Here is a 57,671-nt window from a genome sequence, read left to right as displayed (position 1 = left end):
TTATCTTAAGTTGATCATCTGTACCGAATATTTTTGCTTCAGCACTTCCGAATACTTTAGACAATTCTGCAGCAACAGCTGAAGATTCTACTGGTTTCTCAAATTTCACTTGAAAAGTTCTTCCTCCAACAAAATCGACACCTTCATCTAATCCATTTACAAAGAAAATAGATACTAAACTGATAATAATAACGCAAGATGAGAAAATATAAGTTCCTCTTTTTATTCTTAAGAAGTCAAAATTAAATCCTGTAAACCAGTTTTTAGACCAACTGTTTGCAAATTCTAGTTTAGTTCCTTTTGCAACGGCTCTATCTAAGAATATTCTTGTAATAAAAATAGAAGTAAATAATGAAGTTATAATACCTATTAATAATGTTAATGCAAATCCTTTGATAGGTCCTGTTCCGAAAATATAAAGAATAGATCCTGTTAAAATATGCGTTACGTTTGCATCAATGATAGAACGCATTGCTCCTGTCCAACTGAATGATTTTTTAACCGCTTCATCAAGACTTAATCCTGCACGCAATTCTTCTTTTGCACGTTCGTATATAATAATATTAGCATCTACTGCTGTACCCATTGTTAAAACGATACCTGCAATACCTGGCAATGTTAATACAAAACCAAAACTTGCCATTACTCCAAAAAGGAATAATAAGTTTACTGCCAAAGCAATATTTGCATACCAACCTGATTTACCATAATAAAGTAACATCCATAATGAAACAAGTAATAAACCAACGATAGAAGAAGCTAAACCACTATCAATAGCTTTTTGTCCTAATGATGGCCCTACTACTTCCGATTGAACAATTTCTGCAGCTGCAGGTAATTTACCAGCACGCAAAACGTTAGCTAAATCTTTAGTTTCATCGATAGTAAATGCACCAGAAATTTCAGAACGTCCTCCAGAAATTGGTCCAGAAGAAACACCTGGAGCTGAGTAAACAACATTATCTAAAACAATGGCAATATTACTTTTTTGAGTATAAGCTCTTCCTGTTAGTTCTTCCCAGATTTTTGCTCCTTTACCATTCATTTGCATCGTTACCGATGGTTTTCCCATTTGATCATACGAATTAGAAGCATCTACAAGTACGCCACCACTCATAGGAGGTGTGTTTGTTCTGTTTCCTTTTAATGCATATAATTCAACAACATCACCTGTTTTTTCAGAAGGTTTTCCCCAAACGAATTTAGTATCTACTAAATCACTTGGTAATAAAGCTTTGATATCTGAACGTTTGAAATAACTATTAATTGCTGCTGTATCTTTAGATTTTACGTAAGCTAATACTGGACTTCCTTGTTGTCCTCCGCTAACGATTTTGCTAAAAAACGGACCAGCATCTGCTTTAGTTGCAGTTGAATCTTTTACAGTTTTATCTACTAGTAAAGAATCAATTTTTGAAGTTGCTTTTGGAGCTTCAGCTACTACTGATTTTTCAGTTTTCTTTAAAGCTTCATTTACTGAACCTAAATAGCTACCAATTTCTTCAACTTTTAATGTTTCCCAAAATTCTAATTGTGCTGTACTAGATAATAATTTTTTTGCTCTATCTACATCTTTTGCTCCTGGAAGCTCAACTAAGATACGACCTGTACTTCCTAACTTTACAATATTAGGTTGTGTTACACCAAATTTGTCGATACGCTCACGAAGTACTCTAAAAGCACTTTCGATAGATTCTTCAACTTTTTTGTTAATTACTTTTTTAGCATCAGAATCTGACATTTGCATTTTAATCTCTTCTGCTAAATTTCTGTTTCCAAAAATATCTGGTGAAGATAATAATGTAGTTCCGTTAGAATTTGCATCAAAAGCGTCATAAAAAGCATTTAAATAAGACTGATTTCCTCTTTGATTTGTTTTTGCATCAGCCAAAGCCTTAACAAATACTGGATTTGTAGAGTTATTAGCTAATTGTTTCAACACGTCTTTAACAGAGATTTGCAATATCACATTGATACCACCTTCTAAGTCAAGACCTTTGTTAATTTGTTTTGTTTTTACCTCATCATAAGTGAAATTTGTAAAACCAAGGTTAAACACATTTTCTTTCCCTATCGAGTCAAGATATTTTACTTCTCTTTCTGGTTGTCCAGCTGCAATGGCTTTTGCATCACTTTTTACTTTATTAGCAACAAATGTGAAAGAAAGTTGGTAAATACTTACCAGTGCAAATATTATTGCAATAAATTTAATAAGTCCTCTATTATGCATTCTGTGTAAAAATTAATTAATTCTCTGTTTGATTTCTTTATTTTGAATTATAAAAATACGGTAAAAACACTACCATATTTTCACAAAACGTGCAAATATATAAATTTAACCACAAAGAACACAAAGAATTTCACAAAGTTCACTAGGTTTCTAAATTCTTTGTGAACACCGTGAAATTCTTAGTATAATTTGCAGTTAATAAACTAAGCTAAAACTGATTTTAAATCAGCATTCATATTACGAACAGCATCAGCGCTTTTTACAAATAATGCCTTTTCGTTATCGTTTAGGCTGATTTTAACAATCTCTTCGATACCGTTTTTACCAATAATACAAGGCACTCCGATACAAATATCTGATTGTCCGTATTCTCCGTCAAGCATCACTGAACAAGCGATCATTTTCTTTTGATTATTCAAAATACTATCTACAAGATAAGCAACTGAAGCTCCTGGAGCATACCAAGCTGAAGTTCCTAATAATCCTGTTAATGTTGCTCCACCAACCATAGTATCAGCAGCTACTTTATCTAATTGCTCTTGAGAAAGAAATTCAGAAACTGGAATTCCGTTATAAGAAGCCAATCTTGTTAATGGAATCATAGTTGTATCACCGTGACCACCAATAACCATTGCAGAAACATCATTTGCAGGTTTGTCTAATGCTTTTGACAAATAATATCTGAAACGTGAGCTATCTAAAGCACCACCCATTCCGATAATTCTATTTTTTGGTAAACCTGTAGATTTCAATGCTAAGTAAGTCATTGTATCCATTGGGTTCGAAACCACTACTACAATAGTATTTGGAGAATGAACCAATACGTTTTCTACAACCGACTTAACGATTCCAGCATTAATACCAATTAATTCCTCACGAGTCATTCCTGGTTTTCTTGGAATTCCAGAGGTTATTACAACAACATCACTGTTTGCTGTTTTAGAATAATCGTTTGTAACTCCAGATAATTGCGTATTAAAACCTGTATTGGTAGCACATTGCATGATATCCATAGCTTTACCTTCGGCAAAACCTTCCTTGATATCTAATAATACTACTTCACTTGCAATTCCTCTATAAGAAATAGCATCTGCACAAGATGCTCCTACGTTTCCTGCTCCTACTACTGTAACTTTCATTTTTAAGTTTATTTGTTTATTTGGTAATTAGTTTATTTGTTTAATCGGTTAAACGAAAAACGATTAACCGATTAAACCTTTTATTTATGCATCAATATTTGCGTATACTGCATTTTTCTCGATAAATTCTCTACGAGGTGGAACCTCATCGCCCATTAACATTGAGAAAACTCTGTCAGCTTCTGCTAAACTATCAATATTTATTTGACGTAAAGTTCTGAATTCAGGATTTAAAGTAGTATCCCACAATTGTTCTGCATTCATCTCTCCAAGACCTTTATAACGTTGAATTGCAGCACTTCCGCCCATTCTTTCGTTCGCCTGATCACGCTGCACTTCATTCCAAGCGTATTCTTTTTTATTTCCTTTTTTAACAAGGTATAATGGTGGTGTTGCGATATAAACGTGACCTTCTTCGATTAGTTCTTTCATAAAACGGAAGAAGAACGTTAATATTAAGGTAGAAATGTGACTACCATCAATATCGGCATCACACATAATCACTACTTTATGGTAACGTAATTTTTCTAGATTTAATGCTTTACTATCTTCGGCAGTACCAATAGTTACTCCTAATGCTGTAAATATATTACGAATCTCTTCGTTTTCGAAAACTTTGTGATGCATTGCTTTTTCAACATTCAAAATCTTACCTCTTAAAGGCAAAATCGCTTGAAAAGCTCTGTCGCGTCCTTGTTTTGCAGTTCCTCCTGCCGAATCTCCCTCGACAAGGAAAACTTCACATTTTGCTGGATCTTGTTCTGAACAATCTGATAATTTTCCTGGCAATCCTCCGCCACCCATTACGGTTTTGCGTTGTACCATTTCACGCGCTTTCTTAGCAGCGTGACGTGCTTGTGCAGCCAAAATTACTTTCTGTACGATGATTCTAGCATCATTTGGATTTTCTTCCAAATAATTTTCAATCATATCTCCAACTGCTTGAGAAACTGGAGAAACTACTTCTCTGTTACCCAATTTAGTTTTGGTTTGTCCTTCAAATTGAGGTTCAGCAACTTTAACAGAAATAATAGCTGTTAATCCTTCACGGAAATCATCTCCTGAAATTTCGAATTTCAGTTTATCCAACATTCCAGAAGCGTCTGCATATTTCTTTAAAGAACGAGTTAAACCTGTTCTGAAACCTTGCAAGTGCGTTCCTCCTTCGTGTGTATTGATATTGTTTACGTAAGAAAAAATATTCTCCGTATAACTTGTATTGTAAATCAAGGCAACTTCAACAGGAATGTCACTTTTGTCGTTATCCATAGAGATTACGTGCGCAATAATTGGCTCACGGTTTCCATCTAAATAACGAATATATTCTTTTAGTCCTTCTGTTGAATGAAAAACTTCTGAAACAAAATTTCCTTCTTTATCTAATTCTCTTTTATCTGTAAAAGTGATTGTAATTCCTTTGTTTAGAAACGACAATTCACGCATACGAGCCGACAAAGTATCATAAGAATACTCTGTAGATTGGGTAAAAATTGTTTCGTCTGGATAAAAAGTAACAATGGTTCCACGTTTTGTAGTTTCACCAATTTGTTTTACTGGATAAAGTGCTTTTCCTTTTTCGTATTCTTGTTCGTAAACTTTACCATCACTACTGTGAACAGTTGCTCTCAAGTGATTTGACAAAGCATTTACTACCGAAACTCCAACTCCGTGCAATCCTCCAGAAACTTTATAAGAATCTTTATCAAATTTTCCTCCTGCACCAATTTTAGTCATTACAACTTCCAGTGCCGAAACTCCCTCTTTTTTGTGAATTCCAACCGGAATTCCACGTCCGTTATCTTCTACAGAAATCGAACCATCTTCATTAATATCTACTCTAATCGTATCACAATGACCTCCCATTGCTTCATCGATAGAGTTATCGACAACTTCGTAAACTAAATGGTGTAAACCACGAACACCTACATCTCCAATATACATCGACGGACGCATACGAACATGCTCCATTCCTTCTAATGCCTGAATACTATCTGCTGAATAATTATCCTTCTTAATTTCGTCGCTCATATAAATTTATTCTAAAAAAAATGTAATTTTTGTCTAACACGCAAATATATAAAAATGAAGCTACTTTTGTTAGAATAATACCCTAAATTACCTTTAAGTTATTAACATTTTATGAATAGTTTTTAATAAAAAAACATCCCGATATTTGAGACGCTTTGAAAAAATACTTACTCAACTATTCCAATTTTGATTGTTTATACTAAATAGTTGGCATATCTCATAATAATTAACATTTAATTTTCTAAAACCATTTAGCACCTTTCTGAAATGAATATACAAAATTAATGTGGCAACTTATTTCTAAAATAACCGTAAACCCAAGTCCCAACAATTGCAAAAAATAAGGGCACAATCGTTACTGTTGCTCCAGTTCCTATTTGAGCGAAAATTGGTCCCGGACATGCTCCAGTTAATGCCCAACCTGAACCAAATATTAGCCCACCAATGATTTGTCCTTTATTAAACTTCTTATCATGGAACTCTATTTTTTCACCATAAATGGTTTTAATATTGAATTTTTTGATTAGAAAAACAGAAATTATTCCAACCATAACAGCACTACCAATAACACCATACATGTGAAAAGATTGAAAGCGAAACATTTCTTGAATGCGATACCAACTTATAATTTCTGCTTTGATGAATACAATTCCAAATAATAAACCAACAATCAGATATTTTATATTGTGATACCATTGGTGTTTCAAATGACTTTCGTTAATGCAAACCGTGTCTAAAGAACGAGTTTCAAAATCTTTATTTTGATCTTTATTTTTCATAATTATATTTTAAAGTAAAAGTATGTAAGGGAGAATAAAATTTGCCATTATCAATCCACCAACAAAAAAGCAACAAGTAGCGATTAGTGATGGTAGTTGTAAATTAGACAAACCCGAAATAGCGTGTCCGCTAGTACAGCCTCCAGCGTATCGAGAGCCAAAACCAATCATAAAACCACCAACAACCATAATCAGAAAGCCTTTAAGTGTGAATAAGCTTTCCCAAGAAAAAATTCCTGCTGGCAGTATTCCATTGATATTTGTAATACCATACGTGGCTAATTCTGTTCTAAAATGCCCATTAATGACTATTGGATTAGGATTGGATAATAAACTAAAAGTAACTATACCACCAATTAGAATACCAAGTACAAAAAACATATTCCAGATTTCTTTTTTCCAGTTGTAGCTAAAAAAAGAAATATTTGCAGGTAAACAAACCGCACAAGCATGTCGCAAATTGGCACTAATCCCAAAGTTTTTATTTCCTAAAATTAGTAATGCTGGCACTGTAAGCCCTACTAATGGTCCAGCGACGTACCATGCCCAAGGTTCTTTAATAAATTCTATAATTTCCATATTTTAAGTTTACGATGTGACATTTTTATATTTTTTTTGCTACACTAAATCAAATAAATAACCATCGTGTTTTTATTTATTGATTGCATCATTTACATCTAGCCAAGATCCTCCATTTATAATGTTAGTAAACCCATTTTGTTCTAAAATAGCTTTGGCTTGACTACTCCGGTTTCCGCTTCGGCAAAAAACAATAATATGTTCTTTTCCTCTAAATTTTGATAATTGATTTTGTATTTGATCTAAAGGAATATTAGCTGACCCTTTCACATTACCCTGAGAGAATTCAGATGACGTACGCACATCAACTAAAAACGCTCCATTTGTTATTAATTTTTTCATTTCAGAATTGTTTGTTTTTGAAAATATTTTTTTGAATGCTCCAAACATGACGATTATAATTAGTGTTATGATGATTATATTAATATTTTGCTTTGGCATACAAAATCTGTTTTAGGAACCCTTGTTTTTGCAATAGCATTAAACCCACCTTGAATTTCAGAGAAGTTTCCATAACCTCGAGCTTGTAATATTGATGCTGCCATCATGGAGCGATAACCACTTCCACAATGCATATAAAAATGTTCTTCTGGATTAATATCTTTTATCCATTCATTTATTGAAGACAATGGTCGGCTGTATGCTTCATCAACGTGTTCTGCTTCGTATTCACCTTCTTTACGGATATCAATAATTTTGCTTTCGCCAATTTTAAATTCTTTTTCAAATTGCCCGGCAGTAATTCTATTAACAGTATCAACATCAAAACCTGCTTGAGTCCAAGCTTGAAATCCATGTTTTAAATGTCCGATTAGATTATCAAATCCAACACGACTCAAACGAGTAACTGTTTCTTCTTCCATCCCACTTTCTGTAACTAATAAAATAGGTTGTTTCACGTCACCAATCAAAGCACCGACCCAAGGAGCAAAATCGCCGTTGATACCAATATTTATTGATTGAGGAATAAACCCCTTAGCAAAATCAGCATTATTACGAGTGTCTAGAATTAGCGCGCCTGTTTCTTCAGCTACCGCTTCAAATTCAACTGCTTTAATAGATCTCATGCCATTACTGAATACGTTTTCAAAACTTTCAATTCCGCTTTTATTCATGGCTACATTCATTCCAAAATAGGCTGGTGGTGGTAATAAACCATCGGTAACTTCTTTAATAAATTCGGCTTCGGTCATATTTGCTCTCAAGGCATAATTATTGGCTTTTTGTTCGCCAATAGTTGAAACGGTTTCTTTACTCATGTTTTTTCCACAAGCAGAACCAGCACCGTGTGCCGGATATACAATTACATTATCAGCCAATGTCATTATTTTGTTTCGCAAGGAGTGAAACAGTGTTGCAGCCAATTCTTCTTGAGTCATTGAAGCTGCTTTTTGTGCCAAATCTGGTCTACCAACATCTCCTATGAATAAAGTGTCTCCAGAGAAAACAGCATACTCATTATCATCTGCATCTATCAGTAAATAAGTTGTACTTTCCATAGTGTGACCTGGCGTGTGCAATACTTTAATTTTTATTTCACCGATTTCAAAAACTTGCGCGTCTTTAGCAGAAATGAATTCAAATTCCGGCTTTGCATTTGGTCCATACACAATTGATGCTCCTGTTTTTCTTCTTAAATCTAAATGACCGGAAACAAAATCAGCATGAAAGTGGGTTTCAAAAATATATTTTAGCTTAACACCATCTTTCTCTAACCTTTCCATATAAGGCTGTGTTTCACGAAGTGGATCAATGATTGCCGCTTCGCCATTTGAAGTAATGTAATAAGCTCCTTGTGCTAAACATCCTGTGTAAATTTGTTCTATTCTCATATTCTTAATTCTATCGTTATTAAATTCTACACAAATGTATTTGATGTATTTGCACTGGTTAGTGACAAAAGTTACACAGCATAAAAAAATAAATAAAAGGCTTACAACCATGTAGACTAATTAATATGGTTGTGATTTTTGTCAAACAATTTTATTATTTTAAGAAAGTTTCTTTAGTTATAATATATATACCCATTATGAGTACAAACCAACCAAAAGCTGGTTTGAGTTTCGCGCCATCAATTTTTTTTGACAAAACAGTTCCAATTATCATTCCTACTATTGCAATTACAGAAATAATAAAAAGAAATTGATAATTAATTTGCACTCCATTTAAAACATCTCCTCCAAATCCAATTATAGAATTTATGGAAATAATCAACAAAGAAGTTCCAACAGCTTCTTTCATAGGGAGATTTGCAAAAAACAACAATGCAGGAATAATCAAGAAACCACCTCCCGCTCCTAAAAATCCAGTTACTAATCCTATTAAAAAACCAATTACAACTAATTTTTTATAATCCAGCTTTTTAGTTTTTTCCACATCCTTATTTGATTTTTTTATCATTGAAAATGAGGCCACAATCATTAGAATTGCAAAAACAATCATGATTAAAAGGTTTTTAGAGACTACAAAATCATTAATCGAGAATATTGATATTGGTATTATAGGAAGAATTATTTTTCTAATAAAAAGTAAAGAAAGTATCGAGGGAAAAGCAAAGATTAAAGCGGATTTAATTCTTAAATTACCAAACTTATAATGCCCATAGGAACCAACTAATGCTGATATTCCAACAATAAATAAAGAATAACTAGTAGCGCTTTCGGGATTTATTTTAAACAAATAAACAAGTACAGGAACTGTTAAAATACTTCCGCCGCCACCTATCAATCCTAAAGATAAACCAATAAGTATTGATGCAAAATAACCTATATATTCCATAATTGTAAAATTTTATGTTGCAAATATTGTCAGTAAAAAATTCACAATCAGTAACTTTTATCACATAGGTCATTTTATTTTAAAAGCTCAATATGATTACGATGCAATTTTAACTCACCTCGCTGTTCTAATTTTTTGAGTAATCTAGAAATTACTTCTCTTGAGGTATTTAATTCAGTCGCAATTTCTTGGTGTGATAATTTTAAATCTTTGCAGCCACAAGCATCTTTATGTCGCTTTAAATAGAATTCGAGACGCTCATCCATCGCTTTAAAAGCAATACTATTGATAACCTCTAGAACTTCTTCAAATCGATTGCGATAAGTATCAATAACAAATTCATACCAACTACGGTGTTGCATCATCCACTTATCCATCAAAGGCAAAGGAATCATTACTAATTCGACATCTTCTACAACTTTAGCCATAATTTGGCTTTTCTCATTTTTTGTGGCACAAATCATAGAAATTGCGCAGGCTTGTCCGGGTTGCAAATAATACATAAAAAACTCCCCTCCATCATCGTCTTCACGATAAATTTTAATACTACCACTGAGAACTAATACTGTATTTTTTATGTACTGACCAGTTCGCATGATAACATCTCCAGTTACAAAAGATTGATTTATTGCATTAGCATTAATATCTTCTACAAGTACATTTGAAAACGATGGAAATATTTTTTTAAAGTTTTGGTTCATTTTTGCAGTTTTATACTAAATAGAATTATTTAGTGGAATTCAATTTGGAATAAAATTACTTAAATTTTATTCCAAATAATAATAACCGACTGACATATCAACAAATAAAACTTTTCATTCTTTGATTAAATAAAAATGTAAATAAAAGGCTAACTTATATTCTATAATAATTTCCAATGAAAAAGCGCCCCGAAATTCGGGGCGTTCTAAGAGAAAAATTAAAAGAGAAAATTAAAATCGTTAAGCCAATATATTTGATTTTGCAATCTGCACATCTGCTTGTACGTGCGCAGCGTTTGCACGACCGCTTGGGTCTTGGTTTTCTTGCCATTTTGGAATCCATTTTCGTACGGTTTCGGCAGCGCTTTGCTGTGGATAATATTTATGAAAAATGGTTCTATAAAAATAGGCTTCTTTGGTTGTAGGTGTGTTGTAAGAAAATAATTCTTTGGCCGAATCTAATTGTTCATCTGTAACTTTTGATGCACAATATTCGATTAATTGATCGATCCAGTTATAACCAACACCATCAGAAAATTGTTCTTTTTGACGCCATAAAACTTCATCGGGAAGATACGGATTGTCTGGTGTATCGAAGGCTTTACGAAGAATATATTTCTCTTTTCCGTCATAAGTTTTTGGTTGTTTCTCTTCTGGTTTGATTAACATCGCAACATCAAGAAAATCTTTATCTAGAAAAGGAACACGAGCTTCGAGTCCGTGTGCCATAGTCGATTTATCGGCACGAAGTAAATCGGCTGTGAATAATTTCTGAACTCTTTCAATCGTTTCTTGTTGGAAATCTTCAGTTGAAGGCGCATTTCTAAAATACAAATAACCTCCAAAAATTTCGTCGGCTCCTTCGCCCGAAAGCACTACTTTTATTCCCATATCTGTAATTGCTTTCGACAAGAAATACATAGGCGTACTTGCTCTTACTGAAGTCACATCGTAAGTTTCTAAATGCCAAATTAATTTATCTAAAATCTCTATTCCTTGTTCGATTGTAAAATGCACTTCGTGGTGTTCTGTTCCTAAAAATTCGGCTACTTTACGAGCTGCTTTGGCATCAGGCGCATCAGCATCTAAACCAATAGAAAATGAATGTAATTTTTTGCCTTTTTCTTTTAGCAATCTTGAAGCGATAGATGATGTTAATGACGAATCTAACCCTCCCGAAAGTAAGACTCCAATTGGCACATCGCTCATTAATCTTTTGCGAGTCGCTTCAGTTAATGTGTCACGAATGAGTTTTAAATCTAATTCGTTTGTTGCTTTTTTATAATCGTCATATTCTGGTTTGTAATACTTAACAAATCCCGTTTTCGGCGTATAATAATGTCCTGGAGGAAAAGTTGAAAAAGTTTTACATTGGTCAGTAATAGGTTTCATTTCCGATGCAAAATACATTCTTCCTCTTTCGTCAATACCATAATACAAAGGCTTCACTCCCATTGGGTCACGTCCTGCGATATAATCTTCGCCATCGATAACCACAAAAGCAAAGTCTCCATCTAATTTATTTAGAAAATCATAACCAAATTCTTCATACAAATGCACAATCACTTCGGAATCTGATTTGGTTCTGAAAACATGTTGTTTTAAAATCCCGTCTCTTAGCTCTTGATGGTTGTAAATTTCACCATTATGAATCATCCAAGCTGAAGAAGAACCTTGAATAGGTTGACGTCCCGAATGCAAATCGATAATTGACAAGCGTTCGTGACTTAAAATATGTCCGTTTTCCGTCACATGCAAATCGCTTTCGTCTGGTCCGCGATGCGACATTCTTTTCGACAATGTTTTTACTAATTCTTGGTCTTTCCCTTTTCCGATAATGGCTAATATTCCGCACATAATGTTTGTTTGTTGATTCGGTTATTTGTTTATTTGATATATAACTGAAACAAAAGTGCGTATTATAGTTAATTTTTAAAATAAATAATCCATATTTAATTATAAATATTAATTAAATATGGATTATTAGTATAAATTTTAAACTAAATATGTTGAAAATTGATTTTGAAGTTTTAAATTGTAATTATTAGCCCACGGATTTAACGGATTTAAACTAATGAACATGGATTTTTTAAGAAATTTCTTGAATACTATATTTAGTACCATTTATCTCAAACTCGTAACCAACTCCTTTTCCCATTAACTGAATTCCCAATGGAGATTGTGGCGAAATAGCAAATATATTTTGATTTTCGACAGTGATTTTAGGTAAAGCTACACTCATATAAACTGTCAAATTATTAGTTTTCACAAAACTGCCAATTGCTACTTTATTATGAATTTGTGAAGTATCAATTTTATCTAAAATAGATTTTTGTTCTAATGCTTCTTTGAGTTTTTGTGTCAGTTTTTCTTGTTCGATATGCATCATAGACAACGCCGTTTCGTGCTTATCGCCTGCCGAACCTTTAGCATCATTTTTCGAATCTTCGGTTAATGAAAAAATCATATCTTGAAAAACATCGATTTTATCTTGAACAAGTTGAAGGTATTGTTGGTGGATTTTTTGTTTTGAAAACATTTAAACATTATTTATTTTAAACACAAAGAACGCAAAGTTTTTCACAAAGTTCACTAAGCAAACGTATTAAAAAACTTTGTGAACTTCGTGGTTTTCTCAGTGAACTTTGTGGTTAAATAACTCTAAAAATCAAATTTATAACTTGCTCCAATAATTACTTGCGCACCTTGCACAGGATAATTTAACCATTTTTCGTAGCCTTGATTCGCTAGATTATTTCCTTTTAAGAAAGCCGTCAATCGTTCGTTGTATTTGTAACCTACGTGTGCATTGATATCGAAATAAGCGTCTAAAGAAACAACATAACCATGACCAAGAAGGTTTGAATTTATCTGTCTATCAAATCTTTCCCCAACATAAAATAATTGAGTTCCCGCATACCATTTTTTACCTACATTAAAATCAGTCGTGAAAGATGCTTTTATAGTTGGTAAATTCCAGGCTTTATTTCTAGAATCAGTAGTTATGTAATCATTCACTTCTGCATTTAACCCAAAAGAGATATTTTTGTTTATATCGCTTTTTAATTCACCAAAGAACGAAAATGTTTTAATATCATCATAAACAACACCCATTGAATTCCCTAAAGTATAATGATTTTTATTTCTGTTGTAAGACCAAAAATCATTAGATTTAAACAAAGCTTGATTTTTTGTCGAAATATAAGATGCTTTCAAATTATAAGACAAAGTACTTGCTAATTTCCCCCTTAAACCTGCATAAATATCATATTGTTTGTCGGTTGGCTCGATAAATAATGTTGGTGACAAAAATTTGTTTTGACCTACAAAATTTGCATAAGAATTTTGAGCTAATCCACCTTCGGCTCCTGCAAAAGCTATCATTAAATCGCCAACTACTTTATACGATAATTTAACTTTTGGATAAATAAAGAAACCGCTTTTAGTCTCATTATTAGTCTCTGAATAAACATAAACATCTTTCATTTTCGAAAGAAAAGCGACTTCCGCACCCAATTCGACCGACAAATCATCTTTTAGAATTTTGAAACTCGGATTGGCACTAAATATTAAAATAGATTTATTAATATTTGTAGCAAGTCCAATATTTCTAGAGTCTAACATATAAGAAGTATCGAAACTGGTATTTAGATAATCTACACCAAACCTTGCTTTTACAGCAGTATCCCCAAAATCTAAATTTAAAACCGGTTTGATTATAAACCGATTTTCTTTAGATCCGTAATTGTCGGAAAAACCAACAAAATTCAGATTTGCTTTTTCGAAAAAACTATCTGAAATAGTCAATTCTGAACCTAACGAAATTGTATTGTATTGATGACTTGGATTTATTGTATCTAATCGAATATTATTAAAATTAACCTTTTCAAAAGGCAATCCGTACCAATTATAGCCTTCGTGTTTGTACCCTAAATCTAATTTGAAATTGGTTTGCTGACGATTATAACCATACATCAAATTGACGGAAGATTCTGAGAATTTATCGTCTAACACTACATTTTTGATGCCGCCTTGAGATGATTGATGTCTTACCATTCCGCCAACATACTGGTAATTATCTATTTCGTGCGAAACAAACAATTCAGTATTTACAGTTCCGTAATTTCCAAGACCAAAAGTTGCATAGTTAGAAAATAATTTTTCTTGTTTGGCTTTTTCAACACCAGCCGCTTTCCCTTTAGATGGTGTAAATGTTGAAGCCACAGGAAAGGAGAAAATCTGATATTTAACTTCTTCCTTCTTACTGGTTTCGTTATCGTTTAGCGTTGGAATTTCTTTTACTTTAAACGCATCGGAAATAGTTGGTGTATATGGTTTTACCACGTTTACTACTTCCGTACCAATGTTTTCGTCTTTCTTTTGGGCGAAAGAAAATTGGAATGTTATTAATAGAATGATGATGATTTTATTTTTCATATATTTTTTATTGCTATTTCACAAAGTCACTCGAAAATGACACAAAGATTCACAGAGTTTTTATTTAGAAATCGACGAATTGGTTTTGGCTTCTTCTACCTTAATTAAATCAAGTTCTTGTTTGGCTTCATCAACAACATCGGTATAATCTGTAAAGTTTTTAATCACACTTTCCAAAATATAGGTTGCTTGAAAACTATCTTTTAATCCGTAAAAATTCTTTGCCATAACCACTAATCCTTTGGCACCAAAATATTTATATCCTGAATAATCTTTGGCTAATTTTTGAACCACTTTGTTAGAATCTTCGAATTGTGAAGCTGCATTTTTGAAATGCGCCTCATAAAATAAAGCTTCTGCAGCGAGTTCTCCTTTTGCTATTTTTTGCAATTTGGCGTAAGCTATTTTAGCTTTTGCTTCGTCACCAACTTTTATAGCGGAACGAGCTACAATGATTTGTGCATCACTCTTAATTTTGTCTTCTGTTTTAGGGTTTTCTAACACTTTTTCGGCGTAAATCACTGAATTAGCATAGTCTTTTTCGGTATAATAACTTTTCATCAAATTGGCTTGTGCGTAGGTTTTGTTTTGAGGAAAATCGGCTTCGATTTCTAGACGAAGTAAAACTGGAATTGCTTTTACATAGTTTGTGTTTCGCAAGTAAATTTGACATAATCGTGACAACGCTTGTTCTGTATATTCGTTTCTAGATTTTGAAATTGTGAACTCATAATAAGGAATCGAATTAGCCGATTCTTCTTTAAAATAGCTTTCCGCCAAATAAAAATTAGCTTTTAGAATACGAATTCCGTTAGGAAAAGTCTTAATATAACTATTCAAATTTGTAATAGCTTGTTTATTATTTCCTTGCAAATATTGCTTTTCGGCAGCTTCCCAAGAATCATTATCTAAATCGGAATCAGAAATTTCGACAAAATCGAGCGATTTTACCCAAGTAGCATATTCATCTACTTTTCCGTTATCTACATAAATTAATCGTGCCGTTTTTACTGCTTCTAGCGCTTCTTCCGATTTTGGAAAATCAGCCACTACTTTTTTAAATTTGGTTAATGCTTGTTCGTCTTTATCTGCATTATAATAAATTAAACCTTGACGAAGAATCGCTTTAGATGTGTAACTTCCATTACTATTTTCGGCAATTAATTGGTCATAAGTTTTTATTGATGACGATGTTTCGTTTTCGGCAGTATATGTATTTGCTAATTCGAACAAAGCATCATCGCGATATTGTGACTTGGGATAGGTTTTTAAAAATTGATTGAAATCGGAAATTTTCTTGTCATTTTTACCCATAAATCCGTAACAAATCGCTTTTTGAAAAGCAGCATAATCGGCATCGAAAGTTTTTAAAATGATAGCTTTATCATACGCTTCTAATGCTGATGAATATTTTGTGGTTACAAATCTACTATCAGCCAAACGCAAGTAAGCATCGGTTAGACGAGTTTTATCATCTTTCGAAACTTCGATATATTTCTGAAAAAAATTGCCTGCTTGTTCGTATTCTTTCAACTTAAAATGACTGTAAGCAATGTTGTAATTTACATTTGCAAATTCGGTTGTTTCTTTGGCTTCTGGATAACCTAAAAATTGTTTGAAGCTTAATAAAGCATTGGTAAAATCATCTAAAACATATTCGGTTTCTGCTTTCCAGAACGTGCCACGAGCAGAAAAATTCCCATCTTTTTGTTCAGCAATCGATTTTTTGAAAATAGCTAATGCTTCTTTGTAATTTCCATCAGTAAATAATTCTAAACCACGATAAAAAGCTACTTTTTGATACGCCGTTTTGTTTCCAAATGATTTGTTTCTTTCTAATAAAATCAATGCTTCTTTATAATTTTTTGAAGTGATGTAAGAATTAATCAAAAGATTTTCAATTTCTGATTTATTTGGATTTAATGGATATTTTGTCATAAAACCATTCAAAACATCGGGAACACTTTGGTACGAATTCCCAATATCATAACTCAAACGAGCATAATTTAGGTAAGCATCTTCTTGAATTTTTGTATCAAAAGTCATTTCCGAAGCATTTTTGAACGCATTTAAAGCTTGTTGTTTTTTATCGGTTTTTAAATAACTTTCTCCTAAATGATAGTAGGCATTTTGAGCGACGAAATCTTTACCATCGATAATTTTATTAAACTGCGTAATGGCATTTTCGAAATCATTTTGTTTGTAAAAAGCGTATCCCAACTGATAATAATCGGTGTTATTCCACTTCCCTTTTTTGCCTTTGTATTCCTTTAGAAACGGAATCGCTTCGTTATATTTTTTTAAATTAAAATAACTTTCACCAATAATTTTATTCAACTCCGATTTTTCCATCGCATTAGAACTATTCATCGCCGCTTTCCCTAATTCGATAGCTTTGTCGAATTTTCCTAATTTAAAATTCATATCCGCTTGAAAATACGATAGCTTTTCCTTATATTTTTCTTCGCCAGAAACTTGATCAAAATATTTTGTTGCTTCCTTATAATCGTCGCCTTCATAAGCCAAGAAACCTAAATAATATTTTGCTTGCGAACCGTATTCTTGAGTATTGACTACTTTATTAAAATATTGAGTGGCTTCTTTCTTTTTTCCAGAATTAAAAAAACTATAACCTTTATAGAAATTATATTTATCTAATTCGTCTTTGGTTAAAGTGCTTTCGTCAACTTTATCAAACCATTCCAACGCTTGCGGATATTTTCCTTGTTCGAAATAATAGGTAGCGACTTCGGTAAATGCTAAATTTTGTTTGGTACTTGTTGGATAATTTTTCACAAAACTTTCCATTTTTTCATCAGCATTATTCTGATTTAATCTGATGGCACAATTGGCACTATAATAAGTACAATCGGCCTCCAATTCTGGGTTTGAATTTTCTTGTTTTACCTTATCAAAAAGTATTTGTGCCGATAAATATTGTTTGTTATTAAATAAAGTTAAAGCTTTATTATAATCTGCTAAATCGTTAGTATAAATGGCCGATTGTTGTGCAAATATCGAAGTAATTCCGAAAAACAGAAATAGGAAAAGTGACAAGAAATATTTTTGCATTGGTAACTTATTTTAGAATTTCAAATATAGTAGTTTCTTATTCTTCAAACGAGGAAAATTGGGCTTTAGTATTCAAATTTTAATAACAACTCAAATTTTATTTTGAATAAGAAACATAACTTACTACTTTTACGAAATAAAATTCTACAAAAAATGTCAAAAACCATTTTATCACTTCAAGACGTAAACATATACCAATCTGGGAATAAAGTTATTTCCGATATAAATCTGAGTGTAAATCCTGGCGAATTTATCTATATAATAGGTAAAACTGGTTCTGGAAAAAGTAGTTTTATGAAGACACTTTATGGTGATTTGCCTCTTACTGATGGTGAAGGAACTATTGTAGATTATGATTTGAATGGATTGATAGATAAAGATATTCCTTATTTACGCCGAAAAATTGGTATGGTTTTTCAGGATTTTAAATTATTACCAGACAGAACTGTAGCTAACAATTTACTTTTTGTATTAAAAGCAACAGGTTGGATTGACATACAAGAAATGGATAATAAAGTAGAAGAAGTTCTTAAAAAAGTAGGAATGTTTAGTATGGCAAACAAAATGCCACACCAACTTTCTGGAGGAGAACAACAATGTGTTGCTATTGCTCGTGCTTTGCTAAACGATCCTGAACTTATTCTTGCTGATGAACCTACTGGAAATCTTGACCCACAAACCAGTGGAGAAATTTTAGAATTACTAAAAAAGATAAACGCTCAAGGCAAAACAATTATCATGGCAACTCATGATTATGCTTTACTCATGAAATATCCTTCGAAAACATTAAAATGTGAAGACGGAACTATTTTTGAAGTCGTTCAAAGAACGGTTTAAATAAATAAACACGAATTCCACTAATTTTCACAGATAAAAATTGATAAAAATTAGTGGAATTCGTGTTTAAAAAATATGTATTTAGACATTAATATTGTATCCGATCAATCGCAATTAAAGGATTACTTATCATTGTTATGTCAATTTTTTCTTTAGATAACTTCCTCTCGGCTCATTACCCTCATGGAGTACAATTTCAGAATGTAGGAACTGTGCTGCTTCTGCAGAATCTTTCACTTTGGAAGCACTGCGTTCTAACATTTCTAATTCAAACTCAGTTAATACACTTTTTCTAATTCCAGTTTCCCTCCATTGAGTTGCAGCGTTGCATCCTTTTGAGATACCCCGAGCTAACGTAATCGCATCTAACAAAGCTTGATTTGCTCCCTGCCCTTTGAATGGACTCATGGGGTGAGCTGCATCTCCAAGCAGAGTTACTTTTCCCCATTTTTCCAACAATTTTGACTCGAGTAATTCTCTGTCATACACGGGATAGCCAGAAATTTGCAGTTCTTGGGTCGCCGCTAAAATCTGAGGAATGGGATCGTGCCACTGCGTTCTACGACATGCTTCTTTCTTGAGGGCTTGAGATCCTTGAGCACTTAACGCCTTAGCCTCTTTTTCTAACATTGGGAAGCTAAGTTGCCACATCACCGAATCTGATGTATAAGGCATTATGTAAATTCGTTCATTACCATTGGCGGTTTGAAATACCGTGGCCGAGTCTAACAAAGAACTATCAATATCTTCAAGAGCACTCAAAGGACAAATACCCAATATCACAATACAACCTAGGTAACGTAAAGGGGTAATATCCTCACCAATCAGCAACTTTCGCACCGAACTACGAATCCCATCAGCTCCAACCACAAGATCAGCTTTAGCGCTCTTGATTTCCCCATTCACTTGAAAGTTTAGATCAACACATTCATCCGCACATTCCTTAAAATCTACCAACTGGTGTCCCCATTGTACCACATCATGTCCGCCGAGTTGCTCAAGTAACGCTAAGCGCAAAGATTGCCGTGCGATATGCATATTTGTACGCTTCGGTGGTATTTTCGTATCGGACTGCATCCATTTTCTCATTCCCCATTCAGCAATTACTTTTCCTTCTGTAGTATGAACCACATGTTTTGTTGAAACCACCCCATCTTCTAACGAGAAAATACCAAATCCCTTGATCGCTTTACTGGCTTGTTGCAATGTGAGTCCATAGCCTTGAGATCGAACATCAAAGCTGCTATCACGCTCATAAATAGTAAAAGGAATTCCGCGATGCAAACAAGCAACAGCTATAGCAACTCCACCTATACCAGCACCAATAATAGCAACATGAGGGTAGTTTTCTTTATCCGCTATAGGAGGATTTACAGAAGGTATTAACCCAGATCCGCTACAAATTAAGCACGGAAATAAGTGACCCTTAGGACGAATAGGAGCTATTCCTTCAACGTTCATATTTTCAAATTGATCACATGCCAACTTGTAACTTAATAGCACTCTCTTTGTAAGCCTCCGGCTTTTTTTGCCGCGTCCATGACATTCCTCACAAATGGTCCAGCTAGCTGCCGAATTTTCTACTTTTTTCACTTCTTCCTTAATTCAACCTGATTTCTACTTCTTTATGTAAGAAAAAACTTAACCGGTATAATTGATTCTGACCCTAATAACAAAGAATAATATACTATCACATAGGGATTGATAGTCAATAGGGCTGCTTTATGACCTATTTAAGACTTGATAATTTAAAAAATAAAACTAAAAAATATATTTTTCCATTATCTGAATTCTTTACTATATATCAAATAAAAAGAAATTTTACTTAGGCCTTTCAACAGGACCATTCCATTCCATCATGCCTCCTAAAAGATTATTAGTAGTTTCAAAACCCAATTGGTTCATAATATTACAAGCTTGTGCGCTTCTTCCACCTGCTTTGCAATACACATAATAGTTTTTCGATTTGTCAAGTTCTTCTATTTGATAAATAAATCCTTGTCCTTTATATATGTCTATAGTAATTGCGTTGGGAATAATTCCTTCATTACATTCATCTTCGGTACGAACATCTAGGATTACTGCGTTTTCGTCTTCTTGAGATTTTGCCCACCAAGCTTCTTGTGATAAATTCATTTCTTCTGTTTTTTTTATCAAAAATAATAAAATCTAATGCAAAAATTGTTAAAAATTAATTTAACAAAAATTTAATACACATTTGTATATACAAATGAAAAATAGTTATACATTTGTATATACAAATTTAGTAATAGAAACTATGAAAATAGAAGACGAAATAAAAAGTACCATTCCTATTGATATTGCTAAAAAAGTATTGCTTAATATTTCATTTACAAAAAATGTTTTGCATGATAATTTTCAGGAATTAATAAAACCTTACGATTTATCTGGAGAACAATATAATGTATTGCGAATATTAAGAGGACAAAAAGGGAAGCCTGTAAACATGTGTGACATTCAGGAAAGAATGATTGCAAAAAACAGTAACACAACAAGACTAATTGACAAATTACTCCTGAAGCAAATGGTTACTCGCAGCGAATGTCCAGCAAACAGACGTAAAATAGAAATTCTAATTACTCAGAAAGGATTAGATGTACTAGCAGAACTTGATCCTGTTATTATACAACATGAAAAGTTTTTTGCAAACAAACTAACAATCGAAGAATTAGAACAATTAAATAATTTATTAGAAAAATATAGAAACTAATTATGAGCAAATTTATTGAAAATCAGAACTGGCGTTATGCTACCAAAAAATTTGATGCAACTAAAAAAGTATCAAAAACAGATTTAGAAACACTTAAAGAGGCAATTCGATTAAGTTCTTCTTCATACGGATTACAACTTTATAAAGTTATAATTGTTGAAAACCCAGAAATAAGAGCAGAATTACAACCTGCAGCTTGGGGACAAAGCCAAATTGTTGATGCATCACATTTAATCATTTTTGCAAATCAAACCAATATTGGAGAAACCGAAATAGATTCTTATCTAGAAAATGTTTCTAAAACAAGAAATATGCCTATCGATGCTTTATCAGGTTATGGTGATTTTATGAAAGGTAAAATAAATACGTTACCAGAAGAAGCAAAAAATATTTGGACGGCAAAACAAACTTACTTAGCTTTGGGAAACTTGCTTAATGCAGCTGCCGAACTAAAAATAGATGTTACACCAATGGAAGGTTTCGACCCAACACAATTTAATCAAATTTTAGGTTTAGATAAACTAAATCTTAATGCAGCAGTTGTCGCAGCAGTAGGATATCGTCACGACGAAGATGCTACCCAACATTACAAAAAAGTAAGAAAATCGAACGACGATTTATTTATAACTATTTAATTATTAACAATTCAAATTTAAAACAAATGAAAAATTTAAAATCAATTGCATTAGCAGTAATCGTAGCAGTAAGCACATTATCAGCTTCAGCTCAAACAACAAAAAAAGTAGATGTTTCTAAAAGTAAAGTGCTTTGGTTGGCTAAAAAAGTAGGTGGTCAACACAATGGTGATATTGCACTAAAAGAAGGTGCTTTAATATTAAAAGGTTCAAAAATAGTTGGTGGAAACTTCGTTGTTGACATGAAAACTATAAACACAACCGATTTAGAAGGTGAATGGAAAGGAAAATTAGACGGACATCTAAAAGCTGATGATTTCTTTGGTGTAGAAGCGAATCCAACTGCAACATTAGTATTCAAAACTATTGGTGTAAAAGCAAAAAACACGTATGCCGTTACTGCCGATTTGACTATTAAAGGAAAAACTGCTCCAGTAACTTTCGATTTAGTAGCTAATAAAGGTGTTGCAAATGCAAAACTAATGGTAGACAGAACTAAATATGACATCAAATACGGCTCTAAAAACTTTGGCGCATTAGCTGACAAAGCAATTGATGATGAATTTGAATTAAAAGTAAACTTGAAATACTAATTCTATCAAAAACACAATACAAACCTCGTCGAGCAATCTTCGAGGTTTTTTTATTTTGACAAAAAAATGAACTAATATTTGCAAGTAAAGATTTAATCACTACTTTTGACATTCAATTAAGAACATGAACACATTTTTAAACAATACTTGGTGGTGGAATAATTTACGTCAAACGTCGTGAACTAATCCTCTATATTGTATTTTTTAAACTCAAAATATATAAAAAGGCTTGTCAATCACGACAAGCCTTTTTTTTATGCAAAAAACAAAACCAACACAAATGAAAACTTACAACCTTAAAACACAATTCAAACAAATCCTCGCTGATACTATCACGCCAGTAAGCATTTACCTGAAAATTCGTGACAAATTTCCTAACAGTTTATTGTTAGAAAGTAGCGATTATCATGCGAATGACAACAGTTTTTCCTACATCTGTTGCAATCCAATAGCATCAATAAAAATAGAAAACGAAACTATTTTCAAATCATTTCCTGATGGAACTTCAGAAAAGATAGAAATTGATAATCAGACCAATATTCCAAACGAAATTCAGAAATTTACAACTCAATTCAAATCAGAAAACAATGATTTCAAATTCATCAATAACGGATTATTTGGTTATATTTCCTATGATGCGGTGCGTTATTTCGAAAAAATAGAAATATCAAAAAAGGAAAATGACTTACAAATTCCAGATATTTATTACGCCGTTTATCAAAATATAATTGCCATTAATCATTTTAAAAATGAAGCCTATATTTTCTGTCATTCATTAAACGATGAAAACAACATCAATGAAATCGAGCAATTGCTACAAACACGTAATTTGCCAGCTTATTCTTTCTCTAAAACCGATGATAAAAAATCGAATTTAACAGATGACGATTTCAAAAATAATGTGGCTTTAGCCAAAAAACATTGTTATCGTGGAGAAGTTTTTCAATTAGTACTATCACGACGATTTACACAAGGTTTCAAAGGAGACGAATTCAATGTTTATCGTGCTTTACGAAGTATAAATCCTTCTCCGTATTTGTTCTTTTTCGATTATGGAGATTTCAAAATTATGGGTTCTTCGCCCGAAGCACAATTGGTTATTAAAAATAGAAAAGCCGAAATTCACCCAATCGCAGGAACTTTCAAACGAACTGGAAACGACGAACAAGATGCCATTTTAGCTAAAGAATTATCCGAAGATGAAAAAGAAAATGCCGAACATGTGATGCTAGTCGATTTAGCTCGAAATGATTTAAGCAGGCAAAGTCATAATGTACAAGTAGAAAAATATCGTGAAGTGCAATTTTTCTCACATGTCATTCATTTGGTATCAAAAGTTACAGGACAAATGCATGAAAAATCAGCAACCATGCAAGTCGTAGCTAATACTTTTCCTGCGGGAACATTATCTGGTGCTCCAAAATACAAAGCGATGGAACTCATCGAAAAATATGAAAACACGAATAGAAATTTTTATGGAGGCGCAATAGGTTTTATGGATTTTGAAGGTAACTTTAACCACGCCATTATGATTCGAACTTTTTTAAGTAAAAACCATCAATTGCATTACCAAGCTGGTGCGGGAATCGTAGCAAATTCTGATGAAGAAAGCGAATTGCAAGAAGTATATAATAAATTAGGTGCTTTAGACAAAGCGTTAGAATTAGCAGAAAAAATATAAATAACAATTTCAATTTCAAAAATCAATAACAATAAAAAACTGATTTTGAAATTGAATTAAATTTAAAATTTAAAAAATAATTAGTTGATATTGATTTTTGATATTGACATTGACATTGAACATTATGAATATACTAGTCATAGACAATTACGATAGTTTTACATACAATTTAGTACATTATCTCGAAGATTTAAACTGCGAAGTAACCGTATATCGCAACGATGAATTCGATATTGATGAAATAAAAAATTTCGACAAAATATTACTTTCTCCAGGTCCAGGAATTCCTGATGAAGCTGGTTTGCTCAAAGAAGTTATCAAAACGTATGCTGCTACAAAAAGTATTTTGGGTGTTTGTTTGGGACAACAAGCCATTGGAGAAGTTTTTGGCGGAAGCCTAATTAATCTTGAAAAAGTATATCACGGCGTAGCTACAAATGTGAATATTCTTGTTGATAATGAAAGTCTTTTTGATGGTTTAGAAAAACAAATCGAAGTAGGACGTTATCATTCGTGGGTTGTTAATACTGATGATTTTCCAGATGTTTTAGAAATCACATCAACCGATGAAAACGGGCAAATCATGTCTTTACGTCACAAAACTTATGATGTTCGTGGCGTACAATTTCACCCAGAAAGTGTACTCACACCAAACGGTAAAAAAATATTAGAAAATTGGGTTACAAATTAAATAATTCAAGTTTAAAGAAACCGTGTAAATCAGCTAAAATCAACGTCATCTGCGTGCCATTAAAAATGAAAAATATACTCAACAGACTCATCAACCACGAAACGCTTTCTAAACAGGAAGCAAAAAATATATTGATCAATATTTCTAACGGAAGTTACAATCCGAGTCAAATAGCCAGTTTCTTAACCGTTTATATGATGCGAAATATCACTATCGATGAGCTCGCAGGATTCCGAGAAGCATTATTAGAATTGTGCATCTCCATCGATTTATCTGCTTATAACACCATCGATTTGTGCGGAACTGGTGGCGACGGAAAAGACACTTTCAACATTTCAACATTGGCTTCATTCGTAACTGCAGGAGCTGGGATAAAAGTTGCAAAACACGGAAATTACGGCGTTTCTTCTATTTCTGGTTCAAGTAATGTTATGGAAAATTTGGGTGTAAAATTCAGTAACGACAAAGATTATTTAGAAAAATGCATCGACCAAGCTGGGATTTGTATTTTGCATGCACCTTTATTTCATCCAGCTATGAAAAACGTAGCACCAATAAGAAAAGAACTCGCTGTAAAAACTTTTTTTAATATGTTGGGGCCAATGGTCAATCCGAGTTTTCCTAAAAACCAATTGGTTGGTGTTTTCAATCTCGAATTGGCAAGAATGTACAGTTATTTATATCAAAATACCGAAACCAACTACACTATTTTACACAGTTTAGATGGTTATGACGAAATTTCTTTAACCGGAAACACCAAAACCATTACCAATAAAATGGAAGGAATGCTAAAACCAGAAGATTTTGGGGTGAATATTTTATCACAAACAGATATTCAAGGCGGAACAACCATAGAAGAATCGGCGCAAATGTTTCTCATTATTATTTCAGGAAAAGGAACCGAAGCACAAAACAATGTCGTTTGTGCCAATGCCGGAATGGCGATTGCAACAGTAAATAATCTAACGCCGAAACAAGGATTCGAATTAGCCAAAGAAAGTTTGTTATCAGGAAAAGGATTAGAAGCTCTGAAAAAATTACAACAATTAAGTTTATAAAAATGAATATTTTAGATAAAATCATCTTCGACAAAAGAAATGAAATTGCACTCAAAAAGTCGATAATTCCAGTTTCACAATTAGAAAATTCAATACTTTTTGGAAGCAGAACCATTTCTTTGAGCAAAATGTTACGAAATAGTAATTCTGGAATTATTGCTGAACATAAAAGACGTTCTCCATCTAAAGCGGAAATAAATTATAGTTTTTCGGTAGAAGAAGTTGTAAAAGGGTATCAAAATGCTGGTGTTTGCGGAATTTCTGTTTTAACAGACGGAAAATATTTTGGTGGTTCATTAGATGATTTATTGTTAGCAAGAGCTTCGGTAAACATTCCGCTTTTGCGAAAAGAATTTATTATTGATGAATATCAAATACTAGAAGCAAAAGCACATGGAGCCGATTTAATTTTGCTCATCGCAGCAGTTTTAACTCGTGAAGAAATTAAAAACTTATCCGAATTTGCCCAATCGCTAGGTTTAGAAGTTTTGTTAGAAGTTCATAATCTAGAAGAATTACAAAAGTCAATTATGCCAACTTTAGACATGATTGGTGTAAACAATCGCAATCTCAAAACATTCGAAGTCAGTTTAGATTTCAGCAAAGAACTAGCTTCAGAAATTCCTAATGAATTTGTGAAAATTTCCGAAAGCGGGATTTCATCAATCGAAGCCATCAATGAATTAAAAACTTATGGTTATAAAGGATTTCTTATTGGTGAAAACTTTATGAAAACAGATAATCCAGGAAAAAGCGCTAGTGAATTTATAAATTTATTACAGACTAACCCTTCCAGAGTTTAAAACTCTGGAAGGGTTAAAAAATCTAAAACAATGAAAATCAAAATCTGCGGAATGAAATATCCCGAAAACATTCTCGAAGTAAGCCAATTACTTCCAGATTTTCTTGGATTTATTTTCTGGAAGAAATCCAGTCGCTATTTTGACGGAGAAATCCCTAAAATTAATAAATCAATAAAAAAAGTGGGAGTTTTTGTAGATGCAACTTTAGAAGAAATTACTTTTAGAATAAAGAAATATGATTTGGACATTATTCAATTACACGGAAATGAAAATCCAGAATTTTGCAAAAAATTAAAAAAATCAACTATCGAAATCATTAAAGTTTTTTCTGTAAATGATGACTTTAATTTTTCAGAATTAGAACCGTTTGAAAATGTTTGCGATTATTTTCTATTCGATACCAAAGGCAAATTACCTGGCGGAAACGGAATCACTTTCAATTGGCAAATTCTAGAAAAATACAAATCACAAAAACCATTTTTCCTTTCTGGTGGCATCGGAATCGAAGAAATAGAAAATATTAAGGAACTAAATTTACCCATTTACGCCATCGATGTAAACAGCAAATTTGAAATCGAAGCAGGATTAAAAAATATTGAATTATTAAAAAGTTTCAAAAACAACTTGAAATTTTAAACATATAAACTTTAAAACAATGAGTTTTCACGTTAACGAAAAAGGATTTTACGGCAATTTTGGAGGAGCTTATATTCCCGAAATGCTCTATCCAAATGTAGAAGAATTAAGACAAAATTATCTCAAAATAACAGCCGATAAATCCTTCCAAAAAGAATTTCACGAACTGTTAAAAGATTATGTAGGTCGCCCTACTCCACTCTATTTTGCCGAGCGATTATCAAAAGAATACAACACAAAAATTTATCTAAAAAGAGAAGATTTGTGTCATACAGGCGCACACAAAGTGAATAATACGATTGGACAAATTCTATTAGCAAAACGATTGGGAAAAACCCGTATTATTGCCGAAACAGGTGCAGGACAACATGGCGTTGCAACTGCTACCGTTTGCGCACTCATGGGTTTGCAATGCATTGTTTATATGGGTGAAATCGACATCAAACGCCAAGCACCAAACGTAGCCAGAATGAAAATGTTAGGTGCTGAAGTTCGTCCCGCAACTTCAGGTTCAAAAACCCTAAAAGACGCTACAAACGAAGCCATTCGAGATTGGATAAACAACCCAATAGATACTTATTATATTATCGGATCCGTAGTTGGTCCGCATCCGTATCCAGATATGGTGGCGCGTTTCCAAAGTGTAATTTCAGAAGAAATAAAAGCACAATTACTCGAAAAAGAAGGCCAAGAAAACCCTGATTATGTCATTGCTTGTGTAGGTGGTGGAAGCAATGCAGCAGGTACTTTCTATCATTTTCTTGATGAAAAAGAAGTAAACATAATTGCTGTCGAAGCCGCTGGAAAAGGTATCGATTCTGGCGAAAGTGCTGCCACCTCAGCATTAGGCAAAATCGGGATTATTCACGGAAGTAAAACACTGTTAATGCAAAGTCCTGACGGACAAATTACCGAACCCTATTCTATTTCCGCAGGATTAGATTATCCCGGAGTTGGTCCCATGCACGCCCATTTATTCGAAACAAAAAGGGCCGAATTTATCTCTATTACAGACGATGAAGCTATGAATTGGGGCATAAAAATGTCTCAAACCGAAGGCATTATTCCCGCTATAGAAAGCGCTCATGCCTTTGCCGTTTTAGATAAGAAAAAATTCAAAACGGCCGATATTGTAGTCATCAATTTATCAGGTCGCGGCGACAAAGATTTGAACACTTATATCGATTATTTTAAATTATAGAAATGAACAGAATAAATCAAAAATTACAAGAAGACAAAAAGATACTTTCCATTTATTTTTCGGCAGGATATCCAAACCTAAATGATACCGTTCAGATTATTCAAGATTTAGAAAAATCTGGAGTAGATATGATTGAAATTGGTTTACCATTTAGCGATCCATTAGCCGATGGACCAACTATTCAAGAAAGTTCGACTAAAGCTCTAGAAAACGGAATGACCACAAAATTACTTTTCGAACAATTAGAAAATATTCGCCAATCGGTACAAATTCCGCTAATCATTATGGGATATTTCAACCCAATTTTACAATACGGAATAGAAGATTTTTGCAAAAAATGCGAAGAGATAGGAATCGACGGACTTATAATTCCAGATTTACCAGTCGATATTTATGCAGAAAACTACAAAGAAACTTTCGAGAAATATGGCTTAATAAATGTGTTTCTAATTACCCCTCAAACTTCCGAAGAACGAATTAGATATATCGATTCTGTTTCTAATGGATTTATTTATATGGTTTCTTCGGCTTCTGTAACTGGAAGCTCTACTGGATTTGGGGATATTCAAACCAATTATTTCAAAAGAATTTCAGAAATGAATCTTAAAAATTCACAAATTGTAGGTTTCGGAATTAGCAATAAAGAAACTTTCAGTCAAGCTACAAAATTTGGAAAAGGGGCAATTATTGGTAGCGCTTTTATAAAAAATTTGACAGAAAATGGAGTTTCCAGCATTGAAAAATTTGTTTCTAAAATTCTTTAAAAAAACCTTTTTCTAAGTTTAAAAAAGGTTAAAAATATTTTGTTAAAAAAATGTTAAATAAAAATTAAACAAACGTTTAATTTAAACAAACGTTTAAATTTGTATCGATTTTAAAAATCAATACTCATGACCGATTTTAATGACAAACAAATTGAAATTCTTTTAGTAGCCGAAAAGCTGTTTTCGGAACATGGTTTCGACGGAACATCAATAAGAGATATCGCTAAAGAAGCAAACATTAATATTGCAATGATTTCCTATTATTTTGGTTCGAAAGAAAAATTACTGGAAGCCTTAATTATCAACCGAATTTCTGGATTACAATTACAAATAGAAAATCTTTACAAAGAAAGCTTAACTCCTTTTGAAAAAATTGACAAATTAATCGAATTATACATTACCAGAATTAACAAAAATTGTGGGATGTATCAGATTATTCATTTCGAAATTACTTCTAAAAAAAGAGATATTAATTATGAAGCTTTTAATGAAGTCAAAAGATACAATTTAGGAATTCTTAAAAACATCATTGAAGAAGGACAGTCTCAAGGTTTATTTACAAAAAATATCAACATTGTCTTAATCCCTCCAACAATTATGGGGACTTATTTTCATTTTCAGATGAATAAACCTTTTTATGCCGATTTGTTTAATTTGAAAACTCCTGAAGATTTTGATAATTACATCTATAACGATTTAACAAAACACATACAACAAACCATTAAAGCACTTTTAGTTTATGAAAATTAGAGCAAGAATATTAATTGTCATTTCTTTTTTGGGAGTAACTTTTGGATATGCGCAAGAAAGAAAAATCCTCTCTCTCAAAGAAGCCATTTCGTTAGTCACAACTAATAGTAATGAAGCTGTATTAGCCAATATGAAAGTAAACACTTCTAAATTGGAAATGGAAACCATGAAAAATAACCAATATCCGAGTTTGAAAATTTCGGGACAATTTTTGCAACTAACAGATGCCAATATTGATTCGAAAATTAAAATGGGTGGTTCTTCTAGCGAAGGTTCGTCTCCTATTAAAGTGAGTCAATTATTTTTAGGTCAAGCCAATGTTTCTATGCCGATTTTTAATGGATTTAAGTTAAAAAACAGTATTTCTGCTTCAGAAAATTTATACAAAGCCGAAACAGCAAACGCTGCAAATACAAAAGAACAATTAAGTATTTATGTAGTCGAATTGTTTGCTAAATTATTTCAATCACAACAAACAGCGACACTTATCGAAGACAATTTGAAAAGTGCCCAACAACGTACCAAAGATTTTTCGGCAATGGTAGACAACGGATTAATGGCTCGAAATGATTTATTGAAATCACAATTACAAGAATCTAATATTCAACTTTCGTTAGATACTGCTAAGAAAAATGCAAATATTATTAACTACCAATTGGCTACCCTTTTGCAATTGCCAGAAAATACTCAAATAGATATTGATATTGAAACCGTAAAAAGTGATATGGCAAAGAATCAAGGTCTTGTAACTGAAGCCAAAAGAGGCGATTTGGAAGCCTTAAGTTACCAACAAAAAGCTTCAGAAGCTGGTATAAAAATAGCAAAAAGTGGTTATTATCCATCGTTAGCATTAGTGGGCGGTTATATTGCTTTCGATTTGAAAGATGTGATGACTGTGACAAATGCGATGAATATTGGCGTTGGATTGAGTTATGATTTGGCTTCGATTTTCAAAAATGGTAAAGAAGTAAAATTGGCCAAAAGCAAAGCGGAACAAACCAAAACAGCGGTTTCTATTTTAACAAATAAAATAAAAGAAGAAACACATGAAGCTCAAGAAAACTACAACCTTTCTTTAAAACAAAATGGAGTTTACACACAAGCTGTCGAACAAGCAACTGAAAATTACCGAATTGTAAAAGACAAATACGACAACAGTTTATCTACTACTAATGATTTATTAGAAGCTGATGTGCAACAACTACAAACCAAAATAAATCTAGCGTTATCGCAAGCGGACATTGCTTTAAAATATTACCAATTGCAATTTGCTTCTGGAAAACTAATCAACTCATTCTATTTATCTAAAAACTAAATATTTCATCATAATGGAAAAGAAAAAAACAAACAACAGATTCATACTTATTTTCGGGGTTTTACTACTAGTAGGTGGTACTTACGGAATTTACAAATACATTCATTCGTTAGCTCACGAAACGACTGATGATGCTCAGATTGAAAAAAACATGAATCCTATAATTCCTAGAGTTTCAGGTTATATTACTAAAGTATTTGTACAAGACAATCAATTTGTAAAGAAAGGCGATACCCTATTTACTATCGATAACAGAGATTATATCATAAAAGTAGAAGAAGCTAAAGCAGCTTTAATTGGTGCCGAACAAGGTTATGCCGTTTCAAAAGCAGATATCGGAACAGCACAAGCAAATGTTTCAGTATCCGATGCAAATGTTCAATCTGCAAGCGGAAGCATCGAAACTGCAAAAATCAGATTAAACAGAGCAACGAATGATTACGAACGATACAATAATTTGTACAAAAATCATTCGATTACCAAACAACAATTCGAACAAGCCGAAGCAACAAAATTAGAAGCACAAAGCCAATTGCGAATTTTGCAAGAACAACAAAACGCCTCTAATTATCAACGAAATGTAGCATCATCAAGATCTAATGTGTCATCAAAACAAGCAGAAGTATCTGCTGCAAACATAAAACGCGCACAAGCAGTTTTAGATGCTGCAAAACTGAACTTAAATTACACTGTTGTTACAGCTTCAATCGACGGACAAGTATCTAAAATAGCGGTTCAACCAGGGCAATTTATTCAACCTGGACAGTCATTATTTTATATCATCAACAATCAAGAAGTTTGGGTAATTGCTAATTTCAAAGAAACTCAATTAAGCAAAATGGTCGAAGGTCAGAAAGTAACCGTAAAAGTAGATGCGTTTCCTGATACAGATTTCAACGGAACAATAACTTCTTTTTCACCAGCAACGGGAGCTCGTTTTTCTATTCTGCCTCCAGATAATGCCACAGGAAATTTCGTAAAAACCATACAACGTTTACCTGTAAAAATAAGCCTTGACGCAACTAACGAAGCTGCAAAAATAAAATTATTACGCCCAGGAATGAATGTTGATGTCGATGTGCATTTAAAATAAATTTATTAGGAGCCATTTCCTGCTATCCGCTTTATTTTTATACCTGACAGGTTTTAAAAACCTGTCAGGTATAAAAGATACCGCTACTATCAGGGCTAGGGCATTCCGTTCAAAAACAAATTATCAATTGTTAATTGTTAATTAAAAATATGACAACAACTATAGCAGAAGACGATTTAGTAGAATACGGCTTTCGAAGAATTATTATTACCATTACAGCAGTACTTTGTGCGCTACTGGAAATAGTAGACACCACTATCGTAAACGTAGCACTAACCAACATGCGCGGAAGTTTGGGAGCAACCCTTACAGATGTAGCTTGGGTAATTACAGCATATGCCATTGCAAATGTTATTGTAATCCCAATGACAAGTTGGTTATCACAACAATTTGGAAGACGAAATTATTTTGCGGTATCCATTATTATTTTTACGGTAGCTTCTTTTCTTTGCGGAAATGCTTCCAATATATGGGAATTGGTCGCTTTTAGATTTATCCAAGGACTTGGTGGTGGTGCATTATTAGTAACCGCACAAACCATTATCACCGAAAGTTATCCTATGGCAAAACGTGGAATGGCACAAGCCATTTACGGAATGGGTGTTATTGTAGGTCCAACATTAGGTCCGCCGTTGGGTGGATATTTAGTTGACCATTTTTCTTGGCCTTATATATTTTATATCAATATTCCATTGGGAATTGCAGCAACATTTTTGACACTAACTTTTGTTAGAAGTCCAAAATACGGCGAAAAACTAAAAGCAAATCAAGTAGATTGGTGGGGAATTCTTTTCTTAGCAGCATTTATTGGTTCTTTACAGTTTGTTTTAGAACACGGACAACAAGACGATTGGTTTAGTAATTCAACCATTGTAACTTTATGTGTCGTTTCAATAACTGGCTTACTCTTGTTTATTTGGAGAGAACTGACCTACAAACATCCAATTGTAAACTTAAGTGTTTTGAAAGATGGGAATTTGCGAATTGGGATTTTAATGGGATTTATTCTTGGTTTTGGATTATACGGCTCTACACTAATTATTCCAATTTATACACAATCAATATTAGGTTGGACAGCTACTGATGCAGGATTATTACTAATTCCTGGTTCTATTACAACCGCAATTTTGATGCCTTTTGTAGGAAGAATGATTCAAAAAGGAGTTCCGCAAGGTTATATGATTGCTGTTGGTTTTCTGGTATTCTTTTTCTTTACTTTTTGGATGCGTAACGTAATGACACCAGACACAGGAGTAGAACATTTTTATTGGCCATTAATATTGAGAGGAATTGGTTTAGGATTGTTATTCGTTCCTATTACGACTTTATCATTATCAACATTAAAAGGGAAACATATTGGAGAAGGCGCAGCATTTACTGGAATGATGAGACAATTGGGAGGTTCTTTTGGTATTGCCATTATCACTACTTTTATTACACGATTTAGCCAGAAACACAGAGTAGATTTGCTTCCTCATCTTGATGGAAGTAGATTAGAAGTGCAACAACGAATTCAACTTTTACAAAAAGGATTCATGTCTAAAGGATTTAGCGCAAACGAAGCGTTAAACAAGGCTTATCAAGTTATCGATTTTTCAGTTTTGAAACAAAGCACCGTAATGTCTTATATGGATATTTTCTTATATCTCGGGATTATGTTTTTATGTTGTATTCCGATTATTTTCTTAATCAAAAAGAGTAAAAACATAATTAATCCAGCTGATGCAATGCATTAATAAAATAGAAAAGTTAAACCAAATATACCAATTGAAATAATTGGTATATTTGCAAAAAATTTCAACACAATGAATTTACAAAACATACCTAAAATTAAGCATTTAGACAGCGGAAATTTCTTTATTCTTGCTGGTCCATGCGCAATTGAAGGAGAAGAAATGGCCATGAGAATTGCCGAAAAGCTAGTAGGAATTACAGATAAATTACAAATACCTTACGTTTTTAAAGGCTCATTTAAAAAAGCAAATCGTTCAAGAATTGATAGTTTTTCTGGAATTGGTGACGAAAAAGCTTTAAAAATTTTAGAAAAAGTATCCAAAGAATTTGGTGTACCAACTGTTACAGACATTCATACTAATGAAGATGCTGCAATGGCCGCTGCTTATGTAGATGTGTTACAAATACCTGCTTTTTTAGTTCGTCAAACGGATTTAGTTGTGGCTGCTGCCAATACTGGAAAAGTGGTCAACCTAAAGAAAGGACAGTTTATGAGTCCTGAAAGTATGAAACACGCTGTTCAAAAAGTATTAGATTGCAACAACAAAAACGTAATGCTAACCGATAGAGGTTCTATGTTTGGTTACCAAGATATGATTGTCGATTTTCGTGGTATTCCTACCATGCAAACGATGGCAACTACCGTTCTTGACGTAACGCATTCGCTACAACAACCCAACCAAGTGGCTGGTGTTACTGGCGGTCGTCCTGATATGATAGAAACTATTGCCAAAGCTGGAATTGCTGTAGGTGTTGACGGAATTTTTATAGAAACTCATTTTGATCCTGCTAATGCAAAAAGCGATGGTGCGAATATGCTTCACCTAGATTATTTTGAAGGTTTAATGACCAAATTAGTGGCTATTAGACAAACAATCAATCAATTTTAATTTACAAATACAAAAATGGTTTACTTCTAGCCCTGATTGTAGTGGTATCTTTTATACCTGACAGGTTTTAAAAACCTGTCAGGTATAAAAATATAACGGAAAGCAGGAATATAGCTGGCAAATAAGCCCAAAACATTACGCTCACAATGAAAAAAACAGTACTTATTGCTTTTTTAATTTCTTCTTTTATTGGGTTTTCTCAAAATACTGAAGATATTACGCCCGAAAAATATACGGCGCACAACAAAGGAAAATTTTATATTTATTGGGGCGGAAACAGAGATTCGTTTTCTAAATCGGATATTCATTTTACTGGTGCCGATTACGATTTTACTTTGTACGATGTAACTGCGCAAGACAAACCAAAAGGTTGGCATGTAGATTATATTAATCCTGCGAGAATGACAATTCCTCAAACTAATTTTAGATTGGGTTATTATATTACCGATAAATACAATATTTCGATTGGAGTAGACCACATGAAATATGTAATGTTTCAGGACAAAGCAGTAAATTATACAGGATATTATCCTAACCAAGGAAGTTATGGAGAAAGTTTACCAAACAATCAGGTTTTACTAACCGAAGATTTTTTGACTTTCGAACATACTGATGGTTTAAATTATGTAAATACCGAGTTTTCTCGTGTTGACGATATTTCGAAGTTTATTGGTTTACCAAATACCGATAAATTTCAGATAAATTTTACCGAAGGTGTTGGAGTTGGGCTTTTATATCCAAAAACAAATGCCAAATTATTGGGCAAAGAACGTCATGATGATTTTCATATTTCTGGTTATGGTCTTTCGGCAAAAGCAGGTTTAAACTTTACTTTTTTTAAATATTTCTTTATTCAAACCGAGCTAAAAGGTGGCTATATCAATATGAATGATATAAAAACTACTTTTGATAACGCTGATAAAGCGACACAAAAATTTTGGTTTTTAGAAAGAACATTTACCGTTGGTGGGATTTTTAGGTTGTAGTTAGTTATACAAACTCACAGCTTCTTCGATTACAGAGATTAAAACAGTATTATCTATTGTTGATAAACTAAAATACCGAAGCGATTTTACGGTATTTCTGTTTTCGGAAATTAGAAATTCTTGGTTTTGTTTTAACTGAAAACCTCTTGCAAAACCAACATCTACAAATTCTTTTTTATGATTGGGTGCTAAATAACAAAACGGCTTCTTTTTGTAATAAAAATAAGGAATTCCGTATTTGAAAAGTAGCTCCGCTTCGGGAATTATTTTCCCTACAACAGCCATAATATGTAATACCATTGCTTGGTATTTTTCGGGTTGCCGAAGTATGTACTCTTGAGTTGGTTTCATCTTTCAAAAATAAATGAAAAAACATTTGGTTGAACAAAAAATTATTATTTACTTTGTATTTCAAAGTTCTTTATAAACTAATTATTTTATGAAAAATAGAAGACTTCTAATCATACTTTTGGGAATAATAGGTTTATTATTAATTCCTGCAATCGCCATGTTGTTTACCAATGAAGTAAATTGGTCGATTGCCGATTTTGTAATTATGGGTACATTATTGCTAGCCGTTGCTTTAGTAACTGAATTTATCACAAGAAAAATATCCAATAAAAAGTACCGAATAGCATTTATTGCATTACTAATTGCCCTATTTTTGTTACTTTGGGTTGAGTTAGCCGTGGGAATTTTCAACAGTCCGATTGCCGGTTCGTAATTAAAATAGTATTTAAGATAGAAAAGCCAAATAAAATGGAAAATAAAGATTATTTAGGAGATTTAAAAGAAATTAAAGATTTGATGAGCAAATCATCACAGTTTATTTCGCTAAGTGGTTTGTCTGGCATTTTAGCTGGTATTTATGCTTTAATTGGTGCTTTTTATGTGAATTATTTGATAGAAAATCATCAAGGATATTACATAACTTTAGAAAGCTATACGTTTGAACTAATCGTGTTAACAGCGTTTGTAGTTTTAGTTGCTTCGCTAGTTACTGCTTATATTATGACGGTTAACAAAGCAAAAAAAGTAGGTGAAAATATGTGGAATGCTTCTTCTAGAAGATTGCTAATCAATTTTGCCATTCCGTTAGTTACTGGAGGAATATTCGCTTTACTCCTACTTCGTCACGGTTATTATGGTCTGATTGCTCCTATTACGCTATTATTTTACGGATTGGCTTGTGTAAATGCAAGTAAATATACTTTGCGTGATGTTCGTTATTTGGGAGTTACCGAAATTATTTTAGGATTATTAGCGGTCGAATTTTCAGGTTACGGATTGCATTTTTGGGTATTGGGATTTGGAGTTTGTCATATTTTATATGGAGGAATGATGTATTATAAATATGACAGAAAATAGTCATGAAAAACATCATACAAAATATAAACAAAGCTTTTGATCATCGTATTCGACTGGGAATTATGTCGGTACTAATGGTGAATGAATCTGCTGATTTTACAACCCTAAAAGAACTTTTAGGTGTAACTGATGGCAACTTGGCTTCGCATACCAAAGCATTAGAAACTGAAAACTATATTATGATAGAAAAACAATTTATTGGCAAAAAACCAAACACGAGTTACAGAGCAACGGCAGATGGTAGGAAAGCTTTTACTGCTCACATTGAAGCTTTAGAAAAATTAATTTCAAAAAATTAACGCTATTTTTTTATATTTTTACTTTGAAATTCAAAGTTCTTTTAAAAAAAACATTAATCATAAATAAACACAAAAATGGAAAATCAAATGCAAGAAAATCAGAACAAAGGTTCATTTTTTCAATCTACAACTGCCAAAATGATGATGGTAGGTTTGCTAACGCTCGTTTTACTCATTCCGCTAGAATTTGTAAAAGATTTAATCTCCGAACGTTCTCAACGAAAACAAGAAGTTACTGATGAAGTGACGCAATTATGGGGAAAAGATGTCCTTTTTTATGGTCCAATCATGCAAATTCCCTACAAAACTTATGAGGAATATAATGTAACAAACCCAAAGACAAAAGTGGTCACCATCGAGAAAAAAGCAACTATTTCTTACGCTTATTTCTTTCCTGAAAAACTAAATAACACATCGAACGTTAAGAAAAATACGTCGCTAAAAAGAGGCATTTATAACAATGTGGTTTTTACCGCAAATATGAATTTTGATGGTCATTTTAGTAAACCAAATTTCGAAAAACTAAATATAAATGAAGGAGATTTATTGTGGGACAAGGCATCTATTGTGGTAAAAACAACAAATCTGAAGAGCATTAAAAGTGATTTGAAAATAAAATTAAATAATCAAGCTTTCTCATTCGAATCGAAACCAGAAGACGAAGATGCTATTTACGGAACGCTTGTTACCAATACCTTTAACTACAAAACGTTAGTGAATAACGGAAAAATAGATTTCAATTTCTTGATGCAATACAATGGTAGTAATAGCGTGAAGTTTATTCCTGTGGGAAAAATAACGGTTGTAAATATCGATTCTGACTGGGAATCGCCAAGTTACGAAGGTGCTTTTGCTGCCAACGATACCACGAAAATAATAAACAAAAAAGGTTTTCATGCCGATTGGAAAATATTAGATATTAATCGTACTTTTTCCCAACAATATGTAGATAAAATTCCAAATTTGAATGAATATTCTTTTGGTGCAAAACTAATAGAAACGGTAAATGAATACCAACAAAACGAACGCGCTTCAAAATATGGATTTCTAATGATTGGTTTAACTTTTCTAGTGTTCTTTTTAATCCAATCCATAAGTAAAATTAACATTCATATCTTTCAATACACCATGTTAGGATTGGCATTAATCATGTTTTATACGCTTTTAATATCAATAACAGAACATTCTAGTTTTGCGTTCGCGTATCTTATTGCTTCGGCTTCGGTCATAACAATGATTGTACTTTACTCGATTTCGATACTGAAAAACAAGAAGTTTCCAACATTTATAGGACTTTCCTTAGTGGCTTTGTACACATTTATTTTCGTGATAATTCAGTTAGAAAACTATGCGTTACTTGTGGGAAGTATCGGATTATTTATCATTCTAGGCGCAGTAATGTATTTTTCTAGAAAGATTGATTGGGGAAAATAAATAATAATTTAACTTAAAAAAAGACCTCAAAACAAATGTTTTGAGGTCTTTTTTTTATAACAAGCTTCTATTCAATTCCGTATTTATCAATCAAATAAATTAACGAAGTCATGGTTGCAGCACCTAACTCGAGTTCTCTTTTATTAATTGCATCAAAGGTGTCATTTGCTGCGTGATGGTAATCGAAATAGCGTTGCGAATCTGGATGCAAACCAGCTTTTACAATTTTTGTGGATGTTAATGGTTCTATGTCCGAACCACCATGTCCTTTTGTAAAACTATGAATTAAATAAGGTTCGAATAAGGTTTTCCAATTAGAAATTTTAGCAAAATTAGTGTCATCACTTTCAAAAGAAAATCCTCTTGGCGAAAATCCTCCTGAATCACTTTCTAAAGCAAAAATGTGATTTTCTTTATTTATTTGTGCTAATTCTTGGTATTTTTTTCCGCCACGACCACCATTTTCTTCATTCATAAACATAACAACTCTAATGGTATTTTTGGGTTTGTAACCAATATTTTTAAAAATATTAGCCACTTCCATACTTTGTACGCAACCAGCTCCGTCATCGTGAGAACCATCGGCAAGATCCCAAGAATCTAGATGTCCGCCCACTACAATAATATTTTCTGGATGTTCTGTTCCTTTTATTTCTCCAATAACATTATAGGACAAAACCTCCTCCATTTGCTGACAAGATTGTTTTAAATAAAAAGTAAGTTTAGAATTTTGTTTTAATTTTTTGCTCAATAATTCTGCGCCATTTGTACTAATTGCAGCCGTTGGAATATATTGCATTTTTGGAATATCACCATAACTTTGGGATCCCGTATGTGGAAAATCATCTAATCGAAAGTTTAAAGAACGAACAATAGTGGCGACGGCACCAAATTTTGAAGCCTCTCTTGCACCTGACCATCTTTGGTCACCTGCTCCACCATAAGCATTCATACTTTCTATTTGAGCATTATCCATCGGACGATTAAAGAAAACTATTTTTCCTTTTATTTTATCAATTCCGAGTGTTTCTAATTCTTTTAGAGAATGTACTTCGATAACTTCGGCAGTGACTCCTTTTTTTGACGTTGCAACCGAACCACCAAGCGCACAAACTGGCACTTTTATTTTGGTTTTATTATCTAAAATATAAGCAGTTTCTTTTTCGCCACGAACCCATTTTGGCACCATAACTTCCTGAAGATATACTTTGTCAAATCCTCCTAATGCTTCCATTTGTGTTTTTGTGTACTCAACTGCTTTTTGTGCTCCAACTGACCCTGATAATCTGGAGCCAATTTTATTAGACAAATCATCTAACCAAGTATAGCATTTAGAATTGGTTAGTGCCGATTTGTATATCTCTTTTAACTGATTTTCATCAGAATTTTGAGCAAATCCAAATAGTGAAGTAAATAAGAACAGGAACAGCAGTTTTTTCATTTCAAGAAATAATTTTAGTGAATAGTAAAGTAACAAAATAAAAAAGTCCCGACAAAATCGAGACTTTCATTTTATTTTCCATCTACATAATCTTGTAAATAGGTAAATCTTTCGGTGAGTTTACCATTTTCGGTAATTTTTGCTCTTTGCAAAATTCCATCTTTATCATTATTATAAAAAGCTGGAATGACGTGTTCTAAAAACATTTCACCAAAACCTTCACTAGCATCTTTAGGCAATTCGCAAGGCAAATTATCTACGGACATGACTACTATTGCACCTGGATGCATAAAATCGACTTCTTTGTGTTCCGACGGATAATACCCAAAAAATGGTTGAGCAATAGTTGATGCTTTTAGTGTACAAGCCACTGGACCATCTACATCGCAAGAAATATCGGCAACTACTTTTATCTTATTATCTGCCGCATTTAACATTTCTTTAGATAAAATTACTGGTGCTCCATTTCCGTAAAAATGTCCTGCCATAAAAATATCCGATACTTTTGTAAATCGTTCAAAATTTGAAGTATACAATTGCGGATTACTATAAAAATCTTGTTTATCGAAAGGTTTTCCGTCTATTCTTTTATTATAATCTTCTAAATCGATGTGAGTATAAACAGGTCTGTCGTAATTTTTAGTCAAATAATCTTCGATAGAAACTTCTTTAAGCTTCATCGCATCGAGCATTTCTTTGGCGCCAAGCCCTACTTTTCCGTGACCTGTAAGTACAATTTTTATGTTTGGCAAAACCATTCTTTGCAAACGTTCTACCAATGCATTTTTGTCTTTTAGTGTTTCGGCTTTCGCTAAATTAAATAATTCAAACTTCATTCCGAAGGCACGAATTCCGTTGTAAGCACCAACAATTCCTGCATAACGACCAAAACCTATTAGACGATGATTTTTTGCATCGACTATTGTTTCGTGATCGTATAATTCGATGTTTTTTTCTAAACAAGCTAGTAATAATTTCCTGTTATAAGGCTGTTTTTTGATAGTATGAGAAAAGAAAAAGTATTTTTTATTTGGTATTAATGCATCAACTGGAACTTCTTTAACTCCAATTAAGACATCACAATCAGAAACATCAGTTGTAACATCGAAACCTAATTCGCTATATTGTTCATCATTAAAAACACGAATATCTGAGGATTCTACTTTTATTTCAGCTAACGGAAATTGTTGTTTTAATTTTACCAATTCTTCAGGTGTAAAAACAACGCGTCTGTCTGGCGGATTTTTTCTTTCTTTTATAAGTCCAAATTTCATTGTAAATCTATTTTATTTTTAAAATAATTAGGAATTAATTATTTTAAAATTTGATGCAAATATAACTTAATAGTAACTCGAAACAAATGAAAATAATTGTTTAAAAACCTATTTTGATTCCTCATTTCTTTATTTATATTTGTTTTATATCCAAGTAAAAATGACATTCAAAATAAATATAAAACTTCTCTTACTTTTTACAATTATAACTATCTGTTTTTCATGTACTGAGAAGAAAAAAGCATTAAAAAAGAAAGAAGAAACTAAAGTTGGCTCTGTATATACAATGCAACCTTATGAGAATAATTTGCCAGATTTAAAATCTTCGGAAAAGAAAAGATTACAGCAAACTATTGAAAATTTTTATAACAAAAAATACATTCCAAATGATTTTTCAGGAAGTATTCTTGTAGCAAAAAACGGTCACATAATTTATGAAAATTACCGTGGTATGTCAAATTTTGAAGAAAAGAAAGCTATTTCTTCCGAAACACCACTTCATATTGCATCGTTAAGTAAAGTGCTTACGGCAAATGCTATTTTTTTGCTTATCGATTCAAAAAAAATAACTTTAGATCAAAAAGTGAATACCATTCTTGATGATTTTCCTTATCCAGAAATTACCATTAGAACATTATTAAATCATAGAAGCGGATTGCGTAATTACAGCTATTTTACCGATAAAAAAATCATTTGGAATCAGAAAGATACGTTACAAAATAAAGATTTAATTCCTGTTATAAATAAAAATAATGTTAATTTAGAGTATAAAACAGATACTCATTTTGCTTATTGCAACACAAATTATGCTTTTTTGGCTTTGATCATCGAAAAAATTACCAAAATGGATTATCGAACTGCCATGAAAAAATTGATATTCGAGCCATTAGGAATGAAAAATACTTTTGTTTTCGATTATAAAAAAGGAACTAAAAACAACAGTCAATCCTACAAAGGGAACAAAATTAAGTATGCTTATAATTATCTCGATGGAATTTATGGAGATAAAAATATCTATTCGACACCAAGAGATTTACTTAAATTTGACATGGCAACTTACAATAACAGTTTTCTAAATAAAAAACTGTTAGCCGAAGTTTATAAAGGTTATAGTTACGAAAGCAAAGGTACTAGAAACTATGGCTTAGGAATTAGAATGTTAGAATGGGAAGATGGCAAAAAAATGTTTTATCACAATGGTTGGTGGCACGGAAGCACTGCGGCTTATATAAAATTGAAAGACGAAAAAGCCACATTAATCTGCATATCAAACAAATACACGAGATGTACTTATAAATTAAAATTACTTTCTAGCTTATTTGGCGATTATCCATTCGAAATAAAAAGTAAAGAAGAAGGTTTGGAATAATATTTGATGTAAATTGATTACTTTTGCAAACCAAAATGGGGTCGACTGGTTTTGACAGCAAGTCGAATTGAATTGTAAGCATGTGGAGAACTGGAGTAATTCTCGTAAATAAAAGGCTCCAAAACACTTACACGGCGAAGGAAACTACGCTCTTGCTGCATAATCTGAATCATAGTAAGATTAGCCCCGCTCCTACAAGGTAGGAGAGCAGGATTTACCTCGAAAGCTCTGGTTTATAGCGTTCGATAAAGGTGAATCGTAAATTTAAACCTAGAAATAGTTAAGCTTCGGGACTGTTTTGAAACTAAGAAGATAAGCTTTGTGTTGCTGTTCTTGGCATAGCACACGGTCGAAAATCCAATCGAGAAATAAACATGTAGAAAGCTCTTTAGTTGCTTGTTTGGACCCGAGTTCGATTCTCGGCGACTCCACAAAATAAATCCGAAATTCTTAGTAAATAAGAATTTCGGATTTTTATTTTTTAATTGTTGTATGATTAATGTAAAAAAAAGCCTTCTTGTTTTTCAACAAGAAGGCTTTTTTATTTAAAACATCAAGGATTAGTTGATGATAATTTTCTTAGAAGCTTTTTTACCAGCACTTTCTACGTTTAGCATATAAATCCCTGAAGAAAGATTATTAAAATTAAGTTCTTTGTTAAATACCGAACCATTGCTTGAAAATGTTTCATTATATATAGAACGACCTCTTAAATCATGTAAAGTAATATTTACTTTTTCCGAAGTAGATAAAACTACATTCACCAATCCGTTTGATGGGTTTGGATAAACACCGAAGCTTTCAAACTCATTTTCTTGAGTAGATAATACACCTTGTACTACAAAGTTGTCAATAAAAACTCCTGTATTATTTGAGGAATCATCAGAAACAAACGTGAATCTGAAAATAATATCAGACGCTGGTGTGATACCACCAAAACCAAACGGAGTCAAACTATGAGAATAATTACGTTTATTACCATTAGCACCCGTTCCTCCTACTGGAGCAGTAGCATAAAGACCTGTCCATTGTTTACCAATACAATTGAAACAATCTGCTCCATCAGGCAATCTTGAACTATTATACCAATTTGCATCAGCTGAAGTTCCTAAAACATTCCAATTTGCGCCTGAATTTGTTGAATATTCAAAGTAAATAATATCCCAATTGGATTCTAAATCAAAAGCCATGTCAAAATTCACGTTAGGATTTGACATATTAGCCAAGTTATAACATTGAGAAACTAAATAAGAAGTTGTTGCATCTGGATAATTACCAACTAATTTAGTCGCATACCCCGCTGAATTTCCAGTCGCAGCAGATGTAAGAGGTGTTTTGTTAACGGTTCCTCTTTGCCAAACAGAATTTGTTTTACCACTTGAATCTATAGATACTAAAACGTCACTTGTATTATTGAATGTATTAACTGTATTAACTGTTCCGTTATCATTTACAATAATTATTGAAGTTTTAGTATTGTTTGTTGCATTTCCATCACCAGTAATATTAGTTGATACACTTAAAGTGTGTGTTCCACGAGCCAAACCAGAAATAGTTAATGGATATACTTGTGTAGAACAATTTGCTAAAGTTCCGTTCCAAGTTTGGTTTGTTGGTGCACCTCCATCTATCGTGTAAGAAATAGAAACCGAAGCAATGTTAGCCGTACCTGCATTTTCAAAAACAATTGAAGTAGAATATGCTGCACCACAAGCTATACTTGAAGTTGTTGTTAATGTTTTTAGAGCAACATCATTTGCAAGACCAACATAATCAGCACCTACATTTACAGCAAACCAAGCTTTAGTTACCGCCTGAACTTCAGGACTTGTTGCACAATAAAGACTACTTGCTACTGCAATACTACCATTACGAGCATCTACAAATGTAGAATTAGCAGTTAAATAATCACGCTCAGTATAATAAGCAATTTGAGAAGATTTTGTCATACCTATTCCTGCTACAACATAAGCATCAGGACCGCCATTTGCTGCATTTGCATTATTTGTTCCCGACTTTCCAGCAGTAACAATATAAAACCAGTGGTTTAAAACACCACTATTGCTATGCACACCACACCAATCGTTCGTGTTTTGACCAGGCGTTGTACATGCTGGAGTAATACCAGTATCATCTTGAGTATCTTTATAAGATGTTCCTAAAAAAGTATCGGCATTTCCTCTAGTTAAAGGATAACTCATAGAACGCAAAGGACTTGCGGCTAATTGCTCACCTATTTTCCAAACCCCTAAAGTTCCAGGAGATGCTGTATCTGTTCCTGCATTTAAGTTTCCGAATTTTGCATATTGTTCGATACATGCTCCCCAAATATCCGAGAAGCCTTCATTCATAGCACCAGATTGATTACGATAAGCCAAACCAGCAGTATATTGACAAACAGCGTGTCCAATCTCGTGACCAATAACATCTACAGAAGTTAATACATTAAATGAACTTCCGTCTCCATATCTCATTATAGAACCTGTCCATTGTGCATTATCCCAACCTGCTCCTCCTGATGTTGTATTAAAGTGAACATAACTATTAATTCGAGCATTATTGTCATCAAAACTGTTTCTTCCCATGATATTTTTCCAGAAATCATAAGTTTTCATTGCGCCCCAGTGTGCATCTAATGCTGCATTGTCTTTACTAGCATGGCCACTAACGTAATTACCATCGTTCCAGTTATTGTCTGTATCTGTAAAATTAGTATTTGCAGCAGTACTATCTGTATTTTCACTATTGTAAGTCATAATACCATTACCTCTTGTCATATCATTCAAAACATATTTTGAAGTACCAGCATCAAAAGTAGTTTCTATACTTTGTGTACCACTATATCTTGTTGCTGCGCTTCCTGTTACTAATATAGCTTTTGAAACATCGACAGCATTAGATTCTGTTACAACTTTTTCGACATGTTTTGCAATGGCTTCATTCTCTGCTTGAGAAATCAAACGATCCGCATGTTTAATTATCGGATTTCTGTATAAAAGTGCCCCAGTATTAGCATCTACAAATACTTCTTCTCTAGCTATAGGTGTAGAAGAGAAAATATCAAATTTATAAGCTAATTTTACTTCACCTGTTTCAATTAATGGCAAAATAATCAACTCACCTGTTGGCTTTTTATAATCCATTGCTGCTGCTTCTGAAGCATCTTCCCATACATATTTTGATGATGGTAAATAATAAATTGCTTTTAGGAAACAACTTTCGGCAGATAATGCAGGATTTATATTTAAATTCTTAACTTCATATAACTCTCCATTTACAGTTTCAACTTGACCATCACGAGCGTGTGTAATTGCTGTACCAAACTCAACTTTTATACCTTTATAGTATTGTTGATTACGTTGGTGTGTCATTCCTGAAATATCAGAAGTTTCTTTTTTTGCTTCAAAAGTATTATTTTCATCTAAATTATACTTTTTACCAAATTCAGAAAGAGCTTCTTTTTTTGAAGTTGCCTTTTCTAATTTTATTGTTTTTTGATGTGCCTCACCAGGATTAATTTTGCTGTCTTGAGCAAAAACACCTAATGAAAACAATGTAATTAACGACAACGATAATATGTAATTGTTTTTCATTTTTGGTTTTTTTAGGTTTTTTTTCGTATTTTTTTGTATTATCATGCAATAATATGAAAATAAATCTGAATATGATAATTTTTTAGTAAATTTGGCAATAGTAGAAATTATACAAACTATACAAATAAACCCTTTAAATTTTAGATGTTTTGAAACTATTCTATCTAGCTGCCTTTTGCAAAATTTAAGTTCATGTAGGTTTATTGTTAGACAACGTTAACAAAAATTAAAAGACTAGTAAAATAATCTTGATAGCAAAAATAATACAAATATTAGAAAAAGTATTCAAACCATTATCTTGACGAATGGTTTTTTATCTTTGAAATTAATAACATACAATATGATTTACAATGACATCATTGGCACAATAGGCGTTTCAATTGTTTTAGTTGCCTATTTCCTCAATATATTTGGACTAATTCCTAAAGAAGGCATTTTGTTCTTTATCTTAAACATTTTGGGCGCTTCTATCGCTTGTTATGCATCGGTGCTCATCAATTACAAACCATTTGTCATACTCGAAGGTACGTGGGCAATGGTTAGCTTTTTAGGGTTAATAAAAAGTTTAAAAAAATAAAAAACTATGGAAAATTCTCTTTTAATACAAAAATTCTATACTGCTTTTGCTAATTCTAATGGAGAAGAAATGGCAAGTTGTTACCATAAAGATGTCATTTTTGAAGATCCAGCTTTCGGAAAGTTAAACCAAAAAGAAGTCACATCGATGTGGAAAATGCTTTTAGAAAGAAGTAAAGGAAACTTAAAAATCGAATTTTATGATGTTGTTACCAATGGAAAATCAGGTTCTGCAAGATGGATTGCGACCTATATTTTTAGCCAAACCAATAGAAAAGTAGTAAATATTATTGATGCAAAATTTGAATTTAAAGACGGATTAATCATCAAACATACCGATCATTTTGACTTCTTCAAATGGACAAAACAAGCACTTGGACTGAAAGGTTATTTGTTAGGATGGACTAATTTTATGCAGAAAAAAGTACAACAAAACGCCAAAAAATCACTTCAAAGTTATATTCATAAACACGCTTAAATTCCGTTAAAAAAGATTGTTTTTTACTTCAAAAAATTATCAATTCCTACAGCCCATTTTAAGTTTGGATTGTAAAACAATTGTCCGTTTTTTACTTCCAACGGACAATCAAAATTATTCGTAAAAAGACCTCCAGTACCCAAACCTTGAGGCATCACATTTTGCTTCAAAAAGGTAAATTGAGCAATGGCATTTAGTCCAATATTTGACTCTAAAGCTGAGGTAATCCACCAACCAATATTGTGTTTTTCGGCTAACGAAATCCACTCATTTGTTCCTCGAAAACCACCTATAAAACTAGGTTTCAAAATGATGTATTGTGGCTTAATTTTAAGTAACAATTCTTCTTTTTCTTGATAAGAAAACATACCTATAAGTTCTTCATCGAGTGCGATATCAATTTTACTGTTTTTACACAGTTCTGACATACTGTCAGTATGATTTTTTTGTATTGGTTGTTCAATACTATGTAATTGATAACCAGTAATTTTATTTAATTTATCTAAAGCTTCAATTTCATTAAAAGCACCGTTAGCATCTACCCTAATTTCTATTTGTTCTGGAGTGAAATTTTGACGAATATAATGTAATAATTCTAATTCTTTATCAAAATCTATTGCGCCAATTTTAAGCTTTATACATTTGAAACCTTGCGCAATTTTTTCTTCGATTTGTTGCTTCATATCTTGCGCCTCTCCCATCCAGATTAATCCATTAATTGGAATGCTTTTTTCGCCTAAAGTAAAGTCCGAAGGAAACAACAAAAAAGGAGTTTCTGAAGTTAATGATCGGAACGCCATTTCTACTCCAAACTGAATGGAAGGAAACTCGATTAAAGCTTCCCAAAGTGCTTTTTCTCCTAAGTGAATATTGGTACAAACCCATTGCAATTTCTCTTCATAATCGGGTCTATCATCGCAACTCAAACCACGCAAAATTCCGCACTCACCTATTCCCTTTTTTTCGTCGTTTTGCAAGACCAAAAGCCAAGTTTCTTTTTGGGTTAAAACACCTCGTGAAGTTCCTGATGGTTTTTTGAAATCGAGAATATATTTGTGGTAAGTTGCTTTCAAAATATTTTAGATTTTTGGATTATTAAATTTATAATCTTTAGCTAGCTTGTCATTCCGACGAAGGAGGAATCTCATAAATTGATTCTTAAAAAATAATGAGATTCCTCCTTCGTCGGAATGACAAAAAAAAACTTTTTTTAATCGGCTAATCTCAAAATTTTCTTGAAATTATCATTTGGTAAATTTGCTTTCTGGAATTTATCTAAATCGTTGATGGTTTTATTTTTCCAAGTTTGATTTGTAGATACGTTTTGCTCTTTGTACTTATTATGAATTTCTCGAGATTCACTCATTTTATCTAAAAACATATAAGTGTGCGCTAAATTAAGTTGCACTAAAAGCTCGCTCGAATCTAAATTTTCGGCAATTTTAAGCGTTTTAAACGCTTTTTCGAATTGTTTGGTGTAAATGTATAATTCACCCAAAGTATTGTAGTCTAAAACCGATGCTTTGCTTTTCTTAATGATTTTATCGTTCAGTAGTGCAATTGCATCATCATACTTTCCTTTTTTTGCTAAAGTTTTAGCTTCTTGGCGGATAATTTTGTTATAAATCTCGACAGAATTTGTTTCTGTTAATGCTTTGTCTTCAAATTTACTTATTAATGACAGTTTCTCCGTTTTTGACAATTTTTGAAACACTGAAAACTTGTATTCATTTTGTAGTTTTTCGATAATATTGAAGCAAAAAGCGTCTGAATTTGGCAATTTAGATGCTATTTCGGTTGTTTTTATAAAATTAAGAACAGTTTTTTTGTTGGTTTGATTCCAAATTTTACTTGCTTTTGCATCTACCCACGGAACAATTTCGAGGATAATTTTTTGTTCTAAAATCCAATTTTTGCTTTCGAAACCAAACCAAATTGTTTTAGAATCGTCTGCTAAACAAGTAGATTTTTCGAGAGAAATCACTTTTACTTCTTTGTTTATGGGATTGTTCTGATACAAACAGGATTTTTTTGTGTTTCCTGTTTTTGTAAAATCGGTTGCTTTGTTATTATCGGAAAAAATGGCATAAGTACATTTGTCGTCGCCCGATATTTTTGAAGTTAACGAAATGGCGCTTCCAGTTCCTTGCGTGATTCCTGTAGGATCCGGAATAGCTTTGAGTAATGATGATAAATCGGAAGCTAATTTTTGGTTTTCGTCGAGCAAGGTGATTCGGTACACAAATTCGGTAGTTCCGTCGGGGAAATCTTCGGATTTGATTAGAATTCGCTCTCCTGCCGAAAGTTTTATTTCTTTGTTGGTTACTCGTTGGTTGTCCCAATATCCGTCTTGCGCAAAAGATATAGTTGTCAGGAAAAGAAATGCTATTTTTATTATTTTCATTGTTTTTCTTTTGTTTGTTGTAGCAATTTAGGTGCCAGTTTAACCACAAAGTTCACGAAGTTCACAAAGGTTGGTTTTGAGTGGAATTCCCTAGCCCTGATAGTAGTGGAAATCCTTTTGCTTTTTTCTTTAAAAAGCAAAAGATTGTAACGGATAGCAGGAAATAGCTCCTAAATTATAAGTCGATACTGTCTCCTATTTCTAGTAACATGAGATCCTTTCCTGCGTCGAAAAATTTATTTTTGGCTTCGTCGTGGTTTATTTCGATATATCCGAAGGTATCGTAATGGTAGCCGAGAATTTTGTCGCAATCTACAAAGTCGGAAGCGATAATGGCATCATCGACATCCATCGTGAAATTATCTCCTATGGGAAGAATCGCGAGGTCAAGTTTGGTGCGCATTGGGATTAGTTTCATATCCATCGTGAGTGCGGTATCGCCAGCAATGTATATGTTTTTGTGTTCGCCTTCGATGACAAATCCGCCTGGATTGCCGCCGTAACTGCCGTCGGGAAACGAACTGGTGTGAATGGCATTGACATATTTTACGTTTCCAAAATTGAAATCCCAACTTCCGCCGAGATTCATGGGGTGAAATTGAAATCCTTTGTTACCAAAATGTGTTGCTATTTCGTGATTGGAAACTATGACTGCATTGGTGCGTTTGGCAATAGCTTCGACATCGAGAATATGGTCGTTGTGGGCGTGCGTAAGCAGAATATAATCGGCTTTGAGCGAATGTATATCAATATGACTGGCTTTCGGGTTGGCGGAAATGTATGGATCGACCAAAATGTGTTTTCCTGCAACTTCAATTCCTATTGATGCGTGTCCGTAGAAAGTTATTTTCATTTTTTTAAGTTTTTAGGCAATAGTTTAAAAAATTAAAACCATAGACAGAATTAACGATAATAAAAATGTACTGATGGCTAATTTTTTTAATTGCGGATCGAGCGCTCGTGGTTCAGGGCAATTATAAACCGTTTTTAGATGACTTAATAATGGGAAATACGCTACTAAAAAAGCATATTGATCGATTCTGAAACCTATTCCGTTATAAATTATGGCAAAAATTAATACCAAAACCATTGCTATAATGATTAAACAATAATGGTAAATTTTAGCTTTTGCACCGCCCATTTTAACTACTAATGTGTTCTTTCCTGCTTTTGTATCAGAAACCTCATCGCGCATATTGTTTAAATTAAGTACGCCAACACTTAATAATCCTATTGCCGCTGCTGGAAGGACTAATTGCCAATCGAATTGTTTCGAATACAAGAAGTTGACACCTAAAGTGCTTACTAAACCAAAGAAAACAAAGACAAAAACATCTCCAAAACCTTTGTAACCATAAGCCGAATTTCCAACTGTATATCGTATCGCCGAAGCAATAGCTAAACCTCCCAACAGTAAGAAAAACAAAGAATACCACAAATGTTTGTCATGAAATGAAACATAAATTAGCAAAACTGCCGATATAAAAGTTAACATTGCTGTTATTACCATCGCTCGTTTCATAGCAACTGGTGTAATGACGCCACTTTGTATGGCGCGTTTTGGCCCTATTCTGTCTTCATTGTCAGTTCCTTTGATTCCGTCTCCATAATCGTTTGCAAAATTAGAAAGAATTTGTAATCCTAATGTTGTTAGCATCGCAAAACCAAAGATTGTCCAACTAAATACTTGTGTTGGCGTGAGGATATTATTTGTTGGGTTGGCTAATGCATATAAACTTCCTACCATAATTCCCGAAACGGAAAGTGGTAAGGTTCGTAATCGTGCGGCTTGTATCCAGTGTTTCATTTTTTGAGTTTTGAGTATGAGGTTTTGTTTTTTAATCAAATTTTCTTTACAAACTTTAATTCAAAGGTATTCCAAATAATGTTGATTTTCGTTCATAAAACATTGATTTCCTTCCTGATTTTCCTTTACTAAAATATACTTTCAACCAATCTTCCTGCTCGTTTACATGAATTATTGCGTCATCAATTGATTTTGCAACTTGCATTATCATATTTGTTGTATTAGCATCAGCATTGGAAATTTGACCTAATTTATTTTTTGCTTCTTTTAGTTTATTATCCGAAATATCAATCATAGTTTGTATTTCAGAATCCGTTTTATTTGGTGTAAACTGTTTGTTTCTGTAATTTATAAAATCATTAAATCTAATTATTCCTTCATTATAATCTATAACTACTAAATTATATAAATTTACAGTTTTAGTTTGTTTTTCGTTTTCTATTTCTAATTTTAAATGTTGAAGTCTATCAAAAACTAATGAATTTTTCACTCCGTTTTTTTCTACACGATAAGCAGATGATATTAATTGGTCAATATGATTTTGTTTTTCATATAGTTGAATCGAATCTTTAAAATCAAAGAATATTTTGGTCTTATTTTGTTGTGTTTTACCCTGATAAAATTCTTGATTTGTTACTGGATAATTAAGAAATTGCCATAAATAATCAAACGGCATGTGGGATTTTATAAGTGATGACGGATTTACTTTATAGTACTGATTATTTATTTTCTTAAAAAACTTACCTTCATTTACATAACCAGAACCCCAAGTTGGGTCGAACAGAAACCAAGAACCATCAAGAAGAACTGCACACCATGCGTGAGGAATAGTATCTACTTTACCATTTTGCTTTGTATAACCTTCAATTACAAATGATTTCATTCCTGACTTTAAACAAATGTCTGTGAATAATGAAGCATAATTTTCACATATTCCCTTTCTTGTCTTTAATGGTTTTGCTATTTTATCTTCTTTTTTTTCATAAAAATTCATAGCAAACATATTATCAATATCATATCGAATATTTGAAGCGATCCAAATAAAAATTGCACGAGATTTGTCCTTATCAGTCTTAAAGTTTTCAGTGATATAACTTGCAATACCTCCTGTCGTTTTTGTTAACGAATCAGGAATTTGTAACACTTTTTTATCAATGATTGAATATTCATTAACTACCGTTTTCTGAGCAAAAAGTATCTGAGTTGTTAGGATTAAAAAAAATATGAATTTTATTTGTTTCATCTATTTTTGTTTTGGTTAATCGGTTATTGTTTTTCGATTAAACAAATACCCGAATTAACGAATAAACTTTAAGGCAACCATTTCTTTTCAAAATTAGGCTTTCTTTTTTCTAAAAAGGCATCTCGTCCTTCTTTTGCTTCATCAGTCATATAAGCTAATCGAGTGGCTTCTCCAGCAAACACTTGTTGTCCGACCATTCCATCATCGGTAAGATTCATTGCAAATTTTAGCATTTTGATAGACATTGGCGATTTAGCCAAAATTTCTTGTGCCCACTCGTAAGCAGTATCTTCTAGCTCATCATGAGGAATTACAGCATTTACCATACCCATTTCGAAAGCTTCTTGAGCTGAATAATTTCTTCCTAGAAAGAAAATTTCACGAGCTTTTTTCTGACCAACCATTTTAGCTAAATAAGCCGAACCATAACCGCCATCGAAGCTAGTCACATCGGCATCAGTTTGTTTGAAAATAGCATGTTCTTTACTGGCTAAAGTCAAATCGCAAACAACGTGTAGACTATGTCCGCCACCTACAGCCCAACCTGGAACAACACAAATTACTGCTTTTGGCATAAAACGTATCAATCGTTGCACATCGAGAATATTCAATCGGTGGTAACCGTCATCGCCTACATAACCTTGCTGCCCGCGTGCTTTCTGGTCGCCTCCGCTACAAAAAGAATACACTCCATCTTTATTTGACGGTCCTTCGGCAGATAGTAAAACAACACCTATAGTAGTGTCTTCTTGTGCATCGTGAAATGCTTGTAATAATTCGGCAGTAGTTTTAGGACGAAAAGCATTGCGAACATCAGGACGATTAAACGCTATTCGAGCTACACCATTGCATTTTTTGTAGGTTATATCTTCAAATTCTCGAACGGTTTTCCAATCTATTTTATTCATGTGTATTTATTTTAATGTAAAAATAATTCATTTGTACCAAACAACATATTAGTTCCTAAAAAGAATCTTACAAATTAGCTTTCAAATGTTAAATTTTAAAATAAAATGACTTCCGTTTGTGTTTTATATTTAATTTTTATTTACTTTTAATGTATTGAAAATCAATTTTTTACATTGATTTAAAATTATTAATTCACACACGGATTTATTAACTTAAAAAAAGATTTATTTGAAAAAAATTGTTTTAGTTGTCGCTCTAGCATTTGGTATCTTTTTCGCAAGTTGTAAAAAAGGAATAGAAACACCAGCTGAGGAAATTACCACAGAGCAAATGACTCCAGAAGTTACAGATAGTATAGTTACTGATACAGTAGCCCCTATGGTTGAACCAAAAGATTCGATAAGCAAGAAATAAGCTTCAATCTTTAATATTTATAACTAAACCACAGGTAATAAAGCGAATATTGGTTTTATATTGTGGCAGCTCCAGAGAGTTGTTTAAAAGACAGAGTACAAAAAAATTAGAATAAGAATAGAGTTTGCTCTACATTGAAAGAAATTATTCTAGTTAAGTTTATTTAATTTTTTGATTTTAGTAAAGCATGTTATTATCACTTTACGTATGTTATCGTCTATTTTTGAAAAGAAATAGACAGAAAAATGCCAGCCTTGATTATTAAAGTTGGCATTTTTTGTTCCCACATTACGCGGGAATGACAATTTATTACTCTTTCACTAAATATATTCCGTCTTCTTTTATCTCAATCAGTTTTTCTTTATACAAAGTTCCAATGGCTTTTTTGAAGGTTTTTTTGCTCATTTTCAAGACTGTTTTTATGTCTTCTGGGTGAGAATCATCGTTTAGACGAAGGAAACCACGACTTGCTTTTAGTTCGTCGAGAATAATTTGCGCACTTGGTTCTACTTTTTCGAAACCCAATTTTGTTGCCGATACATCTATTTTTCCGTCGGGACGAATATTTTTTATGTAACCTACAATCCTGTCTCCAGTTCGCAAATCATCATAAACTTCGTTTTTGTACAGTAATCCTTTGTGCTTTTCGTTGATAATCACATTAATACCTACTTCGGTAATATGAGAAACGATTAAATCTACTTCTTCTCCATTCTCGACCGTGATATTCTCATTATTCAGAAACTGATTGGTTTTGCTAGACGCTACCAATCGGTTTGTTTTTTCGTCCATATAAAGGTAAACTAAATAACGTTTTCCTTTTTCCATCGGTCTGGCTTGCTCTTTAAACGGAACAAGAATGTCTTTTTCCATTCCCCAATCCATAAATGCGCCTACTTGGTTTACATAATTTACACGCAAAAGCGCAAATTCGTTCAACAAAATATAAGGCTCGAGCGTTGTTGCCACAGGGCGCTCTTCATGGTCTAGATATACAAAAACGATAAGCTCCTCACCTATTTCGAATTCGTTCGGGATATATTTTATAGGCAATAATATGTCTTTACTTGGATCTTTATTTTCCTCGGGCAAACCTAAATATAACCCAACTTTAGTTTCTCTAAGTATCGTTAGCGTGTTGTATTTTCCTATTTCAATCATTTTATTCTATTTCTTAATGTGGCAAAGGTACAAAGTTTAGAAGTTGTTCCAATAAAAAAGCGCTTCATTTCTGAAACGCTTACTATTTTATAAAACTATTTACTATTTGTTGTAAACACTTTCTTTTTTGAAATGAACAGCTAGTAAATAATATACTACTGCTCTGTATTTGTTCTTATTAGACTTACCATACTTTTCCATAACAGCTTCGATACCTTTATCTAAATCAGCTCCGTCTTTTAATCCTAATTTCTTGATTAAGAAATTATTTTTTACTGTATCTAATTCAGATTGTTGGGTCCCTGCCACTGTTGCTGCATCTTTATTGTAAATAGATGGCCCGCAACCAACAGTTACTTTTGTTAACAAAGCCATATCGGCAGTATGTCCACATTTTTCTTTCAGGTCTGCTGCGTATACAGCGATAAGTTCGTCTCTTTTACTCATAATATAGTTTGTTGATGTTATTTAAATTCAAATATAATAGATTTTTATTATAATTTATAAAAAATATTAGGTCAAATTCTTAAAATAATTCAATAATATCGAATCATTAACTTTTGTGGGTGTAAAGACTTCTAAAATTATTGATTTTTTAGTATTTAATGCTATTTTTAGGTTTTCTTTTAATGATTTTTCATCGACAGCTTTTTCATATTCAAAATCATACATCTTGGCGAGATGTTCTGCCGTTAATTGATGTGAGGTTTCAAAATAAGTATTGAAAGTTTCATTTTCTTCGTGTCCTGGTAATATTCTAAAAATACCACCACCACCGTTGTTAAGTAAAATTATTTTGAAGTTTTCAGGAATGTAATTGTTCCACAAGGCATTACTATCATACAAAAAACTAATATCGCCAGTAATAAGAATCGTTTTTTTTTCCGATGCTAATGCCGCTCCTATTGCTGTCGATGTACTTCCATCAATTCCACTAGTTCCACGATTACAAAAAACTTCTATGCTAGAATCTATAGGAAATAATTGTGCATACCGAATCGCCGAACTATTACTTATTTGCAACTGGCTATTCAATGATAATTTTGGTAATATAATCTCGAAAGCTTTAAAATCTGAAAAAGGAATTGTTGCCAAATAGGTTTCCGTTTTTTGGGCTCTTATCTTTTTTATTTCTAATACTTTTGGTAGATAATCACTTTCTATAGTAATGATTTTAGGTATAAATTCATTAAAAAATACATTTGGTGAAACTTCAAAATGTTTTGTCAAACAGTCAAAAGTATCATAAGCACGTAATTCATCTATATGCCAATGTTGTTGTGGTTTGTATTTTCTAAGAAATGCTTTAATCCTTTTAGACACTATCATTCCGCCAATTGTGACTAATATTTCTGGTTGAAAATTACTAAAATCCTCATCGGTAAACGGTGTGATAATCGTATCAATATTAGTAATAAAATTAGCGTGATGCACGTTCGATGTTACTTCGGTCATTACCACCACCGAATTATTGTTTGCCAGAACATTTACAATAGATTGCTGGATAAAATCTGGATTGCAACCACCTATAAGTATTAGCTTCTTTTTGGCTTGATTCCATTGGTTTGCAAAAACATCTAGATTTTCTAATTCTTTGTTTTCTATATCAAAATCTATCATTTTTATATTAACAGAAATAGCATCAACGGTTTCATACAAAGGTTCTTCAAACGGAACATTAATATGTACTGGTCCTTTTTTAATCGCTGCCAAATGTATTGCTTCCTGAATTTTAGCATCGTTTTCTTTCGATGCATTTT

At 32.7% G+C, this 57,671-nt stretch carries 53 protein-coding genes and 1 other RNA gene (2 of these 54 running past the window's edge); 26 read left to right on the top strand and 28 right to left on the bottom strand.

Going from position 1 to position 57,671, the window contains the following annotated elements; genetic code table 11:
* The 13 genes from secDF to BM053_RS03495 form a co-directional block, all read right to left on the bottom strand.
* Positions 1-2,230 carry the 5' portion of a protein translocase subunit SecDF gene (gene secDF / locus BM053_RS03555; RefSeq protein WP_091474084.1) on the bottom strand. The gene continues 737 nt to the left of window position 1, outside the view, so the window shows 2,230 of its 2,967 coding nt (coding positions 1-2,230); its start codon is at positions 2,228-2,230; its stop codon lies beyond the left edge, outside the window.
* A 203-nt stretch (positions 2,231-2,433) separates the two neighbouring features.
* Positions 2,434-3,369: a malate dehydrogenase gene (locus BM053_RS03550; RefSeq protein ID WP_091474082.1), complete on the bottom strand. Its 936-nt coding sequence runs from the start codon at positions 3,367-3,369 to the stop codon at positions 2,434-2,436.
* 84 nt (positions 3,370-3,453) lie between these two features.
* Positions 3,454-5,397 carry a DNA topoisomerase (ATP-hydrolyzing) subunit B gene (gyrB, locus tag BM053_RS03545; protein ID WP_091474080.1) on the bottom strand — a complete coding sequence of 648 codons (1,944 nt, stop codon included), beginning with the start codon at positions 5,395-5,397 and terminating at the stop codon, positions 3,454-3,456.
* Positions 5,398-5,678: 281 nt separating this feature from the next.
* The gene (locus BM053_RS03540) at positions 5,679-6,176 is read right to left on the bottom strand and encodes a DUF6691 family protein (protein ID WP_208600937.1); all 498 of its coding nucleotides are present in this window, start codon (positions 6,174-6,176) and stop codon (positions 5,679-5,681) included.
* 9 nt (positions 6,177-6,185) lie between these two features.
* Positions 6,186-6,749, bottom strand: a complete 564-nt coding sequence (locus BM053_RS03535; RefSeq protein ID WP_091474744.1) for a YeeE/YedE family protein — start codon at positions 6,747-6,749, stop codon at positions 6,186-6,188.
* Positions 6,750-6,827: 78 nt separating this feature from the next.
* On the bottom strand, positions 6,828-7,097 hold the full coding sequence (locus tag BM053_RS03530) for a rhodanese-like domain-containing protein (protein WP_244148501.1): 270 nt from the start codon (positions 7,095-7,097) through the stop codon (positions 6,828-6,830).
* 74 nt (positions 7,098-7,171) lie between these two features.
* Positions 7,172-8,587, bottom strand: coding sequence for an MBL fold metallo-hydrolase (locus tag BM053_RS03525; protein WP_091474073.1), 1,416 nt, complete (start codon positions 8,585-8,587; stop codon positions 7,172-7,174).
* A 154-nt stretch (positions 8,588-8,741) separates the two neighbouring features.
* Positions 8,742-9,533 (bottom strand): sulfite exporter TauE/SafE family protein, encoded by a 792-nt coding sequence (locus BM053_RS03520; protein WP_091474072.1) that lies wholly within the window; start codon positions 9,531-9,533, stop codon positions 8,742-8,744.
* 74 nt (positions 9,534-9,607) lie between these two features.
* Positions 9,608-10,234 (bottom strand): Crp/Fnr family transcriptional regulator, encoded by a 627-nt coding sequence (locus tag BM053_RS03515; RefSeq protein ID WP_091474070.1) that lies wholly within the window; start codon positions 10,232-10,234, stop codon positions 9,608-9,610.
* A 240-nt stretch (positions 10,235-10,474) separates the two neighbouring features.
* Positions 10,475-12,091, bottom strand: coding sequence for an asparagine synthase B (gene asnB / locus BM053_RS03510; RefSeq protein ID WP_091474068.1), 1,617 nt, complete (start codon positions 12,089-12,091; stop codon positions 10,475-10,477).
* Positions 12,092-12,323: 232 nt separating this feature from the next.
* The gene (locus BM053_RS03505; RefSeq protein ID WP_091474066.1) at positions 12,324-12,773 is read right to left on the bottom strand and encodes a GreA/GreB family elongation factor; all 450 of its coding nucleotides are present in this window, start codon (positions 12,771-12,773) and stop codon (positions 12,324-12,326) included.
* A gap of 122 nt (positions 12,774-12,895) precedes the next feature.
* Entirely contained in the window at positions 12,896-14,671 is a 1,776-nt protein-coding gene (locus BM053_RS03500) for a TonB-dependent receptor (protein WP_091474064.1), read from the bottom strand.
* 60 nt (positions 14,672-14,731) lie between these two features.
* Entirely contained in the window at positions 14,732-17,743 is a 3,012-nt protein-coding gene (locus tag BM053_RS03495) for a tetratricopeptide repeat protein (protein ID WP_091474062.1), read from the bottom strand.
* A gap of 153 nt (positions 17,744-17,896) precedes the next feature.
* Here BM053_RS03495 and BM053_RS03490 point away from each other — a divergent pair, with 153 nt between their 5' ends.
* Positions 17,897-18,580 carry a cell division ATP-binding protein FtsE gene (locus BM053_RS03490; RefSeq protein WP_091474060.1) on the top strand — a complete coding sequence of 228 codons (684 nt, stop codon included), beginning with the start codon at positions 17,897-17,899 and terminating at the stop codon, positions 18,578-18,580.
* Positions 18,581-18,715: 135 nt separating this feature from the next.
* Here the strand turns inward: BM053_RS03490 and BM053_RS03485 are convergent, their stop codons facing one another.
* Complete coding sequence (locus tag BM053_RS03485) at positions 18,716-20,173, bottom strand: FAD-dependent oxidoreductase (RefSeq protein WP_091474058.1); 1,458 nt, start codon at positions 20,171-20,173, stop codon at positions 18,716-18,718.
* 228 nt (positions 20,174-20,401) lie between these two features.
* Positions 20,402-20,716 (bottom strand): rhodanese-like domain-containing protein, encoded by a 315-nt coding sequence (locus BM053_RS03480; RefSeq protein WP_091474742.1) that lies wholly within the window; start codon positions 20,714-20,716, stop codon positions 20,402-20,404.
* A gap of 142 nt (positions 20,717-20,858) precedes the next feature.
* Between BM053_RS03480 and BM053_RS03475 the strand changes: the two genes are divergently transcribed.
* The 16 genes from BM053_RS03475 to BM053_RS03400 all read left to right on the top strand — a co-directional run bounded on the left by BM053_RS03475 (position 20,859) and on the right by BM053_RS03400 (position 36,141).
* Positions 20,859-21,311: a MarR family winged helix-turn-helix transcriptional regulator gene (locus BM053_RS03475; RefSeq protein WP_091474740.1), complete on the top strand. Its 453-nt coding sequence runs from the start codon at positions 20,859-20,861 to the stop codon at positions 21,309-21,311.
* A gap of 2 nt (positions 21,312-21,313) precedes the next feature.
* On the top strand, positions 21,314-21,946 hold the full coding sequence (locus tag BM053_RS03470; protein WP_091474056.1) for an NAD(P)H-dependent oxidoreductase: 633 nt from the start codon (positions 21,314-21,316) through the stop codon (positions 21,944-21,946).
* 26 nt (positions 21,947-21,972) lie between these two features.
* Positions 21,973-22,539: a YceI family protein gene (locus tag BM053_RS03465; RefSeq protein ID WP_091474054.1), complete on the top strand. Its 567-nt coding sequence runs from the start codon at positions 21,973-21,975 to the stop codon at positions 22,537-22,539.
* Between the two features lie 280 nt (positions 22,540-22,819).
* Positions 22,820-24,220 carry an anthranilate synthase component I family protein gene (locus BM053_RS03460; RefSeq protein WP_091474738.1) on the top strand — a complete coding sequence of 467 codons (1,401 nt, stop codon included), beginning with the start codon at positions 22,820-22,822 and terminating at the stop codon, positions 24,218-24,220.
* Positions 24,221-24,341: 121 nt separating this feature from the next.
* Positions 24,342-24,911, top strand: coding sequence for an anthranilate synthase component II (locus tag BM053_RS03455; RefSeq protein WP_167357293.1), 570 nt, complete (start codon positions 24,342-24,344; stop codon positions 24,909-24,911).
* Between the two features lie 65 nt (positions 24,912-24,976).
* Complete coding sequence (trpD, locus tag BM053_RS03450; RefSeq protein WP_091474050.1) at positions 24,977-25,969, top strand: anthranilate phosphoribosyltransferase; 993 nt, start codon at positions 24,977-24,979, stop codon at positions 25,967-25,969.
* A 2-nt stretch (positions 25,970-25,971) separates the two neighbouring features.
* A complete protein-coding gene (trpC, locus tag BM053_RS03445) occupies positions 25,972-26,772 on the top strand; it encodes an indole-3-glycerol phosphate synthase TrpC (protein ID WP_091474048.1) in 801 nt (266 codons plus the stop codon).
* A gap of 30 nt (positions 26,773-26,802) precedes the next feature.
* Positions 26,803-27,408: a phosphoribosylanthranilate isomerase gene (locus tag BM053_RS03440; RefSeq protein ID WP_091474046.1), complete on the top strand. Its 606-nt coding sequence runs from the start codon at positions 26,803-26,805 to the stop codon at positions 27,406-27,408.
* A gap of 19 nt (positions 27,409-27,427) precedes the next feature.
* Positions 27,428-28,609: a tryptophan synthase subunit beta gene (trpB, locus tag BM053_RS03435; RefSeq protein WP_091474044.1), complete on the top strand. Its 1,182-nt coding sequence runs from the start codon at positions 27,428-27,430 to the stop codon at positions 28,607-28,609.
* Positions 28,610-28,611: 2 nt separating this feature from the next.
* A complete protein-coding gene (gene trpA, locus BM053_RS03430; RefSeq protein ID WP_091474042.1) occupies positions 28,612-29,373 on the top strand; it encodes a tryptophan synthase subunit alpha in 762 nt (253 codons plus the stop codon).
* Positions 29,374-29,499: 126 nt separating this feature from the next.
* Positions 29,500-30,123, top strand: coding sequence for a TetR/AcrR family transcriptional regulator (locus BM053_RS03425; RefSeq protein ID WP_091474040.1), 624 nt, complete (start codon positions 29,500-29,502; stop codon positions 30,121-30,123).
* Complete coding sequence (locus BM053_RS03420) at positions 30,113-31,438, top strand: TolC family protein (protein WP_091474038.1); 1,326 nt, start codon at positions 30,113-30,115, stop codon at positions 31,436-31,438. Before BM053_RS03425 ends, BM053_RS03420 begins: the two co-directional genes overlap by 11 nt.
* A 13-nt stretch (positions 31,439-31,451) precedes the next feature.
* Positions 31,452-32,531: an HlyD family secretion protein gene (locus BM053_RS03415; RefSeq protein WP_091474036.1), complete on the top strand. Its 1,080-nt coding sequence runs from the start codon at positions 31,452-31,454 to the stop codon at positions 32,529-32,531.
* Between the two features lie 149 nt (positions 32,532-32,680).
* Positions 32,681-34,267, top strand: coding sequence for an MDR family MFS transporter (locus BM053_RS03410; protein WP_091474035.1), 1,587 nt, complete (start codon positions 32,681-32,683; stop codon positions 34,265-34,267).
* Positions 34,268-34,336: 69 nt separating this feature from the next.
* The gene (gene kdsA / locus BM053_RS03405; RefSeq protein ID WP_091474034.1) at positions 34,337-35,155 is read left to right on the top strand and encodes a 3-deoxy-8-phosphooctulonate synthase; all 819 of its coding nucleotides are present in this window, start codon (positions 34,337-34,339) and stop codon (positions 35,153-35,155) included.
* Positions 35,156-35,301: 146 nt separating this feature from the next.
* The gene (locus tag BM053_RS03400) at positions 35,302-36,141 is read left to right on the top strand and encodes a hypothetical protein (RefSeq protein ID WP_091474032.1); all 840 of its coding nucleotides are present in this window, start codon (positions 35,302-35,304) and stop codon (positions 36,139-36,141) included.
* Here BM053_RS03400 and BM053_RS03395 read toward each other — a convergent pair whose 3' ends face one another.
* Positions 36,142-36,492 carry a DUF1801 domain-containing protein gene (locus BM053_RS03395; protein WP_091474030.1) on the bottom strand — a complete coding sequence of 117 codons (351 nt, stop codon included), beginning with the start codon at positions 36,490-36,492 and terminating at the stop codon, positions 36,142-36,144.
* Positions 36,493-36,580: 88 nt separating this feature from the next.
* On the opposite strand from BM053_RS03395, the gene BM053_RS03390 reads away from it, so the two are divergent.
* The 4 genes from BM053_RS03390 to creD all read left to right on the top strand — a co-directional run bounded on the left by BM053_RS03390 (position 36,581) and on the right by creD (position 39,242).
* A complete protein-coding gene (locus BM053_RS03390) occupies positions 36,581-36,865 on the top strand; it encodes a hypothetical protein (protein WP_091474028.1) in 285 nt (94 codons plus the stop codon).
* 35 nt (positions 36,866-36,900) lie between these two features.
* Positions 36,901-37,509, top strand: a complete 609-nt coding sequence (locus BM053_RS03385) for a hypothetical protein (protein ID WP_091474026.1) — start codon at positions 36,901-36,903, stop codon at positions 37,507-37,509.
* 2 nt (positions 37,510-37,511) lie between these two features.
* Positions 37,512-37,808, top strand: coding sequence for a winged helix-turn-helix domain-containing protein (locus BM053_RS03380; protein ID WP_091474024.1), 297 nt, complete (start codon positions 37,512-37,514; stop codon positions 37,806-37,808).
* Between the two features lie 75 nt (positions 37,809-37,883).
* Positions 37,884-39,242, top strand: coding sequence for a cell envelope integrity protein CreD (gene creD / locus BM053_RS03375; RefSeq protein WP_091474022.1), 1,359 nt, complete (start codon positions 37,884-37,886; stop codon positions 39,240-39,242).
* A gap of 67 nt (positions 39,243-39,309) precedes the next feature.
* On the opposite strand, the gene BM053_RS03370 is transcribed toward creD, so the two are convergent.
* Both BM053_RS03370 and BM053_RS03365 read right to left on the bottom strand, forming a co-directional pair.
* Positions 39,310-40,683 (bottom strand): M28 family peptidase, encoded by a 1,374-nt coding sequence (locus tag BM053_RS03370; protein ID WP_091474019.1) that lies wholly within the window; start codon positions 40,681-40,683, stop codon positions 39,310-39,312.
* A gap of 71 nt (positions 40,684-40,754) precedes the next feature.
* Positions 40,755-41,957 carry an NAD(P)-dependent oxidoreductase gene (locus BM053_RS03365; protein ID WP_091474017.1) on the bottom strand — a complete coding sequence of 401 codons (1,203 nt, stop codon included), beginning with the start codon at positions 41,955-41,957 and terminating at the stop codon, positions 40,755-40,757.
* 160 nt (positions 41,958-42,117) lie between these two features.
* On the opposite strand from BM053_RS03365, the gene BM053_RS03360 reads away from it, so the two are divergent.
* Positions 42,118-43,326 carry a serine hydrolase domain-containing protein gene (locus tag BM053_RS03360; protein ID WP_091474015.1) on the top strand — a complete coding sequence of 403 codons (1,209 nt, stop codon included), beginning with the start codon at positions 42,118-42,120 and terminating at the stop codon, positions 43,324-43,326.
* 37 nt (positions 43,327-43,363) lie between these two features.
* Positions 43,364-43,760: a transfer-messenger RNA gene (gene ssrA, locus BM053_RS03355) on the top strand.
* A 126-nt stretch (positions 43,761-43,886) separates the two neighbouring features.
* Here the strand turns inward: ssrA and BM053_RS03350 are convergent.
* Positions 43,887-46,919 carry a M4 family metallopeptidase gene (locus BM053_RS03350; RefSeq protein WP_167357281.1) on the bottom strand — a complete coding sequence of 1,011 codons (3,033 nt, stop codon included), beginning with the start codon at positions 46,917-46,919 and terminating at the stop codon, positions 43,887-43,889.
* Between the two features lie 340 nt (positions 46,920-47,259).
* Between BM053_RS03350 and BM053_RS03345 the strand changes: the two genes are divergently transcribed.
* Both BM053_RS03345 and BM053_RS03340 read left to right on the top strand, forming a co-directional pair.
* The gene (locus tag BM053_RS03345) at positions 47,260-47,496 is read left to right on the top strand and encodes a CBU_0592 family membrane protein (protein ID WP_091474011.1); all 237 of its coding nucleotides are present in this window, start codon (positions 47,260-47,262) and stop codon (positions 47,494-47,496) included.
* 6 nt (positions 47,497-47,502) lie between these two features.
* Positions 47,503-47,973 carry a nuclear transport factor 2 family protein gene (locus tag BM053_RS03340; RefSeq protein WP_091474009.1) on the top strand — a complete coding sequence of 157 codons (471 nt, stop codon included), beginning with the start codon at positions 47,503-47,505 and terminating at the stop codon, positions 47,971-47,973.
* A 23-nt stretch (positions 47,974-47,996) separates the two neighbouring features.
* On the opposite strand, the gene BM053_RS03335 is transcribed toward BM053_RS03340, so the two are convergent.
* From BM053_RS03335 to BM053_RS03310, 6 genes are all read right to left on the bottom strand, one after another.
* The gene (locus tag BM053_RS03335) at positions 47,997-49,046 is read right to left on the bottom strand and encodes an o-succinylbenzoate synthase (RefSeq protein WP_091474007.1); all 1,050 of its coding nucleotides are present in this window, start codon (positions 49,044-49,046) and stop codon (positions 47,997-47,999) included.
* A 137-nt stretch (positions 49,047-49,183) separates the two neighbouring features.
* Complete coding sequence (locus BM053_RS03330) at positions 49,184-50,377, bottom strand: tetratricopeptide repeat protein (protein WP_091474006.1); 1,194 nt, start codon at positions 50,375-50,377, stop codon at positions 49,184-49,186.
* A 175-nt stretch (positions 50,378-50,552) separates the two neighbouring features.
* Complete coding sequence (locus BM053_RS03325) at positions 50,553-51,230, bottom strand: metal-dependent hydrolase (RefSeq protein WP_091474004.1); 678 nt, start codon at positions 51,228-51,230, stop codon at positions 50,553-50,555.
* Between the two features lie 24 nt (positions 51,231-51,254).
* On the bottom strand, positions 51,255-52,184 hold the full coding sequence (menA, locus tag BM053_RS03320; protein WP_091474003.1) for a 1,4-dihydroxy-2-naphthoate octaprenyltransferase: 930 nt from the start codon (positions 52,182-52,184) through the stop codon (positions 51,255-51,257).
* Positions 52,185-52,239: 55 nt separating this feature from the next.
* Entirely contained in the window at positions 52,240-53,427 is a 1,188-nt protein-coding gene (locus BM053_RS03315) for a transglutaminase domain-containing protein (protein ID WP_091474002.1), read from the bottom strand.
* A gap of 68 nt (positions 53,428-53,495) precedes the next feature.
* The gene (locus BM053_RS03310) at positions 53,496-54,335 is read right to left on the bottom strand and encodes a 1,4-dihydroxy-2-naphthoyl-CoA synthase (protein ID WP_091473999.1); all 840 of its coding nucleotides are present in this window, start codon (positions 54,333-54,335) and stop codon (positions 53,496-53,498) included.
* A 229-nt stretch (positions 54,336-54,564) separates the two neighbouring features.
* On the opposite strand from BM053_RS03310, the gene BM053_RS03305 reads away from it, so the two are divergent.
* Positions 54,565-54,750 (top strand): hypothetical protein, encoded by a 186-nt coding sequence (locus BM053_RS03305; protein ID WP_091473997.1) that lies wholly within the window; start codon positions 54,565-54,567, stop codon positions 54,748-54,750.
* Between the two features lie 309 nt (positions 54,751-55,059).
* Here BM053_RS03305 and BM053_RS03300 read toward each other — a convergent pair whose 3' ends face one another.
* The 3 genes from BM053_RS03300 to menD all read right to left on the bottom strand — a co-directional run.
* Positions 55,060-55,911, bottom strand: coding sequence for a CvfB family protein (locus BM053_RS03300; RefSeq protein ID WP_091473996.1), 852 nt, complete (start codon positions 55,909-55,911; stop codon positions 55,060-55,062).
* Positions 55,912-56,013: 102 nt separating this feature from the next.
* Positions 56,014-56,358, bottom strand: a complete 345-nt coding sequence (locus BM053_RS03295) for a DUF2853 family protein (protein WP_091473994.1) — start codon at positions 56,356-56,358, stop codon at positions 56,014-56,016.
* Positions 56,359-56,424: 66 nt separating this feature from the next.
* Positions 56,425-57,671, bottom strand: partial view of a 2-succinyl-5-enolpyruvyl-6-hydroxy-3-cyclohexene-1-carboxylic-acid synthase gene (gene menD / locus BM053_RS03290; protein WP_091473992.1) — the 3' portion only. 406 nt of this gene lie beyond the right edge of the window; 1,247 of the gene's 1,653 nt are visible here — the last part of the coding sequence; its start codon lies beyond the right edge, outside the window — the gene reads right to left on this strand; the stop codon is at positions 56,425-56,427.

It is taken from the genome of Flavobacterium swingsii (assembly GCF_900111965.1).
GTDB lineage: Bacteria > Bacteroidota > Bacteroidia > Flavobacteriales > Flavobacteriaceae > Flavobacterium > Flavobacterium swingsii.
Note: the sequence above shows the minus strand (reverse complement) of the source record. Positions and strands in the feature narration are given on the sequence as shown.

Bases quoted from the DNA above. Each gene is read 5' to 3' on its own strand.
- BM053_RS03340 (WP_091474009.1), top strand. From the start codon at position 47,503: ATGGAAAATTCTCTTTTAATACAAAAATTCTATACTGCTTTTGCTAAT.
- BM053_RS03400 (WP_091474032.1), top strand. From the start codon at position 35,302: ATGAAAAAAACAGTACTTATTGCTTTTTTAATTTCTTCTTTTATTGGG.
- BM053_RS03425 (WP_091474040.1), top strand. From the start codon at position 29,500: ATGACCGATTTTAATGACAAACAAATTGAAATTCTTTTAGTAGCCGAA.
- kdsA (WP_091474034.1), top strand. From the start codon at position 34,337: ATGAATTTACAAAACATACCTAAAATTAAGCATTTAGACAGCGGAAAT.
- BM053_RS03395 (WP_091474030.1), bottom strand. From the start codon at position 36,492: ATGAAACCAACTCAAGAGTACATACTTCGGCAACCCGAAAAATACCAA.
- menA (WP_091474003.1), bottom strand. From the start codon at position 52,184: ATGAAACACTGGATACAAGCCGCACGATTACGAACCTTACCACTTTCC.
- BM053_RS03515 (WP_091474070.1), bottom strand. From the start codon at position 10,234: ATGAACCAAAACTTTAAAAAAATATTTCCATCGTTTTCAAATGTACTT.
- gyrB (WP_091474080.1), bottom strand. From the start codon at position 5,397: ATGAGCGACGAAATTAAGAAGGATAATTATTCAGCAGATAGTATTCAG.
- BM053_RS03330 (WP_091474006.1), bottom strand. From the start codon at position 50,377: ATGAAAATAATAAAAATAGCATTTCTTTTCCTGACAACTATATCTTTT.
- trpC (WP_091474048.1), top strand. From the start codon at position 25,972: ATGAATATTTTAGATAAAATCATCTTCGACAAAAGAAATGAAATTGCA.
- BM053_RS03345 (WP_091474011.1), top strand. From the start codon at position 47,260: ATGATTTACAATGACATCATTGGCACAATAGGCGTTTCAATTGTTTTA.
- BM053_RS03475 (WP_091474740.1), top strand. From the start codon at position 20,859: ATGAAAATAGAAGACGAAATAAAAAGTACCATTCCTATTGATATTGCT.
- asnB (WP_091474068.1), bottom strand. From the start codon at position 12,091: ATGTGCGGAATATTAGCCATTATCGGAAAAGGGAAAGACCAAGAATTA.
- creD (WP_091474022.1), top strand. From the start codon at position 37,884: ATGGAAAATCAAATGCAAGAAAATCAGAACAAAGGTTCATTTTTTCAA.
- trpA (WP_091474042.1), top strand. From the start codon at position 28,612: ATGAACAGAATAAATCAAAAATTACAAGAAGACAAAAAGATACTTTCC.
- BM053_RS03385 (WP_091474026.1), top strand. From the start codon at position 36,901: ATGGAAAATAAAGATTATTTAGGAGATTTAAAAGAAATTAAAGATTTG.
- BM053_RS03480 (WP_091474742.1), bottom strand. From the start codon at position 20,716: ATGAATTTATCACAAGAAGCTTGGTGGGCAAAATCTCAAGAAGACGAA.
- BM053_RS03365 (WP_091474017.1), bottom strand. From the start codon at position 41,957: ATGAAATTTGGACTTATAAAAGAAAGAAAAAATCCGCCAGACAGACGC.
- trpB (WP_091474044.1), top strand. From the start codon at position 27,428: ATGAGTTTTCACGTTAACGAAAAAGGATTTTACGGCAATTTTGGAGGA.
- BM053_RS03530 (WP_244148501.1), bottom strand. From the start codon at position 7,097: ATGAAAAAATTAATAACAAATGGAGCGTTTTTAGTTGATGTGCGTACG.
- BM053_RS03350 (WP_167357281.1), bottom strand. From the start codon at position 46,919: ATGAAAAACAATTACATATTATCGTTGTCGTTAATTACATTGTTTTCA.
- BM053_RS03470 (WP_091474056.1), top strand. From the start codon at position 21,314: ATGAGCAAATTTATTGAAAATCAGAACTGGCGTTATGCTACCAAAAAA.
- BM053_RS03490 (WP_091474060.1), top strand. From the start codon at position 17,897: ATGTCAAAAACCATTTTATCACTTCAAGACGTAAACATATACCAATCT.
- trpD (WP_091474050.1), top strand. From the start codon at position 24,977: ATGAAAAATATACTCAACAGACTCATCAACCACGAAACGCTTTCTAAA.
- BM053_RS03390 (WP_091474028.1), top strand. From the start codon at position 36,581: ATGAAAAATAGAAGACTTCTAATCATACTTTTGGGAATAATAGGTTTA.
- BM053_RS03495 (WP_091474062.1), bottom strand. From the start codon at position 17,743: ATGCAAAAATATTTCTTGTCACTTTTCCTATTTCTGTTTTTCGGAATT.
- BM053_RS03420 (WP_091474038.1), top strand. From the start codon at position 30,113: ATGAAAATTAGAGCAAGAATATTAATTGTCATTTCTTTTTTGGGAGTA.
- BM053_RS03465 (WP_091474054.1), top strand. From the start codon at position 21,973: ATGAAAAATTTAAAATCAATTGCATTAGCAGTAATCGTAGCAGTAAGC.
- BM053_RS03310 (WP_091473999.1), bottom strand. From the start codon at position 54,335: ATGAATAAAATAGATTGGAAAACCGTTCGAGAATTTGAAGATATAACC.
- BM053_RS03325 (WP_091474004.1), bottom strand. From the start codon at position 51,230: ATGAAAATAACTTTCTACGGACACGCATCAATAGGAATTGAAGTTGCA.
- BM053_RS03380 (WP_091474024.1), top strand. From the start codon at position 37,512: ATGAAAAACATCATACAAAATATAAACAAAGCTTTTGATCATCGTATT.
- BM053_RS03500 (WP_091474064.1), bottom strand. From the start codon at position 14,671: ATGAAAAATAAAATCATCATCATTCTATTAATAACATTCCAATTTTCT.
- BM053_RS03300 (WP_091473996.1), bottom strand. From the start codon at position 55,911: ATGATTGAAATAGGAAAATACAACACGCTAACGATACTTAGAGAAACT.
- BM053_RS03460 (WP_091474738.1), top strand. From the start codon at position 22,820: ATGAAAACTTACAACCTTAAAACACAATTCAAACAAATCCTCGCTGAT.
- BM053_RS03370 (WP_091474019.1), bottom strand. From the start codon at position 40,683: ATGAAAAAACTGCTGTTCCTGTTCTTATTTACTTCACTATTTGGATTT.
- BM053_RS03550 (WP_091474082.1), bottom strand. From the start codon at position 3,369: ATGAAAGTTACAGTAGTAGGAGCAGGAAACGTAGGAGCATCTTGTGCA.
- BM053_RS03505 (WP_091474066.1), bottom strand. From the start codon at position 12,773: ATGTTTTCAAAACAAAAAATCCACCAACAATACCTTCAACTTGTTCAA.
- BM053_RS03415 (WP_091474036.1), top strand. From the start codon at position 31,452: ATGGAAAAGAAAAAAACAAACAACAGATTCATACTTATTTTCGGGGTT.
- BM053_RS03315 (WP_091474002.1), bottom strand. From the start codon at position 53,427: ATGAAACAAATAAAATTCATATTTTTTTTAATCCTAACAACTCAGATA.
- BM053_RS03525 (WP_091474073.1), bottom strand. From the start codon at position 8,587: ATGAGAATAGAACAAATTTACACAGGATGTTTAGCACAAGGAGCTTAT.
- BM053_RS03520 (WP_091474072.1), bottom strand. From the start codon at position 9,533: ATGGAATATATAGGTTATTTTGCATCAATACTTATTGGTTTATCTTTA.
- BM053_RS03410 (WP_091474035.1), top strand. From the start codon at position 32,681: ATGACAACAACTATAGCAGAAGACGATTTAGTAGAATACGGCTTTCGA.
- BM053_RS03440 (WP_091474046.1), top strand. From the start codon at position 26,803: ATGAAAATCAAAATCTGCGGAATGAAATATCCCGAAAACATTCTCGAA.
- BM053_RS03295 (WP_091473994.1), bottom strand. From the start codon at position 56,358: ATGAGTAAAAGAGACGAACTTATCGCTGTATACGCAGCAGACCTGAAA.
- BM053_RS03540 (WP_208600937.1), bottom strand. From the start codon at position 6,176: ATGAAAAATAAAGATCAAAATAAAGATTTTGAAACTCGTTCTTTAGAC.
- BM053_RS03360 (WP_091474015.1), top strand. From the start codon at position 42,118: ATGACATTCAAAATAAATATAAAACTTCTCTTACTTTTTACAATTATA.